Annotated in this window: 49 protein-coding genes and 1 riboswitch (1 of these 50 only partly in view); of the genes, 30 read left to right on the top strand and 19 right to left on the bottom strand. The window is 73.2% G+C overall.

Going from position 1 to position 56,892, the window contains the following annotated elements; all coding sequences use genetic code 11:
* Together dxs and ACFVUH_RS00240 are read left to right on the top strand one after the other, a co-directional pair.
* Positions 1-409 carry the end of a 1-deoxy-D-xylulose-5-phosphate synthase gene (gene dxs / locus ACFVUH_RS00245; RefSeq protein WP_387910100.1) on the top strand. 1,529 nt of this gene lie to the left of the window's left edge, so 409 of the gene's 1,938 nt are visible here — the last part of the coding sequence; its start codon lies beyond the left edge, outside the window; the stop codon is at positions 407-409.
* Positions 399-1,820, top strand: coding sequence for an aspartate aminotransferase family protein (locus ACFVUH_RS00240; RefSeq protein ID WP_387910099.1), 1,422 nt, complete (start codon positions 399-401; stop codon positions 1,818-1,820). Before dxs ends, ACFVUH_RS00240 begins: the two co-directional genes overlap by 11 nt.
* Before the next feature lie 73 nt (positions 1,821-1,893).
* Here ACFVUH_RS00240 and ACFVUH_RS00235 read toward each other — a convergent pair whose 3' ends face one another.
* Positions 1,894-2,166 carry a DUF6343 family protein gene (locus ACFVUH_RS00235; RefSeq protein WP_380687074.1) on the bottom strand — a complete coding sequence of 91 codons (273 nt, stop codon included), beginning with the start codon at positions 2,164-2,166 and terminating at the stop codon, positions 1,894-1,896.
* A 107-nt stretch (positions 2,167-2,273) separates the two neighbouring features.
* Here ACFVUH_RS00235 and ACFVUH_RS00230 point away from each other — a divergent pair, with 107 nt between their 5' ends.
* Positions 2,274-2,462: an I78 family peptidase inhibitor gene (locus ACFVUH_RS00230; RefSeq protein WP_355374197.1), complete on the top strand. Its 189-nt coding sequence runs from the start codon at positions 2,274-2,276 to the stop codon at positions 2,460-2,462.
* Here ACFVUH_RS00230 and ACFVUH_RS00225 read toward each other — a convergent pair.
* The gene (locus ACFVUH_RS00225; RefSeq protein WP_355374199.1) at positions 2,413-3,261 is read right to left on the bottom strand and encodes a phosphatase PAP2 family protein; all 849 of its coding nucleotides are present in this window, start codon (positions 3,259-3,261) and stop codon (positions 2,413-2,415) included. The genes ACFVUH_RS00230 and ACFVUH_RS00225 overlap by 50 nt on opposite strands.
* A 232-nt stretch (positions 3,262-3,493) precedes the next feature.
* On the bottom strand, positions 3,494-4,261 hold the full coding sequence (gene fabG / locus ACFVUH_RS00220) for a 3-oxoacyl-ACP reductase FabG (RefSeq protein WP_355374202.1): 768 nt from the start codon (positions 4,259-4,261) through the stop codon (positions 3,494-3,496).
* Between the two features lie 530 nt (positions 4,262-4,791).
* Between fabG and ACFVUH_RS00215 the strand changes: the two genes are divergently transcribed.
* Entirely contained in the window at positions 4,792-5,688 is an 897-nt protein-coding gene (locus ACFVUH_RS00215; RefSeq protein WP_387910096.1) for a MarR family winged helix-turn-helix transcriptional regulator, read from the top strand.
* Between the two features lie 214 nt (positions 5,689-5,902).
* On the opposite strand, the gene ACFVUH_RS00210 is transcribed toward ACFVUH_RS00215, so the two are convergent.
* Complete coding sequence (locus tag ACFVUH_RS00210) at positions 5,903-6,769, bottom strand: aldo/keto reductase (RefSeq protein ID WP_387910095.1); 867 nt, start codon at positions 6,767-6,769, stop codon at positions 5,903-5,905.
* A 279-nt stretch (positions 6,770-7,048) separates the two neighbouring features.
* Between ACFVUH_RS00210 and ACFVUH_RS00205 the strand changes: the two genes are divergently transcribed.
* From ACFVUH_RS00205 to ACFVUH_RS00155, 11 genes are all read left to right on the top strand, one after another.
* Positions 7,049-8,836, top strand: coding sequence for an ABC transporter transmembrane domain-containing protein (locus ACFVUH_RS00205; protein ID WP_387910093.1), 1,788 nt, complete (start codon positions 7,049-7,051; stop codon positions 8,834-8,836).
* A 52-nt stretch (positions 8,837-8,888) separates the two neighbouring features.
* Positions 8,889-10,661, top strand: coding sequence for an ABC transporter ATP-binding protein (locus ACFVUH_RS00200; protein WP_387910091.1), 1,773 nt, complete (start codon positions 8,889-8,891; stop codon positions 10,659-10,661).
* A 154-nt stretch (positions 10,662-10,815) separates the two neighbouring features.
* Positions 10,816-11,058, top strand: coding sequence for a LapA family protein (locus ACFVUH_RS00195; protein WP_355374216.1), 243 nt, complete (start codon positions 10,816-10,818; stop codon positions 11,056-11,058).
* Positions 11,059-11,108: 50 nt separating this feature from the next.
* Complete coding sequence (locus ACFVUH_RS00190; RefSeq protein WP_355374283.1) at positions 11,109-11,837, top strand: amino acid ABC transporter ATP-binding protein; 729 nt, start codon at positions 11,109-11,111, stop codon at positions 11,835-11,837.
* A gap of 10 nt (positions 11,838-11,847) precedes the next feature.
* On the top strand, positions 11,848-12,759 hold the full coding sequence (locus ACFVUH_RS00185) for a glutamate ABC transporter substrate-binding protein (RefSeq protein ID WP_387910088.1): 912 nt from the start codon (positions 11,848-11,850) through the stop codon (positions 12,757-12,759).
* Between the two features lie 15 nt (positions 12,760-12,774).
* Positions 12,775-13,419: an amino acid ABC transporter permease gene (locus tag ACFVUH_RS00180; RefSeq protein WP_355374219.1), complete on the top strand. Its 645-nt coding sequence runs from the start codon at positions 12,775-12,777 to the stop codon at positions 13,417-13,419.
* The gene (locus ACFVUH_RS00175) at positions 13,416-14,285 is read left to right on the top strand and encodes an amino acid ABC transporter permease (RefSeq protein WP_387910086.1); all 870 of its coding nucleotides are present in this window, start codon (positions 13,416-13,418) and stop codon (positions 14,283-14,285) included. Before ACFVUH_RS00180 ends, ACFVUH_RS00175 begins: the two co-directional genes overlap by 4 nt.
* A gap of 202 nt (positions 14,286-14,487) precedes the next feature.
* On the top strand, positions 14,488-15,393 hold the full coding sequence (locus tag ACFVUH_RS00170) for a LysR family transcriptional regulator (RefSeq protein ID WP_387910084.1): 906 nt from the start codon (positions 14,488-14,490) through the stop codon (positions 15,391-15,393).
* Between the two features lie 133 nt (positions 15,394-15,526).
* The gene (locus tag ACFVUH_RS00165; RefSeq protein WP_355374226.1) at positions 15,527-16,093 is read left to right on the top strand and encodes a cysteine dioxygenase family protein; all 567 of its coding nucleotides are present in this window, start codon (positions 15,527-15,529) and stop codon (positions 16,091-16,093) included.
* A 7-nt stretch (positions 16,094-16,100) separates the two neighbouring features.
* On the top strand, positions 16,101-17,159 hold the full coding sequence (locus ACFVUH_RS00160; protein WP_387910083.1) for a YeiH family protein: 1,059 nt from the start codon (positions 16,101-16,103) through the stop codon (positions 17,157-17,159).
* A gap of 151 nt (positions 17,160-17,310) precedes the next feature.
* The gene (locus tag ACFVUH_RS00155) at positions 17,311-18,018 is read left to right on the top strand and encodes a spermidine synthase (protein ID WP_355374232.1); all 708 of its coding nucleotides are present in this window, start codon (positions 17,311-17,313) and stop codon (positions 18,016-18,018) included.
* A 44-nt stretch (positions 18,019-18,062) separates the two neighbouring features.
* Here ACFVUH_RS00155 and ACFVUH_RS00150 read toward each other — a convergent pair whose 3' ends face one another.
* The 4 genes from ACFVUH_RS00150 to ACFVUH_RS00135 all read right to left on the bottom strand — a co-directional run bounded on the left by ACFVUH_RS00150 (position 18,063) and on the right by ACFVUH_RS00135 (position 24,241).
* Positions 18,063-20,366, bottom strand: coding sequence for a glycosyl hydrolase family 18 protein (locus ACFVUH_RS00150; RefSeq protein ID WP_387910081.1), 2,304 nt, complete (start codon positions 20,364-20,366; stop codon positions 18,063-18,065).
* A 384-nt stretch (positions 20,367-20,750) separates the two neighbouring features.
* Positions 20,751-22,685 (bottom strand): hypothetical protein, encoded by a 1,935-nt coding sequence (locus ACFVUH_RS00145; RefSeq protein ID WP_387910079.1) that lies wholly within the window; start codon positions 22,683-22,685, stop codon positions 20,751-20,753.
* A gap of 133 nt (positions 22,686-22,818) precedes the next feature.
* Positions 22,819-23,694, bottom strand: a complete 876-nt coding sequence (locus ACFVUH_RS00140) for a TetR/AcrR family transcriptional regulator (protein ID WP_387910077.1) — start codon at positions 23,692-23,694, stop codon at positions 22,819-22,821.
* Positions 23,695-23,716: 22 nt separating this feature from the next.
* Entirely contained in the window at positions 23,717-24,241 is a 525-nt protein-coding gene (locus ACFVUH_RS00135) for an NUDIX domain-containing protein (RefSeq protein WP_355374242.1), read from the bottom strand.
* Positions 24,242-24,302: 61 nt separating this feature from the next.
* Between ACFVUH_RS00135 and ACFVUH_RS00130 the strand changes: the two genes are divergently transcribed.
* The gene (locus ACFVUH_RS00130; protein ID WP_387910075.1) at positions 24,303-25,523 is read left to right on the top strand and encodes a serine hydrolase domain-containing protein; all 1,221 of its coding nucleotides are present in this window, start codon (positions 24,303-24,305) and stop codon (positions 25,521-25,523) included.
* 22 nt (positions 25,524-25,545) lie between these two features.
* On the opposite strand, the gene ACFVUH_RS00125 is transcribed toward ACFVUH_RS00130, so the two are convergent.
* From ACFVUH_RS00125 to ACFVUH_RS00115, 3 genes are all read right to left on the bottom strand, one after another.
* Complete coding sequence (locus ACFVUH_RS00125) at positions 25,546-25,869, bottom strand: nuclear transport factor 2 family protein (protein WP_387792406.1); 324 nt, start codon at positions 25,867-25,869, stop codon at positions 25,546-25,548.
* Positions 25,870-26,098: 229 nt separating this feature from the next.
* Entirely contained in the window at positions 26,099-27,622 is a 1,524-nt protein-coding gene (locus ACFVUH_RS00120; RefSeq protein ID WP_355374250.1) for an aldehyde dehydrogenase family protein, read from the bottom strand.
* A gap of 233 nt (positions 27,623-27,855) precedes the next feature.
* Positions 27,856-28,803 carry a terpene cyclase gene (locus ACFVUH_RS00115; RefSeq protein WP_355374253.1) on the bottom strand — a complete coding sequence of 316 codons (948 nt, stop codon included), beginning with the start codon at positions 28,801-28,803 and terminating at the stop codon, positions 27,856-27,858.
* A gap of 318 nt (positions 28,804-29,121) precedes the next feature.
* On the opposite strand from ACFVUH_RS00115, the gene ACFVUH_RS00110 reads away from it, so the two are divergent.
* From ACFVUH_RS00110 to ACFVUH_RS00080, 7 genes are all read left to right on the top strand, one after another.
* Positions 29,122-32,166: an ATP-binding protein gene (locus tag ACFVUH_RS00110; protein WP_387910073.1), complete on the top strand. Its 3,045-nt coding sequence runs from the start codon at positions 29,122-29,124 to the stop codon at positions 32,164-32,166.
* Positions 32,167-32,398: 232 nt separating this feature from the next.
* Entirely contained in the window at positions 32,399-33,484 is a 1,086-nt protein-coding gene (locus ACFVUH_RS00105; protein WP_355374258.1) for an aldose epimerase family protein, read from the top strand.
* Between the two features lie 308 nt (positions 33,485-33,792).
* A complete protein-coding gene (locus ACFVUH_RS00100; RefSeq protein WP_355374260.1) occupies positions 33,793-35,070 on the top strand; it encodes an extracellular solute-binding protein in 1,278 nt (425 codons plus the stop codon).
* A 113-nt stretch (positions 35,071-35,183) separates the two neighbouring features.
* Positions 35,184-36,185 carry a sugar ABC transporter permease gene (locus ACFVUH_RS00095; RefSeq protein WP_355374263.1) on the top strand — a complete coding sequence of 334 codons (1,002 nt, stop codon included), beginning with the start codon at positions 35,184-35,186 and terminating at the stop codon, positions 36,183-36,185.
* Positions 36,186-36,222: 37 nt separating this feature from the next.
* The gene (locus ACFVUH_RS00090; RefSeq protein ID WP_387910070.1) at positions 36,223-37,134 is read left to right on the top strand and encodes a sugar ABC transporter permease; all 912 of its coding nucleotides are present in this window, start codon (positions 36,223-36,225) and stop codon (positions 37,132-37,134) included.
* 59 nt (positions 37,135-37,193) lie between these two features.
* Positions 37,194-38,900, top strand: a complete 1,707-nt coding sequence (locus ACFVUH_RS00085; protein WP_387910068.1) for an alpha-amylase family glycosyl hydrolase — start codon at positions 37,194-37,196, stop codon at positions 38,898-38,900.
* A gap of 25 nt (positions 38,901-38,925) precedes the next feature.
* Positions 38,926-39,945 carry a LacI family DNA-binding transcriptional regulator gene (locus tag ACFVUH_RS00080; protein WP_387792421.1) on the top strand — a complete coding sequence of 340 codons (1,020 nt, stop codon included), beginning with the start codon at positions 38,926-38,928 and terminating at the stop codon, positions 39,943-39,945.
* Between the two features lie 76 nt (positions 39,946-40,021).
* Here the strand turns inward: ACFVUH_RS00080 and ACFVUH_RS00075 are convergent, their stop codons facing one another.
* Positions 40,022-40,222, bottom strand: coding sequence for a hypothetical protein (locus ACFVUH_RS00075; protein ID WP_355374274.1), 201 nt, complete (start codon positions 40,220-40,222; stop codon positions 40,022-40,024).
* 192 nt (positions 40,223-40,414) lie between these two features.
* Entirely contained in the window at positions 40,415-41,620 is a 1,206-nt protein-coding gene (locus tag ACFVUH_RS00070; RefSeq protein ID WP_387910066.1) for a transglycosylase family protein, read from the bottom strand.
* Positions 41,607-41,733: riboswitch (cyclic di-AMP (ydaO/yuaA leader) on the bottom strand. (Overlaps the previous gene by 14 nt.)
* A 305-nt stretch (positions 41,734-42,038) precedes the next feature.
* Between ACFVUH_RS00070 and ACFVUH_RS00065 the strand changes: the two genes are divergently transcribed.
* Positions 42,039-44,273 carry a hypothetical protein gene (locus ACFVUH_RS00065; protein ID WP_387910064.1) on the top strand — a complete coding sequence of 745 codons (2,235 nt, stop codon included), beginning with the start codon at positions 42,039-42,041 and terminating at the stop codon, positions 44,271-44,273.
* 67 nt (positions 44,274-44,340) lie between these two features.
* Here the strand turns inward: ACFVUH_RS00065 and ACFVUH_RS00060 are convergent, their stop codons facing one another.
* Positions 44,341-45,261, bottom strand: coding sequence for a hypothetical protein (locus tag ACFVUH_RS00060; RefSeq protein WP_387910062.1), 921 nt, complete (start codon positions 45,259-45,261; stop codon positions 44,341-44,343).
* Between the two features lie 514 nt (positions 45,262-45,775).
* Between ACFVUH_RS00060 and ACFVUH_RS00055 the strand changes: the two genes are divergently transcribed.
* Positions 45,776-46,039, top strand: a complete 264-nt coding sequence (locus tag ACFVUH_RS00055) for a DUF397 domain-containing protein (RefSeq protein ID WP_355376214.1) — start codon at positions 45,776-45,778, stop codon at positions 46,037-46,039.
* Positions 46,040-46,391: 352 nt separating this feature from the next.
* Here ACFVUH_RS00055 and ACFVUH_RS00050 read toward each other — a convergent pair whose 3' ends face one another.
* The gene (locus tag ACFVUH_RS00050; protein ID WP_355376211.1) at positions 46,392-46,919 is read right to left on the bottom strand and encodes an ATP-binding protein; all 528 of its coding nucleotides are present in this window, start codon (positions 46,917-46,919) and stop codon (positions 46,392-46,394) included.
* A gap of 414 nt (positions 46,920-47,333) precedes the next feature.
* Between ACFVUH_RS00050 and ACFVUH_RS00045 the strand changes: the two genes are divergently transcribed.
* Positions 47,334-48,200, top strand: a complete 867-nt coding sequence (locus tag ACFVUH_RS00045; protein WP_355376209.1) for a helix-turn-helix transcriptional regulator — start codon at positions 47,334-47,336, stop codon at positions 48,198-48,200.
* Positions 48,201-48,306: 106 nt separating this feature from the next.
* On the opposite strand, the gene ACFVUH_RS00040 is transcribed toward ACFVUH_RS00045, so the two are convergent.
* Both ACFVUH_RS00040 and ACFVUH_RS00035 read right to left on the bottom strand, forming a co-directional pair.
* Positions 48,307-48,912: a TetR family transcriptional regulator gene (locus ACFVUH_RS00040; protein WP_355376206.1), complete on the bottom strand. Its 606-nt coding sequence runs from the start codon at positions 48,910-48,912 to the stop codon at positions 48,307-48,309.
* A gap of 266 nt (positions 48,913-49,178) precedes the next feature.
* A complete protein-coding gene (locus ACFVUH_RS00035; protein WP_355376203.1) occupies positions 49,179-50,702 on the bottom strand; it encodes an MFS transporter in 1,524 nt (507 codons plus the stop codon).
* An 88-nt stretch (positions 50,703-50,790) separates the two neighbouring features.
* On the opposite strand from ACFVUH_RS00035, the gene ACFVUH_RS00030 reads away from it, so the two are divergent.
* The gene (locus tag ACFVUH_RS00030; RefSeq protein ID WP_355376200.1) at positions 50,791-51,225 is read left to right on the top strand and encodes a MarR family transcriptional regulator; all 435 of its coding nucleotides are present in this window, start codon (positions 50,791-50,793) and stop codon (positions 51,223-51,225) included.
* 93 nt (positions 51,226-51,318) lie between these two features.
* Here ACFVUH_RS00030 and ACFVUH_RS00025 read toward each other — a convergent pair whose 3' ends face one another.
* Positions 51,319-52,281, bottom strand: coding sequence for a M56 family metallopeptidase (locus tag ACFVUH_RS00025; protein ID WP_355376198.1), 963 nt, complete (start codon positions 52,279-52,281; stop codon positions 51,319-51,321).
* A 177-nt stretch (positions 52,282-52,458) separates the two neighbouring features.
* The gene (locus ACFVUH_RS00020) at positions 52,459-53,040 is read right to left on the bottom strand and encodes a DUF5134 domain-containing protein (RefSeq protein ID WP_387910059.1); all 582 of its coding nucleotides are present in this window, start codon (positions 53,038-53,040) and stop codon (positions 52,459-52,461) included.
* Positions 53,041-53,374: 334 nt separating this feature from the next.
* On the opposite strand from ACFVUH_RS00020, the gene ACFVUH_RS00015 reads away from it, so the two are divergent.
* From ACFVUH_RS00015 to ACFVUH_RS00005, 3 genes are read left to right on the top strand one after another with little or no spacing between them, the layout of a single operon-like run.
* Positions 53,375-54,775 (top strand): DUF6421 family protein, encoded by a 1,401-nt coding sequence (locus ACFVUH_RS00015; RefSeq protein ID WP_355376192.1) that lies wholly within the window; start codon positions 53,375-53,377, stop codon positions 54,773-54,775.
* Positions 54,772-55,530 carry an SDR family NAD(P)-dependent oxidoreductase gene (locus tag ACFVUH_RS00010; RefSeq protein WP_387910057.1) on the top strand — a complete coding sequence of 253 codons (759 nt, stop codon included), beginning with the start codon at positions 54,772-54,774 and terminating at the stop codon, positions 55,528-55,530. Before ACFVUH_RS00015 ends, ACFVUH_RS00010 begins: the two co-directional genes overlap by 4 nt.
* On the top strand, positions 55,527-56,621 hold the full coding sequence (locus ACFVUH_RS00005) for a threonine aldolase family protein (protein WP_387910740.1): 1,095 nt from the start codon (positions 55,527-55,529) through the stop codon (positions 56,619-56,621). The genes ACFVUH_RS00010 and ACFVUH_RS00005 overlap by 4 nt, the downstream gene beginning before the upstream one ends.
* Positions 56,622-56,892: the final 271 nt, after the last annotated feature.

Raw genomic sequence — 56,892 nt, 5'->3', positions numbered from 1 at the left:
CATGGCCGGCGCCGCGCTGGACGCGGCCCGGCTGCTGCTCGCCGAGGGGTTCACCGCGACCGTGGTCGACCCGCGCTGGGTCAAGCCGGTCGATCCGGCGCTGCCCGCGCTCGCCGCCGGGCACCGGCTGGTGGTCACCGTGGAGGACAACGGCCGGGTCGGCGGCGTCGGCGCGGCGATCGCGCTGGCGCTGCGCGACGCGGACGTGGACGTCCCGGTGCGGGTGCTGGGCCTGCCGCAGGAGTTCCTCGGGCACGCCGCGCGCGGCGAGATCCTGGAGGAGGCCGGGCTGACCGGCACCGGGGTCGCCGCCCAGACCGCCGCCTTCGCCAAGCACCTGCTACCGGCCCGAGGACTACCGGACCGGGGACTTCCGAACCGAGGAGCGAACCAGCACCATGCCGGCTGACCCCGACAGCACCGACCGCCTCGACCGTCCGGGTGGCTTCGACCTGGCCGCCCTGCTCGCCGAACGCGGCGGCGAGCGGTACGAGCTGCAGAGCCGCTACCTGAACCCGCAGCTGAGCCGGATGCTGCACACCATCGGCTTTGACAAGTACTACGAACGGGCCCGCGGGCAGTACTTCTACGACGCCGAGGGCAACGAGTACCTCGACATGCTGGCCGGCTTCGGCATCTTCGCGCTGGGCCGCCACCACCCCGTGGTCCGCTCGGCCGTCCAGCAGGTGATGGACCTCGACCTGCCGGACCTGGTGCGCTTCGACTGCTCGCCGCTGCCCGGCCTGCTCGCCGAACGCCTGCTGTCGTACGCGCCCGGACTGGACCGGGTGTTCTTCGGCAACAGCGGCACCGAGGCGGTGGAGACCGCGCTCAAGTTCGCCCGGTACGCCACCGGCCGCAAGCGGATCCTCTACGCCGACCACGCCTTCCACGGGCTGACCACCGGATCGCTCTCGGTGAACGGCGAGAGCGGGTTCCGCAAGGGCTTCGACCCGCTGCTGCCGGACACCGCGATCCCGCTCGGCGACCTGGCGGCCCTGGCCAAGGAGCTGAAGCGCGGCGACGTCGCGGCGCTGATCGTCGAGCCGATCCAGGGCAAGGGCGTGCAGGCGGCCCCGCCCGGCTGGCTGCGGGCCGCGCAGGAGCTGCTGCACGAGCACAAGGCGCTGCTGATCTGCGACGAGGTGCAGACCGGCATCGGGCGCACCGGCGACTTCTTCGCCTACCAGCACGAGGACGGCGTGCTGCCGGACCTGGTCTGCGCGGCCAAGGCGCTCTCCGGCGGCTACGTGCCGGTCGGGGCGACCCTCGGCAAGGGCTGGATCTTCGAGAAGGTGTACTCCTCGATGGACCGGGTGCTGGTGCACTCCGCCAGTTTCGGCTCCAACGCCCAGGCGATGGCGGCCGGCCTGGCGACCCTGGAGGTCGTCCGGGACGAGCGGGTGGTGGAGAACGCCCGCAAGGTGGGCGACCACTTCCGGGAGCGGCTCACCGAACTGGTCGACCGCTACGAGCTGCTCGCCGAGGTGCGCGGGCGCGGGCTGATGATCGGCATCGAGTTCGGCCGGCCGAAGTCGCTGAAGCTGCGGACCGGATGGACGGCGCTGCAGGCGGCCCGCAAGGGCCTGTTCGCCCAGATGGTGGTCGTCCCGCTGCTGCAGCGGCACCGGATCCTCACCCAGGTGTCCGGGGACCACCTGGAGGTGATCAAGCTGATCCCGCCGCTGATCATCACCGAGCGGGACGTGGACCGGTTCATGGCGGCCTTCACCGAGGTGATGGAGGACGCGCACCGGGGGAGCGGCCTGATGTGGGACTTCGGCCGGACGCTGGTCAAGCAGGCGGTCAGCAACCGCTGAGTCCGTGCGGGGGGGGATCCGTTCGGGGGGTGGGAGGCCGGGACCGGCTTCCCGCCCCGCGGGAGACACCGCGTCAGAGTTCGGTCCGGCGGCGCCGGATGACGACGACGAGATCGACGACGGCGAACAGGGTGAGGATTCCGCAGGCCACGGCGAAGCCGGTGAGGGTGCCTCGGCTCGGCGCCCCGAACGCGGGGGCGTTCGCGGCCCAGAACGCGAAGGCCGCGGTGGCCAGCGCGAACAGCGGGGTGAAGGTCAGCGAGAGCAGGTAGCGCAGCTTGAGGTCGCTGCGGGCGGTGGCGGGCTCGGTGCCGCTGCGCCATCGTCGCGGGGTGGTGGCGGGCATCCGCGGTCACCTCCCGGTGCTGCCGGTCCCCCCGGTCCGTGCGGCCGGTTCCGTACGGACGGTCTACGATTCCAGCGTACGTCCGCTGGGCGAGCCGGGGAGGGGCGATGACGGACACGGACGCGGAGGGTTACGCGGGGCTGCGGGTCGAGCGGGCCGAGGAGCTGGCCCGCCGGCACGGCTGGGCCTCGGTGCGAGTGCTGCCGCAGGGGGCGGCGATGACCATGGACTACCGGGAGGGGCGGCTCAACCTCGCGGTGCGCGACGGGCTGGTGGTACGCAGCTGGGAGGGGTGAGCCCGGTCCCGGCCGCCCGCCGGCGCCGGGTGAGCCGGCGTTCGGCGGCCAGCACCAGCGGTTCCAGCAGTGGGAGCGAGAGCAGGACGAGCAGCCCGGCGGCCCAGCCGGCCAGCACGTCGGTGACCCAGTGGGTGCCCAGGTAGACGGTGGTGAGGCCGACCGACCAGGCGGTGGCGCCCGCCAGCAGCGCGCCGAGGCGCCGCCAGCGGACCGCCAGGTAGGCGAGCACGCCCCAGGTGACCACGGCGTTCGCGGTGTGGCCGGAGGGGAAGATGGTGCCGCCGGAGAAGAGCTCGGGGGAGCCGACGTACCGGGCGTAGTGGGGGCCGAGCCGGCCGGTGACGATCTTGACTCCGCCGACCGTGAGGTTGAGCAGCAGCAGGGCGGCGCCCATCACCAGCAGCGGCCGGATCCGGCCCAGCCGGCGGGCGCGCCAGCCGAGCCAGGCGAAGGCGGCGAGGGCGGAGGGGCCGCGCTGGCCGGCCACCACCCAGGTGTCGAGCAGCGGCTGCAGGCCGGGCCAGTGCTCCTCGGGCCGGTACAGGCGTATCTTCCAGTCGAGGTCGACCAGCGAGGTGTCCAGCAGGACGGCGACGGCGACCAGCAGGTAGCCGAGCGCGGCGAGGCCCAGCAGGGCGGTCTGCCGGCGGCCGAGGGGCGGGCGGGCGGACCCTCGGCGGGGGGCGCGCGGGTGCTCGGGGCGGGTGGCGCGCGGGCGCTCGCGGCGGACGGTCGGGTGCTCGGGGCGGGTGGTCAGGGGCTCGGGGCGGCCAGGCTGTTCACGCGGCGCTTGCACGGCGGTGAACCTACCCAGCGACGCAGCGTGATTCCCTGTTCCATTCGGAATTCCCCGGCAAAGCCGTTCTCCGATCGGCCAAGGTCTGTTTCAGGACGATCCAACGGCGTTTTCGGATCGAATGCCCGTAAGGGGTTCGTGTGCTTTTCCCCAAGTTCGGGCAAAAAGAACGGGGCGGGAGACCGGACGCCCCGGTTCCCACCCCGTGGTAACCCTGTGTAGGTCCGGTGGCTCAGTCGAGGGGGCCGCCGGCCACGTAGAGGACCTGTCCGGAGACGAAGCCGGCGCCCTCCGAGGCGAAGAACGCGATGGCGTTGGCCACGTCCTGCGGCACACCGACCCGCTGGACCGGGATCTGGGTGGCGGCGGCGGCCTTGAAGTCCTCGAAGTCCATGCCGACCCGGGCGGCGGTGGCGGCGGTCATGTCGGTGGCGATGAAGCCGGGCGCGACCGCGTTGGCGGTGATGCCGAACTTGCCGAGCTCGATGGCCAGGGTCTTGGTGAAGCCCTGCAGACCGGCCTTGGCGGCCGAGTAGTTGGCCTGGCCGCGGTTGCCCTGGGCGGAGGACGACGACAGGTTGACGATCCGTCCGAAACCGGCGTCCACCATGTACTTCTGGACCGCCCGGGTCATCAGGAACGCGCCGCGCAGGTGCACGTTCATGACCGTGTCCCAGTCCGACTCGGTCATCTTGAAGATCAGGTTGTCGCGCAGCACGCCCGCGTTGTTGACGAGCACGACCGGCGCGCCGAGTTCGGCGGCGATCCGCTCGACGGCGGCCTGGACCTGGCCGGCGTCCGAGACGTCGGCGCCGACGGCGAGGGCGCGGCCGCCGGCGGCGGTGATGCGCTCGACGGTCTCCCGGCCGGCCGACTCCTCCAGGTCGAGGACGGCCACCGCGTAGCCGTCGGCGGCCAGTCGCTCGGCGGTGGCGGCGCCCAGTCCGCGCGCGGCGCCGGTGACGACGGCGACCCGGGGGGTGGTGGTCTGCTCGGTCATGCTCGGTCTCGTCTCTCTCGGAGTAATCGGGCGTTGTTGCAGGTCAGTTGCAGGTGGCCAGGGTTCGCAGCCCACCCGGTCGGCGCCGGTCGCGCTCCGGAGTCGGCCCGCCGGACGGCCGGGTGCGGGCCCGGGAACCCAGGAGACTCCCAGGAACCGCTCAGGGGCATCCGGGTTCCACCGGGCCGCTCCGCAGGCCCGATCCGCCCCGGTGGCCACACCCTACCGGCGGGTAGGGGGCTCGGCCAGGGTGAAGGCGCAGGTGACCGTGGGTAAGGACCGACCGGTCGGCTTTCTCCTGCGAACGGGTTACCGGCGGGTCGGCGCGGCGAGTAAATATGCCAATGTTGCCGAACCTGCGTCTACTATCCGCCCCTGCCTGCCAGCGAGGGCCCGCCGTTTGTATAGTGTCCGCCAGCAGCCACCGGCTGCACGGCTGGAGCGCCCTCCCGAACAGCGGGACGCCCACTCGCCGTTACTGCCCCACCCGGGTGTCCCACACACACCGGGTGTGACATCGGGACGGATACATGGTGCTGGGGGAGATCCCGACGACCCGCGTGTCCGCGCGACTGCAGCAGTCGCCCGGACACCTCATCCGCGTTGCACAGCAGGTCCACACCCGTCTGTGGTCCGAACACGTCGGAGCCGATCTCACGGCTCCGCAGTTCGCGGTCCTGCTGGTCCTCGCCCTCGAACCGGGCGCCGACCAGCGCACGGTGGGAGAGCGTGCCTCGCTCGACAAGGCCACGATGGCCGAGATGGTCGCCCGGCTGGTCCGGCGCGGCCTGGTGCTGCGGCGCCGAGACCCGGCCGACGGCCGGCGCAAGTTGCTCGCTCTCTCGCAGAGCGGGGCCCAGGCTGTCCGTGAGGCCACCGGCGGAGTGGTCCGCGTGCAGCGCACGCTCTTCGAGCCGCTCACTCCGGAGGAGCAGCTGGAGATCGTCCGTGTGATGGCCAAGATAGCCAGACTGGAGCCGGCCCAGGTCGCCGTCCTGACGGACGCGCGACCGATGCTGGACGCCCAGCGGGCGATCGGCTACCTGATCCGGGTGAGCCAGCAGGTGCACACCAAGCTCTGGTCGGAGCACGTCGGTTCGGAGCTGACGGCGCCGCAGTACGCGGTGCTCGACGCGCTCGAACTGGAGCCGGGCGCCGACCAGCGCACGGTGGGCGAGCTGGCGTCGCTGGACAAGGCCACGATGGCCGAGATGGTCAGCCGGCTGGTCCGGCGCGGCCTGGTCCAGCGTCGCCGCGACCCCTCGGACGGACGGCGCAACCTGCTCTCGCTCTCACCGGCGGGACAGGACCTGCTGCACCGTTCGGCCGCGGGCGTCGCCCAGGTCCAGCTGCTGCTGCTGGCGCCGCTGGAGGAGGACGAGCACGAGGCCGCGCTCGCGCTGATCGCCAAGGCGGCCCGGCTGTAGCCGGAACGTCGCGACTGTCAGCCAAAACGATTCATCAGTCGGCCGCCGGTCGGTCGCCAGTCGTCCGCCGGCCGATCAGGGCCCGCCGGTCCCGGGCCGTTGACGGGCTCCGCCCGTCAATGCGGTGAAGGCCGCCCTCCCCGAACGGGGGAGGGCGGCCTTCGCGTCGGGCTCGGGGTGACCGGTCCTCGGGCGGCCGGGGCCGCCGGGCGGGTCAGCTCCAGTCGAACTCCTGCGGGTCCGGGCCGATCCGGGTGCCGGTGGCGATGCCGGCGACCGCGGCGAGGTCCTCGGCGTCCAGCTCGAAGCCGGCGACGTCCAGGTTCTCCTTGATCCGCGAGGGGGTGACCGACTTCGGGATCGCGATGACACCGCTCTGCAGGTGCCAGCGGAGCACCACCTGGGCGACGGTGCGGCCGTGCTTGTCGGCGATCCGGGCCAGCGCCGGCTCGGACAGCAGCTCCTTGCCCTGGCCGAGCGGGCTCCACGCCTCGGTGGCGATGCCGTGCCGGGCGTGGAAGGCGCGCAGCTCCTCCTGCGGGAAGTACGGGTGCAGCTCGACCTGGTTCAGCGCCGGCAGGAGCGAGGACTCCTCGACGATCCGGGTCAGCTGCTCGGTGCCGAAGTTGGAGACGCCGACCGAGCGGACCCGGCCGTCGGCCTTCAGCTGCTCCAGCGCCTTCCAGACGTTGAGGTAGCTGCCGTGCATCGGACGCGGCCAGTGGATGAGGTAGAGGTCGAGGTAGTCCAGGCCGAGCCGGTCCAGCGAGGCGTCGAACTCGCGCAGCACCGCGTCGCGGCCCTGCTCGCCGGACCAGTCGCGGGTGCCGGAGTTCCACAGCTTGGTGGTGATGTACAGGTCCTCGCGGGCGACGGCGCCGCCGGCCAGGGCCTCGGCGATCGCCTTGCCGGTGCCGGCCTCGTTCTCGTAGATCGCGGCGGTGTCGATCGAGCGGTAGCCGGCCTTGATCGCGGTGCGGACGGCGGCGGTGGCCTCCGCGTCCGGCACCTGCCAGACCCCGAAGCCGAGCTGGGGGATCCGGGTGCCGTCGTTGAGCGTGATGCTGGGAATGTTGCTCACGGAAGGAGTGCCCTCTCCTGGTCGTCCATGTGGTTCTGTGGTCCTGATGGGGCAACCGGGGCGCTGGTCGGGAATGTTCCCGGCGGGGGGAAATTTTCCGACGCGTGCTACCGGCGCGTGCACAACACTACGGCGTCGGCCGGGTGCCTGGAAAACCTGTTGCGCAGATCACATCCGGGTTGGCAGGCTCACTGCCATGACCTCTTGACGAACCCACGGCCGTGACCCTACCGGCCGTCCTCCGCACCCTCCGCCCGCACCGCCCCGCAACGGATCGTCATGCTGCTCAAAACCCTCCCCCTGGCCGATCCCGGTCGGCCCGAACTTTCCTCCCCCTCCGCCTTCCTGCGCCGGCTCCGGCGCGACCAGCGGCGCGGCCAGGTGCTCGCCACCTGCTGGGCGCTGCTGGAGATGGGCTGTCAGGCCGCCCTTCCGGTGCCGGTCGGCCTCGGCGTGCAGGCCGTCGTCGACGGGGACTCCGGCGCCCTGTGGCGGGCCGGCGCGCTCGCCCTGGCCCTGGCCGCGGTGTCCGCGGTCGGTACCGTGCTGCTGCACCGCCAGTCGGTCTGGAACTGGATCCACGCCGTCACCCAGGTCCGTCAGCTGGTGTCCCGTCAGGCTTCCCACCTCGGCTCCGGGCTGTCCCGGCGGATCGCCACCGGCGAGATCGTCGCGGTCGGCAGCGGGGACGTCGAGAAGATCGGCTGGTACGTCGAACTCCTCGCCCGGCTGCGCGGCGCGGTCGCCGTCTGGCTGGCCACCGGCACCGCGGTGCTCGTCGTCCAGCCGACGCTCGGTCTGGCCGTCCTGCTCGGGGTGCCGGTGCTCGCCGCCTCGGTCTGGCCGCTGCTCGCGCCGCTGGAGCGCCGCTACGGCGAGCAGCGCGCCCTCGGCGGCAAGGCCACCGAGCTGGCCGCCGACACGGTGGCCGGGCTCCGGGTGCTGCGCGGCATCGGCGGTGAGGAGCTCTTCCTCGACCGCTACCGGGCCGCCTCCCAGAAGGTCCGTGCCGCGGCCGTCCGCTCGGCCCGGATCCGGTCCCTGATGCAGGCCCAGCAGGTGCTGCTGCCCGGCCTCTTCGTGGTCGGCGTCACCTGGTACGGCGTCCGGCTGGCGGCCGACGGGCGGATCTCGGTGGGCACCCTGGTCGCGGTCTACGGCGCCACCGCGTTCCTGGCCGCGCCGCTGCGGATCCTCGGCGAGGCGGCGCACGCCTGGAGCGTGGCCAAGGTCTCCGCCGGGCGCGCCGTGCGGGTGCTCTCGCTGGCCCGCACCGAGGGCGGTGCGGACGCCCGGCTCGCCGACCCGGCCCGCTCCGACCTGTTCGACCCGCTCACCGGGCTGACCGCCCGGGCCGGCGAGCTGACCGCCGTGGTCTGCGGCGACCCGGACTTCGCCGGCGCGCTCGCCGAACGGCTCGGCGGGCACGTCCCGCTGGGCGAGGAGAGGCGGCCGCAGCCCTCCGTCCGCCTCGGCGGCACCGAGCTGGACGCCGTCCCGTTGGCCGAGGCGCGGGCCGCGGTCCTGGTGCACGACAAGGAACCGGTGCTGCTCTCCGGCACCCTGGCGGCGCTGTTCGACGTTCCGGCCTCCGGCCGGGTCGATCCGTGGGAGGCGCTCGCCGCGGCCCGCGCGCAGGACGTGCTGGACGCGTTGGCGGACGGCGCCCGGGCCCCCTCGGACGCGGCGGGAGGGGAGGACGTGATGGCGGCGGAGATCACCGAGCGGGGGCGCTCGCTGTCCGGTGGGCAGCGGCAGCGGCTGGCGCTGGCCCGGTCGCTGCTGGCCGACCCGCCGGTGCTGGTGCTGGACGAGCCGACCAGCGCGGTCGACGCGCACACCGAGTCCCGGATCGCCGCCGGGCTGCGGAAGAACCGTGAGGGGCGCACCACGGTGGTCTTCGCCACCAGTCCGCTGCTGCTCGACCAGGCGGACCGGGTGGTGCTGGTGCGCGGCGGCCGGGTCGCGGCGAGCGGCGTCCACCGCGAGCTGATGCTGACGGAGCCGGCCTACCGGGCGGTGGTCACCCGCGCCGAGGAGCCGGCACCGGCGGGGGAGCCGTCATGAGGACCACCGCCGCCCGGAGGGGCGCGCACCGCAGCGAGTCGAGGAGTGACGCATGAAGCCCCCCGCCCACCAGGAGCAGCGGCCGGCCACCACCCTGCCGATCGGCTCGCCCACCGCCGTGCGCGCGTACGTGCGACTGCTGGCCCGGCGTCACCGGGGAGCCTTCTCGGCCGTGGTCGGGCTGCACGCGGTGGCCACCGTGGCCGGGCTGGTCGGCCCCTGGGTGCTCGGCACGCTCGTCGAGTCACTGGCCGCCGGCACCGCCGGGTCCACCCTCACCGTCGCCGTGGCCTGGTACCTGCTCGCGCTGGCGGCGCAGTCCGCGTTCACCTGGTGGTCGCGGCTGCGCGGCGCGGTGCTCGGCGAGCGGGTGCTGGCCGACCTGCGGGAGGACTTCCTGGTCCGTTCGGTGGCGCTGCCCACCGGCGTCCTGGAGCGGGCCGGTACGGGGGACCTGGTATCCCGGGGCACGACCGACATCGACCGGCTGGACAAGTCGGTGCGCCAGGCGGTGCCGGAGCTGGCCGTGGCGGTCGTCTCGCTGCTGCTGGTGCTCGGGGCCCTGGTGGTGACCTCGCCGCTGCTGGCGCTCTCCTCGCTGATCGGCGTGCCGGTGCTGCTGGTCTCCTCCCGCTGGTACTTCCGGCGGGCCCCGCAGTCCTACCGCAGCGAGTCGGCGGGGTACGCGGCGGTGAACTCCGTCCTGGCCGAGACGGTCGACGCCGGGCGTACGGTCGAGGCGCTGCGGCTCGGCGAGCAGCGGGTCCGGCTGACCGACCGCAAGCTGACGGAGTGGATCGCCTGGGAGCGGTACACCCTCTGGCTGCGCTCGGCCTGGTTCCCGACCATCGACGCGACGTACACGCTGGCCGTGCTCGGTCCGCTGGTCCTGGGCGGGCTGTTCGCGCTGCGGGGCTGGATCACCGTGGGCCAGCTGACCACCGGGGTGCTGTACGCCCAGGCCCTGGCGGCGCCGGCCGATCTGCTCCTGCGCTGGTACGACGAGCTGCAGATCGGCCAGGCCTCGCTGGCCCGGCTGGTCGGCGTCCAGGAGGTGCCGCGGGCCGTGGGCGACCACGAGGTCCGGCCGAGCGGGCGGCGGGTCGAGGCGCGGGACGTGCGCTTCGGCTACCGGGAGGGCGCCGACGTGCTGCACGGCATCAGCCTGGACGTCGCCCCGGGCAGCCGGGTGGCGCTGGTCGGCCCGTCCGGGGCGGGCAAGTCCACCCTGGGCCGGCTGCTGGCCGGGATCTACGCCCCCGGCCGGGGCAGCGTGACCCTCGGCGGGGCGGCGCTGTCGCGGATGCCGGCCGAGCGGGTGCGCGCCGAGGTGGCGCTGGTCAACCAGGAGCACCACGTCTTCGTCGGGACGCTGCGCGACAACCTGCGGCTGGCCGCGCCGGACGCCGACGACGCCGAGCTGCGCCGGGCGCTGGACGCGGTGGACGCCGGGGCGTGGGTGGACGCGCTGGAGGCCGGGCTGGACACCGAGGTCGGCTCCGGCGGCGCCGCGCTGACGCCGCCGCAGGCGCAGCAGCTGGCGCTGGCCCGGCTGGTGCTGGCCGATCCGCACACCCTGGTGCTGGACGAGGCCACCTCGCTGCTGGACCCGCGGGCCGCCCGGCACCTGGAGCGCTCGCTCTCCCGGGTGCTGGAGGGCCGGACGGTGATCGCCATCGCCCACCGGCTGCACACCGCCCACGACGCCGACGTGATCGCGGTGGTGGAGGACGGGCGGATCAGCGAGTACGGCAGCCACCCCGAGCTGGTGGCGGCCGGCGGTCCGTACGCGGCGCTGTGGCGCTCCTGGCGCGACGAACACTGACGAACACCGGCGAACACCGGCGAACACCGGCGAACGCCGATGAACACTGACGGAGGGTGACGGGTGGTGGCCCGCACAGGACAAGACCGTCCGGTGCGGGCCCTTCCGGCCGCGTATACGGGCAAATGCGCCCAAGTGCCCGCAGAATGCTCGGGTGACTAAGATTTCGGACTCCTCTGGTACCAAACGCGGCGAGATCGGCGGCATCCCCACCCGCTACATCGGGATCGGCGTCATCGTCGTCCTCGCCGCCTGGTTCCTGTTCGCCAACCTCGACAAGGTGAAGATCCAGTTCTGGGTGTTCACCGTGACCGCCCCGCTCTGGATCGCCCTGCTGGCCACCCTGCTCGCCGGTGTGGCGCTCGGCTGGCTGCTGAAGGGGCGGCGCGGGAAGTGAGCGCCGACGCCGGGCCGCTCTCGGCGTCCGGGCCGGGCGGCTTCACCCCGCTGATCGAGCTGCGCGGCGTCAACAAGCACTTCGGTTCGCTGCACGTCCTGCAGGACGTCGAGCTGACCGTCGGCCGGGGCGAGGTGGTGGTCGTGATCGGCCCCTCCGGCTCCGGCAAGTCCACGCTCTGCCGGGCCATCAACCGGCTGGAGCCGGTCGAGTCCGGCACCATCCTGATCGACGGCCGGCCCCTGCCCGAGGAGGGCAAGGGGCTGGCCCGGCTGCGTGCCGAGGTCGGAATGGTGTTCCAGTCCTTCAACCTGTTCGCGCACCGGACCGTGCTGCAGAACGTCTCACTGGCGCAGGTGAAGGTGCGCGGGCGGAGCAGGTCGCAGGCCGACGACAGGTCACGGGCGCTGCTGGACCGGGTCGGGCTGGCCGCGCACGCCGACAAGTACCCGGCCCAGCTGTCCGGCGGCCAGCAGCAGCGGGTGGCGATCGCCCGGGCGCTGGCGATGGAGCCCAAGGCCCTGCTGTTCGACGAGCCGACCTCGGCGCTCGACCCCGAGATGATCACCGAGGTGCTGGACGTGATGCGTCAGCTGGCACACGAGGGCATGACGATGATCGTGGTGACCCACGAGATGGGCTTCGCCCGCGCGTCCGCCAACCGGGTGGTCTTCATGGCGGACGGACGGATCGTCGAGGACCGGGCCCCCGAGGAGTTCTTCAGCGCCCCGCGCAGCGAGCGCGCCCGGGACTTCCTCTCCAAGATCCTGAAGCACTGAGGCCGGCCCCGTGCAGAAGCCCACCACCCTCGCGGCCACGGTCCTGCTGCCGGTCCTGCTGCCTGCTCTGCTGCTGTCCGGCTGCGGCAAGGCCGGCACCCCGCCGCCCAAGGGGCCGCAGCCCAGCGCCCTGCCCAGCTACCAGGTGGCGACCGGGACCCCGGCGAGCGGTTCGCCGACCCTGGCGGCGGCCCGCGCCCGCGGCCACCTGGTGGTCGGCGCCAAGGAGGACCAGCCCTACCTGGGCGAGAAGAACCCGGCCACCGGCGAGTACTCCGGCTTCGACATCGAGATCGCCAAGATGGTCGCCGCCGACCTCGGGTTCGGCCCGGACCGGATCGAGTTCCGCACCATCGCCTCCGCCAACCGCGAGACCGCGCTGCAGAACGGCCAGGTCGACTACTACGTCGGCACCTACACCATCAACGACAACCGCAAGAAGCTGGTCGGCTTCGCCGGTCCGTACTTCATGGCCGGGCAGTCGCTGCTGGTGCGCAGGAACAACAAGGACATCAACGGCCCGCAGGACCTGGACGGCAGGACGGTCTGCTCGGCGGCCGGCTCCACCCCGTACCAGCGGATCCAGAAGCAGTACCCGAAGGCGAAGCTGATCGGCTACGACACCTACTCGGCCTGCGTCGACAACCTGATCACCTCCCAGGCGGACGCCGTCACCACGGACAACACCATCCTGCTCGGCTACGCGGCCAAGGTGCCGGACGAGCTCAAGGTGGTCGGGCCGCTGTTCTCCCAGGAGCCGTACGGGATCGGCACGCCGAAGGACGACACCGTGCTGCGCGGCGCGCTCGACGACGCGCTGGCGCACCATGAGGAGAACGGCGACTGGAAGAAGGCCTACGACGCGACCCTGGGCCTGTCCGGGGTGCCCGCGCCGGCCCCGCCACCGATCGACCGGTACTGAGGGAAGGGCCGGGCTGTGAAGACGCTGACCGACAACTGGTCGACCTACCGGGACGGCTTCCTCGGCACCCTGGAGCTGTTCGCGGTGAGCGCCGTGCTGGCGCTGGTGCTCGGGGTGCTGATGGCGAGCTTCCGGGTCTCGCCGGTGCGGCCGCTGCGGGTGTTCGGCACCACCTGGGTGACCCTGCTGCGCAACACCCCGCTGACCCTGCTGTTCTTCATCGTGGTGCTGGGCCTGCCGCGGTTCGACATCACCCTGCCGTTCTTCACCTTCGCGGTGCTCGCGCTCGGCTGCTACACCTCCGCCTTCGTCTGCGAGGCGATGCGCGCGGGCGTGAACACCGTGCCGGTCGGTCAGGGCGAGGCGGCGCGCAGCCTGGGCATGACCTTCGGCCAGACGATGGGGCTGGTGGTGCTGCCACAGGCCTACCGCTCGGTGGTGGCGCCGATCGGCAGTGTGATGATCGCGCTGGCGAAGAACACCGCGATCGCCGGCTCGTTCAGCGTCACCGAACTGCTCGGTACCTACCGGACCATCAACGAGCTCGGCTACAGCATCGTCTGGACCTTCGTCTGGATCGCCGTCGGCTACCTGATCATCACCCTGGCCATCAGCGCCGTGTTCAACCTCCTGGAACGACGAGTGGCGGTGTCGCGATGACGGCGGAATCCTCGGCGCTCTACGACGTCCCCGGCCCGAAGGCACTCGCCCGGCACCGGCTGTACGGCGGGATCGCGCTGCTGGCGATCGCGGCGCTGATCGGCTGGATCGTCTACATGCTCTTCCACACCCACCAGTTCACGGCGGCCAAGTGGACGCCCTTCCAGTACGAGGGCGTCCAGGACCTGCTGCTGCGCGGGCTCGCCAACACCCTCAAGGCCTTCGGCTGGACGGTGCTGTTCGCCCTGCCGTTCGGCGCGCTGTTCGCGGTCGGGCGGCTCTCCGACCACCGGGTGGTGCGCCTGCTCTCCACCCTGGTGGTGGAGTTCTTCCGGGCGATGCCGCTGCTGGTGATGATCTTCTTCATCTTCGTGGCCCTCAAGGTGGCCCCGCTCTGGGCGCTGGTGGCCGGGCTGGTGCTCTACAACGGCTCGGTGCTCGCCGAGGTGTTCCGGGCCGGGGTGGTCGCGGTGCCCAGGGGCCAGCGGGAGGCGGCCTTCGCGCTGGGTATGCGCAAGTCCCAGGTGATGGCGTACGTCCTGGTGCCGCAGGCGGCGCGGGCGATGCTGCCGGCGATCATCAGCCAGCTGGTGGTGGCGCTCAAGGACACCTCGCTGGGCTTCCTGATCACCTATGAGGAGTTCCTGCACGCCGGCAAGCTGATCGCCACCAACCTGGACTACGACCTGCCGTTCATCCCGGTGGTGATGGTGATCGCGCCGATCTACATCGGCATGTGCCTGCTGCTCTCCTGGTTCGCCCACTGGGTCGAGCGGCGCAGCCGGCGCAGTCCGAGCGCGCGCGGCGGGGCTCCGGTGGCGTCGGCCGAGGTGTCGATGGGGGTGCCGCCGACGGTCCGGCCGTGAGCGATGACGGGCGACCGACGGCGACCGGTGGCGACCGGTGGCGAACGATCGCGACCGGTCGTGATCCGGATGCGTCCGGAGGTGGGCGGTTCGCGGGTAAACCATAGGTGCGGCCGAGGTCTGGATCGGTACCTCCAAACTCTGCTTATGATTGCCGGACAGCGACACGACACGACGGCCGGGCGGAGGGACAGTGGAACCGGTGTTCGACTCACGGCACATCAGGACCTTCCACGAGGTCGTCCGCGCGGGCTCCTACTCGGCGGCCGCCCGCGAACTCGGCTACACCCAGCCCGCCATCACCCAGCAGATGAAGGCCCTGGAACGCACCGTCGGCCTGCCGCTGTTCACCCGCGCCGGGCGCGGGCTGCGCCTCACCGAGGCCGGCGAGGCGCTCGCCCGGCACGCCGAACAGATCCTCGACAGCCTCTCCGCCGCCCAACAGCAGCTGGCCGCACTCGGCCGGCTGCGCGCCGGGCGCGTGCGGGTCTGCGCCTTCCCCAGCGCCAACGCCACCCTGATACCGGAGGCGATGGCCCGGCTGCTCGCCGAGCACCCCGGCGTGCGGGTCGAACTCCTGGAGGCCGAACCGCCGGACTCGGTGCAGCGGCTGCTGCGCGGGGAGTGCGACATCGCGCTGGCCTTCCGCTATCCCGGCGCGCCCGCCGAGGTCCCCGCCGGGCTGGACGAGATCCCGCTGATGGAGGACCTGCTGACCGTGCTGCTGCCGGTCGGCCACCCGCTCGGGCGCCGGCACGCCGTCCGGCTGGCCGACCTCGACGGCGAGCGCTGGATCGCCGGCTGTCCGCGCTGCCGGGCCAACCTGCTGCAGGTCTGTGCCGAACAGGGCTTCGCCCCGGACATCGTGTTCTCCACGGACGACAACCTCGCCGTGCAGAGCCTGGTCGCGGCCGGGGTCGGGATCGCGCTGATGCCCGCGCTGGTGCTCTCCTTCATGTGCCACCGCAAGGTCACCGGCCGCGCCGTCGAGCCACACCTGCGGCGCCAGGTCAGCGCGTACGTGCTCCGCGAGCACCGGCGGATCCCGGCGACCGCGCTCGTCCTGGACCACCTGCGGCAGGCCGCCGCGGCCCGGGTGGGGTGCTGAACCCCCGCCGGACCTCCGGCCGAACCCCTGCCGCGACCCGCGTCGGCCACCCCGGAATCGATAAGCGGTGATGGGGGGAGAGCGAAAGAACCCTCCTTGGACGTGATGGGTCGGCGGCGGCGACGCTGCTGGCATGACAACGTCAGCCACGGTCGGCGGCGGCCGGCTCACCGAGCGCATGACCGCGCTCGTCGGCGAGATCCGCGCGGTCGTGGACCGCGGCCTGCCCCCCGAGCTCACCGCCTACCTGGTCGGTGAACGGCTCGCCCCGCACCTGGGCGACGGCGAACTGCTCACCGCGGACCAGCGCGAGGGCGACCCCGAGCGCTACCGCCAGCACGTCCTGCACGCCGAGGACGACGGCTCCTTCTCCGTCGTCGCCCTGGTCTGGCTGCCCGGCCAGCGCACCCCGATCCACGACCACGTCTCCTGGTGCGTGGCCGGCGTCCACCAGGGCCAGGAGAGCGAGACCCGCTACCGGCTGATCTCCGACGGGCGCGCCGCCCACCTCGTCGAGACCGAGCACGTGGTCGGCCCGGCCGGTACCGTCGCCGCCTTCGCCCCGCCCGGCGACATCCACCTGGTGCGCAACACCTGCGGCGCCACCGCCATCTCCATCCACGTGTACGGCGCCGACGTCTCCCGGCTCGGCACCAGCATCCGGCGCGTCTACCGGCTGCCCGCCGACGAGCGGCGGTGAGCCCCGGATGGCCCTGACCCTCCGGGACCGCGCGGTCCGCCCGACCCGCACCCGCGCCCTGCCCCCGCTCGGCGGGAACGCCCCCGGCCTGCTGCTCGCCGCGCTCGGCGTCACCGCCGCGATCGCCGTCCACCAGGCCGTGCCCGCCGTGCCCAAGCTCACCGCCGCCGTGCTGCTCGGAGTCGCCGCCGCCCACCTGCCCGGTCTGCGCCCGGTGGTGCGCGGCGTCGCCCGGCCCGGGCTGTCCACCGCCGGCAAGCGGCTGATGCGCCTGGGCATCGTGCTGCTCGGCCTCAAGCTGAGCCTGGACGACGTGCTCGGCCTCGGCTGGGCCACCGTCGCCATGGTGCTCGCGGTGGTCGCCGCGACCTTCGCCGGCACCCTCTGGCTCGGGCGCCGGCTCGGCCTGCCCGGTGACCAGCCGCTGCTGGTCGCCACCGGCTACTCGATCTGCGGCGCCTCGGCGATCGGCGCGGTCAGCCAGGCCGCCGGGAGCGAGGAGGAGGACATCGCCGCCTCCGTCGCCCTGGTCACCCTCTGCGGCACCCTGGCCATCGCCGTCCTGCCGCTGCTGCAGCACCCGCTCGGCCTGGACCCGGACGGCTTCGGCCGCTGGGTCGGCGCCAGCGTGCACGACGTCGGGCAGGTGGTCGCCACCGCGCAGAGCGGCGGGGCGGGCGCGCTGCGCGAGGCGGTGCTCGTCAAGCTGATGCGGGTGGTCCTGCTCGCGCCGCTGGTCGCCGGGGTCGCGGTGGCCGTCCGGCGCTCGCACCGGCGCGCCGGCACCGCGCCGGCGGCCGGGAAGCGGCCTCCGCTGGTGCCGCTGTTCGTCGCGGGCTTCCTGGCCATGATCGCGCTGCGCACCACGGGGGTGCTGCCCGAGCGGGCCCTGACCCTCGCCGGGGACGCCCAGGAACTGCTGCTCGCGGCCGCGCTGTTCGGGCTGGGCAGCGCCGTCCACCTGCCGACCATGGTGCGCACCGGCGGCCGGATCGCGCTGCTCGGGCTCGGCTCCTGGGTGATGGTCGCGGGGGTCTCCTATGTCGGAGTGCTGGCCACGACGTGAAAACCCGGGGCGGCCGGCGCCGGTTGGGGCTATCGTCGGCCGGGTGGTCCGATGCGTCGGCCCGGTGGTCCCCAGGCCGTGCGGCCCCGGGGCCCGGCGGCCGGCCGGCCCGCGCGTCCGTGTCCCCGAGCACCGCGGAGGAACCCCCCGTATGTCCAGCGCACTGCCCGAACGGGACGGTTCCGCCGCCGTCGTGACGCTCGACCGGCGCGAGGGTCCGTTCGGGGAGGTGGTGCTGCGGCGGCGCGGCGGGGACTACGAGATCATCGCCAACGGCTGCTTCCTGATGGACACCGCCGACGGACGCTCCGAGCGGCTGCTGGTCCGGGCCGCGCTGGACGAACTGGACCGGGACGGACCGGTGGCGCGGCCCGCCGTGCTGATCGGGGGCCTCGGCGTCGGCTTCTCGCTGGCCCACGCGGCGGCCGAGCCGCGCTGGGGGCGGATCGCCGTGGTGGAGCGTGAGAGCGCCGTCATCGACTGGCACCGCGCCGGCCCGCTGGCCGCCTTCTCGGCCGGCGCGCTGGACGATCCCCGGGTCGAGGTGCTGCACACCGACCTGCTGGAGCACCTGGCCGGGGCCGACGGCGCCCGCTACCACGCGCTCTGCCTGGACATCGACAACGGCCCGGACTGGACGGTCACCGACGCCAACGCCGGGCTGTACGGGCCGGACGGGCTGGCGGTGCTGATGCGGCGGCTGGAGCCGGGCGGGGTGCTGGCGGTCTGGAGCGCCCGGCCGTCGGCGGCCTTCGAACAGGCGCTGCGGGCGGCCGGCTTCACGGACGTGGTGACCCACGAGGTCGCGGTGGCCCGGGGCGTACCGGACGTCGTGCACCTGGCCCGCCGCGCGCGGTGAGCGCGTGACGGGCCAGGCGGCGGAGGGGCCGGGCCGCTCCGGGGCTACTTCAGACCGTTGTCCACCGCGGCCATCAGCTCGCCGTTCGGCGTGTCACCGTCGAAGGCCCAGACCATCGCGCCGGCCAGTCCCTGGGACTTGATCCAGGCGGTCTTGCGGGCGATCTCGGTCGGGTCGTCGTAGGTGTAGAAGACGTTCCCGTTGTAGATGTAGGCGTGGCCGGCCACCGGGTCGCGGTAGATGGTGTAACCACCGCTGGTCGCCATGTCCTTGAGCTTCTTGTAGTCCTCGAAGCCCGCCTCGTAGGTGCCCGGGCCGGGGCCCGTCGCGGTCTGGAAGAGTCCGTTGGTCGTGCCGCGCGGCACGCCCGTCCAGCCGCGTCCGTAGAACGGGATGCCCAGGGTGAGCTTGCTCTTCGGGGCGCCGCCGTCCACGTAGGCGCCGATCGCGACCTCGGAACTGAACTGGCGGGCCGGCGGGTTCGGGTCGCCGGCGGCGACCTTGATGCCGGACTGCTGGTTGGTGACCATCTCCCAGCCGCCGTGGTAGTCGTAGCCCTGGATGGTGGCGAAGTCGAAGGCGCCGAACAGGCCGGGGACGTCGATGCCCGCGGCGATCTTGCCGGGGTCGGCCGGGAGGAAGGCGCTCAGCGTGTAGTGCTTGCCGGTGGTGGCGCCGAGGGCGTCCAGCTGGCGGCGGAACTCCTGGGCCAGCAGGACGTAGTTGGCCTTGTCGGCGGGCCGGAAGATGTTGCCGGCGTGTCCGTCGGAGTTCGGCCACTCCCAGTCGAGGTCGATGCCCTCGAAGATGCCCGCCGCGCTGCCCGCGCCGCCGCGGCCGTCGATCACCGGCAGGTTGCCCTTGATGTACATGTCGATGCAGGAGCTGACCAGCGCCTTGCGGGAGGCGTCGGTGGCCGCCGCGTCGGAGAAGTACTTGCTGTAGGACCAACCGCCCAGCGAGATCTGGATCTTGAGGTTGGGGTACTTGGCCTTGAGCTGCTTCAGCTGGTTGAAGTTGCCGGCCAGCTTCTGGTCCCAGGTGTCGGTGGTGCCGGCCACCGAGTTGCCGGCGTCCCAGCCCTTGCCGAAGTCGGCCCAGGCGTCACCGGCGCCGTCGCCCGCGTTCGGGTCGTTCTCCGGCCCGGCCGCCTTGTTGGTGATGAAGCACTGCTTGGTGCTCGGGTGGATGTTGGCGAAGGCGTAGTTGACCACCGAGAGCCGGCCGGCCGAGCCGGAGGTGTCGAGCTGCTTCACGCTGTAGCCGCGGGCGTAGATGCTCCACTGGGTGAAGTAGCCGATCTTCAGCGCGCCGCCGGTGCCGCCCTTCTTGGTGCGGGCGGTCACCGAGCCGGAGGCCGGGGAGACGTTGCCGGCCGCGTCGCGGGCCTTGACCGTGAAGGTGTAGTCGGTGTCCGGGGCCAGGCCGCCGACGGTGCCGGAGGGGCTGGTGACCGTGGTGACCACACCGTTGCTCGCGGCGATGTCGTAAGCGGTGACGCCGACGTTGTCGGTGCTGGGCGTCCAGCTCAGCGAGACCGAGCTGGAGTCTGAGCCGGTGACGACCGGGGTGCCCGGGGTGGTCGGCGCCTCCTTGTCCTCGATCGGCGGCGGGGTGGTGACGCTCACCGGGCCGGCCGCCGCCGAGCGGTTGCCCGCCGCGTCGAAGGCCTGGACGGTGAACTGGTAGGTGGTGCCGCCGGTCAGGCCCTGCACGGTGACGGCCGTGGTGGCGCCGTCGGTGGTGGCCACCTTGGTGCCGTCCTTGAACACGTCGTACCCGGTGACACCGACGTTGTCGGTGCTCGCCGTCCAGGAGAGCGCCGCCGTGGTCTGGGTGACGGTGCCGGCCGTCAGGGCGCCCGGCACGGTCGGCGGGGTCAGGTCGTCGCCGCTGCCGTCGCACGGCTTGCCGTTCAGCTTGCAGTTCGCCAGCGGCTGGTAGCCGCCGGAGTAGGCGATGTTGAAGCCGACGTTGTAGGTGCCGCCGACCGGCAGGGTGGCGGCCCAGCCCGGGTTCTTCACCGTGACGTGGGAGGCGGAGGTGGTGTACGAGGCGTTCCACAGGCCGGCGACGGTGTTGCCGGTGGGCAGGTCGAACTCCAGTGTCCAGCCGTTGACCGCGGCGCTGGAGCCGTTGCTGATGGTGTAGCTGCCCTCGTAGCCGCTGCCCCAGTCACTGCCCTTGGTCAGGGTCGCGGTCACCGAGCCGGCGGTGGCCTGCGCGGCCGCGTCGGCGGCGGCGTCCGCGGCGGCGTGGGCCAGGGTGGCGGGGAGGGCTGCGCCGAGCAGGGGGACGAGCAGGGTTCCGGCCGCGAGCAGCGGCAGGCTGATCCGACGTCTGCGCATGGATGTGGCTCCTGTCCTGGGGGCCGGGCAGGCCCGGACGCCCCGTTACCCGTGGGGAGGTGTCAGGTGCGTGGAGCAGCGTGCTCCGGGCCATGGGGGCGGCGCGGAACCGGTCCTCGGGCCGTCGGGGTGCCACGGAGGATCCTGTGCCGAGGGTAGGGAGCGGACGGGTGAACTGGCAATAGGTCTGTACCAGTTATCGATCGTGGACATGGCGGACACGGCCGGTGGGACCCGGCGGACCTGCGCCTTCGTCACGGTCCGCGGGCGCCGGGCACTTCCCGGTGCCCGGCGCGCGGGTCGGGAGGCGGATGGCGGACGGGGACGGACGGGCCGCCCGGCGGTCGGTGCGTCGGGCGGCCGGGGTGAGGGATGTCCCGGTGCTCAGCCGAAGGGGTCGTGCTCCGGGGCCGCGGTGGGCTGTGGCGGGGCCGGGGTGGTGTCGGGCTGCGGGGCGAAGGGGTCGAAGTCCGGCGGCGGGACCATCACCGGGGTGCCCTTGGCAGGGCCGGCCGCGGGGCCGGAGCCCGGGTCGGTGGCGGTGGCGGGGACGGCCGGCGGGCCGCTGGGCGGCGGGGGGACGGCGGCCGGGGGCCGGGGTGCCGGGATGGTGGTGCCGAACGGGTCGGCGGCCTGCTCCGCGGCGGTCACCGTGCCGAACGGGTCGGCGGCCGGGGCGGCCGAGGGCTGCGGGGCAGCGGCCGGCAGCGGTTCGGCGACCGGGGTCCCCAGGATGCCGAAGGGGTCGAAGTCCGGCGGGGGCACCATCACGGGCGTCCCCTTCAGCGGCTCCGGGGCCTCGGGCTCCTCCGGGGCGGCCGGTTCGGCGGCCGGGGTGCCGAGGATGCCGAAGGGGTCGAAGTCCGGCGGCGGGACCATCACCGGGGTGCCCTTGGGCGGGGCGGCCGGCTCCGCGGCGTCCGCCGGAACCAGGATCGGCTGGGCCGGGGTCGGGTCGGCGACCGGGGCGAAGGGGTTGAAGTCGGCCGGCGGGATGCGGACCGGCGTGGCGTCGTCCGCGGGCGCCGGCGGCGCCGGGGGCGCTACGGGTGCCGGGGGCGCCGGGGGTGCGGCCTGGGCGGGCAGCTCGGCGGCGGGCACGGGTGCCGGGACGGGCGCGGGCGCCGGGGCGACCGGGGTGGCGGGCACGCCGTCCCAGCCGAACTGCACGCTCGTCAGCAGCTCGGCGAAGACGTCCGTGTACAGCTCCCAGTCCTGCGGCTGGGCGGTGGTCAGCTGCACGCAGAGCACCGAGACGCCGTCCGGCAGCGGCACGAACGCCTCCACCACCGAGGTGACCGCCCAGCGGCGCGCCCCGTCGGCGGCCAGCGGGCCCGGCACCGGGACGCTGCGGGCCTCGACCAGGACGGCGGCCGGTCCGGCGGGCAGCAGCACCGTCCAGACCTCGGCGTGCCGGCGCAGGGTGGCCAGTTCGGTGGCGAGTCCGGTGATCGGCAGCGGGTGGCGGGCCAGCGAGACGACCAGGGTCGCCTCGGTCGGCCGGTCGTCCAGGCGGAAGGCGCCGACGCCCGCGTAGACGGCGCCGGAGGCGGTGACGGTGTCCGCCAGGGCGGCGGCGATCAGCGCGAAGTCGCGGCGCTCGGCCGGGCCGGCACCGCTGAACAGCTCCTCGGCGGTCTCGGCCAGGTGCGCGCTCAGCCCGGCGGCGGCCGCGCCGGTGGCCGGGGCGATCTCGCTGCCGGCCGGGATGCCGTCCACCGGGCCGGTGGGCACCGTGCGGGCGGAGACCCCGGGCGGGCCGTCGGGTGCGGTGAGCGCGTGGAAGCCCGGCGGGACGACCAGCCGGACCTCGGCGCCCGCGCCGGTGGGCAGTTCGACCGGTTGCCGGGTCTGCCGACCGGCCGCCAGCGCGGCCAGCGGAGCGGCGAACGCCGGGCGGAGCTTGGGGTCGGCGGGCTCACCGGTCACCGGCAGCCCGAAGTGCTCGGCGGTGGGCGCCCCGGTGGAGCCGCCCGTCGCGCCGCGGACCGGGCCGGCGGTGCCGTAGCGGGCCAGCAGCGCGCCGGTCGCCAGCGGGGCGAGCGCGGCCCCGGTGCCCGGGCGGGCGGTGCCGGCGGTGACCACGGTGCCGAGCCGGTCGACGGCGGTGTGCACCGGGCCGTTGGGCGCCAGCGGCAGGTGGAACAGGGTGTCGGCGGCCGGGTGCGCGACGGTCCGCAGGGCGGTCAGCACGGCTGCGGGGTGGCGCGAGGTGCGGGCGCCGAAGAGGGCGTCGGTGAGGCTGCCGAGCGTCGCGGAGACCCGCTCCGCGGCTGCGAAGGGGTTGGCCTCCGCACTGAACTGGCCGTCCTGGGTCAACTGTTGAGCCCCCCGCTCTGCTCGCTGCGCGTCCGTGGTCCGTGGACCCCGGCCCGGGGGTGACCGGCGGGCCGTCAGATCCGTGCACATTCCTATCAGAGGCCGCCGACGGGGCAGAACCGGCCGCCCGGCCTCAGCCGGCCTCGGAGCGGGTGTCGTCAGCGGGACCGGGATCGGGACCGGGGCCGGGATTGGGGCCGGGATTGGGGCCGGGCTCGGCGGCCAGCCCGGTGAGGGCGTCGGCCAGGCCCGGTACGGCCAGCAGGCCGGCGAGGTCGCGGACCAGCCGCCCGGTCGGGCCGTCCGGGCGCTCGTCGGCGAAGAAGCCGGCCAGCTCGGCGGCCAGCGCGGGCTCCCGGGCGGCGGTCAGGGTGAGGGCCGCCACGAACTCCTGCACCAGGTGCAGCTGCAGCTCCTCCAGCGGCACCGAGCGGTCGGCCAGCCATTCCAGCGAGGTGATCTCGGCGTTGGCGATCCAGGCCCGGACGGTGAGCCGCAGCCCCGGGCTGGGCGAGGGCAGCGCCAGGTGGCCGAGGATCTGGTCGTGGGCGGCTTTGCGGACCTCGTCGATCACCGCCGAGGTGTTGGTGCTGGCCGTCACCGAACCGCCGCGCAGCAGCGCCGCGAAGCCGGGCCCGTGGCTCTGCACGAAGTCCAGGTAGCGGCCCATCACCCGGTACAGGCGCGCGGAGAGCGGGCCCTCGGCCGGCTCCTCGAACCGGGCCGACAGCTCCCGGCCGGCCCGGCGCAGCGACTCCTCGTAGATCGCCTGCTTGCCCGGGAAGTAGTGGTAGACCAGCGGCCGGGAGGCGCCCGCGGCGGCGGCGATGTCGTCGATCGACACCTCCTCGGGCGGGCGGTGGCTGAACAGCTCCAGCGCCACGGCGATCAGCTGCTCGCGCCGCTCGTCCACGCTGAGCCGCCGGCGCGGTCGCACGGCGGGCTCCGGACGGTCGCCGCGCGCGGGCGCGGACGCGGGGGAGGGGGCCGACGGCGTGCGGGATGCCATGCGCGCCACCCTATCCGCCCGGTCAGGCCGGGTGGTGCTCCAGGTAGCGGCGGTAGGCCTCCCGGCCGTCCGGGACGAATTCGTCGCGCTCCAGCCGTTCGGCCAGCTCGGCCGGGGTGAGCCAGGCGTGCCAGGCCACCTCGGACTCCTGCGGGGCCACCGGGCCGTCCCACTCGGCCTCGTGCACGTCGGACCACCAGGCCAGGCCGTCGCCGCGGAACAGGAAGCGGAACAGCGGGCGCGGGGCGATCCCGGTGACGCCCAGCTCCTCCTCGGCCTCCCGGACGGCGGCCTGCTCGTAGCTCTCGCCGGCGCCCACCACGCCGCCGACGAACATGTCGTGCGCCCCGGGCGCGAACAGCTTGGTGTCGGTGCGCCGGTGCACGAAGATCCGCCCGGCCGGGTCGCGCACCAGGACGAAGACGCACCGGTGGATCAGCCCGCGCCGGTACACCTCCCCGCGCGGTGCGGTCCCGGTCACCCGGTCGTGCTCGTCGACGACGTCCAGCAGCTCGTCGGCGGGATCGGTCTGCGGGGTTTCGGTCATGACCGACAGGTTAGGGTTTCCGGGCGATCGATGGACGTACGAACGACGAGGACGGCGCGCGGTGGTCGAGATCTGGGGCGAGACGGCCGGGGGCTTCGAACCGGTGCGGGAGGCCTTCGCCCGCAACTTCCGCGAGTACGGGGAACTCGGCGCGGCGTTCGCGCTGTACGCCGACGGCCGCAAGGTGGTCGACCTGTGGGGCGGAGACGCCCGGCCCGAGGTCGGCGCGCGGCCCGCGCCGGCCGTGCCGTGGACGGCGGACACCGCGCAGGTGCTGCGCTCGGTCACCAAGGGCCTGACCGCGGCCACCGCGCTGCTGCTCGCCGAGCGCGGGCAGCTCGACCTGGACGCCCCGGTCGTCGCCCACTGGCCGGAGTTCGGGGCCGCCGGCAAGGGCGGGGTGCCGGTGCGCTGGCTGCTGTCGCACCAGGCCGGGGTGCCGGCCCTGGACGAGCCGCTGCGGCTGGAGGACGTGCTCACCTGGGAGCGGGCGGCGGCCGCGGTGGCCGCTCAGGCGCCCGCCTGGGAGCCCGGCACGGCGCACGGCTACCACCCGTACACCTTCGGCTGGCTGGTCGGCGAGGTGGTGCGGCGGGTGAGCGGGCGCTCGGTGGGCCGGTACTTCGCGGAGGAGATCGCCCGGCCGCTCGGCCTCGACCTGTGGATCGGGCTGCCGGCCGGCGCGGAGCCCCGGGTCGGCCGGCTGGTCGACCTGCCCGCTCCGCAGGCCGCCCGGACCGGCCCGAGCGGGCTGCGGCTGCGCGCCAAGCAGTCGGTGCGCGACGCCTACCGGAACCCGGAGTCGCTGACCGCCCGGGCGTTCGCCTCGGTGCGGCCCGGGGTGGACCTGAACGACCCGGCGGTGCAGGCCGCCGAGATCCCCGGCGCGGGCGGGATCGGTACCGCGCGCTCGGTGGCCCGGTTCTACGCGGCGCTGATCGGCGCGGCCGACCGGCACGGCAGCGGCGGCGGGACGCTGCCGCCGCTGCTCGGGCCCGAGGTGCTGGCCCGCGCGGTCGGGCCGGTGGTCAGCGGCCCGGACCGGGTGCTGATCGTCAACTCGACCTTCGGGCTGGGTTTCTTCCGGCACGGGCCGACCTCGCCGATGGCCTCGCCGGCCAGCTTCGGCCATCCGGGCCGGGGCGGCTCGCTGGGCTTCGCCGATCCTGAGCTCGGGATCGGGTTCGGCTACGTCACCAACGGCATGCAGCCCGGCGTCACCGGGGACATCCGCTCGCGCACGCTGATCCGGGCGGTGCGGGAGTGCCTCGGCGCGGCCTGACGGGAGGCCGGAGGGGCCGGAGTCAGGCCTGGCCGGTCTCGAAGTGGCTGATCCGGCCGTCCTCGACGGTGAAGCGCCAGGCGGTGCGCATCTCGCCCCAGGTCTCGTTGCGGTAGTCGGCGACCAGGGCCCGGCCGCCGTCGGACTCGGAGCGGACCTCCATGTGGCCGCGGACGGTGAAGATCTCCCGGTCGATCCAGTCCTGGAGGTCGCGTGCGGAGCCGTCGTCGGCCATGGTGGCGTCCGGGGCGAGCAGGTCGACGAAGGCCTGCCGGTCGCCGGCGTTGATCGCGGTGACGGCGGCGCGCACGGTCGGGTCGGAGAGTCTGGCGGGGGCGATGGTCATCCGGTCTCCCAGGAGTCGAAGCGGGTCGGGACTCCTGTTTAGGACCTCGGCCGCGACGCGCCGCGCATGTCGGCGGCGCGTCGGGGATTTACCGGTGTTCATGTGCTTGGATCCCGATACGGGTGATTTGCTCACAGGGGTCCCCGGTCGGGCCACGGGGAGTGGCGTACGGAGTGGGAAGCCGGCGGGTCCGGCTTCCCACTCCGCGGTTGCGCCGGGGTGACCCGCCCTAGAACAGGCCCGTGGCCTGCGGGGAGTAGCTGACCAGCAGGTTCTTGGTCTGCTGGTAGTGCTCCAGGACGGCCTTGTGGCCCTCCCGGCCGATGCCGGAGTTCTTGTAGCCGCCGAACGCGGCGTGCGCCGGGTAGGCGTGGAAGCAGTTGGTCCAGACCCGGCCGGCCTGGATGGCGCGGCCCGCCCGGTAGGCGGTGGTGCCGTTGCGGGTCCAGACGCCGGCGCCGAGTCCGTACAGGGTGTCGTTGGCGAGCGCGATCGCGTCGTCGAAGTCCTCGAAGCGGGTCACCGCGACGACCGGGCCGAAGATCTCCTCCTGGAAGATCCGCATCCCGTTGACGCCCTCGAAGACCGTCGGCGTGACGTAGTAGCCGCCGGCCAGCGAGCCGCCGAGGTCGGCCCGCTCGCCGCCGGCGAGCAGCTTGGCGCCCTCGGCCTGGCCGATCTCGACGTAGGAGAGGACCTTGCGCAGCTGCTCGTCGCTGGCCTGCGCGCCGACCTGGGTCCCGGTGTCCAGCGGGTTGCCCTGGCGCAGCGCGCGCACCCGCTCCAGGCCGTCGGCGAGCAGCCGGTCGTAGACGGCGGACTCGATCAGCGCCCGGCTGGGGCAGGTGCAGACCTCGCCCTGGTTGAGGGCGAACATCGCGAAGCCCTCGAGGGCCTTGTCGTAGAAGGCGTCCTGCTCGGCGGCGACGTCGGCGAAGAACAGGTTGGGGCTCTTGCCGCCGAGCTCCAGCGAGACCGGGATGAGGTTGCCGCTCGCGTACTGCGAGATCAGCCGGCCGGTGGTGGTCTCGCCGGTGAAGGCGACCTTCCGGATCCGGTCGCTGGAGGCGAGGGGGCGTCCGGCCTCCAGGCCGAAGCCGTTGACCACGTTGAGCACGCCCGGCGGCAGCAGATCGGCGGTCAGCTCGACCAGCAGCAGCACGGAGGCCGGGGTCTGCTCGGCCGGCTTCAGCACGACCGTGTTGCCCGCGGCCAGCGCCGGGGCGATCTTCCAGACGGCCATCAGGATCGGGAAGTTCCACGGGATGATCTGGCCGACCACGCCCAGCGGCTCGTGGAAGTGGTAGGCCACGGTGTCCTCGTCCAGCTGCGAGACACCGCCCTCCTGGGCGCGCAGCGCGCCGGCGAAGTAGCGCAACTGGTCGACCGCCAGCGGCAGGTCGGCGCCCAGCGTCTCGCGGACCGGCTTGCCGTTCTCCCAGCTCTCGGCGACGGCGAGCTTCTCCAGGTTCTGCTCGATCCGGTCGGCGAGCCGCAGCAGCACCTGGGCGCGCTCGGCGGGCGGGGTGCGGCCCCAGGCCGGGGCGGCGGCGTGGGCGGCGTCCAGCGCGGCCTCGATGTCCTCCGCGGTGCCGCGGGCGACCTCGGTGAAGACCTCGCCGGTGACCGGGCTGGGGTTCTCGAAGTACCGGCCGAGGACCGGCGGCGTCCACCGGCCGCCGATCCAGTGCTCGTAGCGGGGGCGGTAGGCGACGATGGATCCGGGCTGTCCGGGGGGCTGGTAGACCGGCATGCTCTGGTGCCTCCTCGTGCGGTCGGGGCGCCGCCGCGGCGCGCGGGCCGCAGCGGGGCGCCGGGCCGCGCGGAGGGCGGCCCGGCGGAGGGTACGGACACACGCGCGGGTCGGGCGCCCCCCGAACCGGGGGCGTCCGCCGGTCAGCACCCTAACCGGCGGACGCCCGATTCGGCTACGGTCCGTGCGGACCCGGTCGACGCAGGGTGGTGCACCGCGACTGTCCGGCCCCCTCAGGCCGCCTGGTAGCGGCCGGTGCGGCGCTCCCAGCTCAGGTAGCCGGCCAGCCAGGTGAGCAGGCCGTCGGCGTAGCGCTGGGCGACGATCCGCTCGACCCTGGCCAGGCCGAGCTCCCGGTACACGTCGGGCAGCCCGTCGTAGAGCTCCTGGCAGCGCTCCACCATCAGCTGCGCCTCGGCCATCACCACGGCGCAGGCCTCCTCGGCCGAGCAGTCCCGCTCCCGGCGCACGATCATCACCAGGTTGTTGACGTCGCCGCGCGGCGCCTCCAGCGGGAACGAGCGCACGTCGTTGGTGAGCGAGGGGATGTCGGCGGCGAGCTGGCGCAACTGGCGCAGCACCGGGTGGTGCAGCACGGCCGGCGGTACCTCGAAGTGGCCGAGCCGCTCGATCATGTCGAAGATGGTCTCCATCGCGGCGGTGCCGCGCCGCAGCACCTGGTAGCCGGCCCGGTCCGGCGGGCGCGGGCTGATCCGGCCGGCCGCCTCGGCAGGGTGCGAGGCGAGGTAGTACTCCCAGTTGTACGCGGCGCGCGCCTGCCAGCGCGCCGGCATGCCCCGGACGCTGCGCTCCCACAGGTCCGCGAAGGCGCTCTCCACGGGGGAGCCCCGGTCGGCCGGCGCGCCGTGCAGGACGGCGATCAGCCGGTCGCAGATCGGCGCGACCTCGGTGGGGCGGCGGCCGAGCGGGCCGTCGAACTGGTCGTCGAAGAGGAAGTAGAAACCCATGAGGTCGGCGGCGAGCGCGAGTTCGTCGGGCCCGGCGTCGGGGTAGCCGAGCGCGGCGAGGTCGACCACCTCCCAGTGCGCGTAGGACGGGTGGGTCGGGTCGGGCAGCAGTGGATGGCGGGTCAGCCAGGCGCGGTGCAGTTCGGTGGCGTACGGCCCGTGGTCGCTGCGACGGTGCGGGAACGGAATCTGAAGTGAAGTGTCGTCAGACATCGGACTCCCGGAGCTGCGAAAGGTGGGTGTACTGATGGGTCGAAAGGTGGGTGTACTGATGGGTACTGCGGTGATCGGCGGGGGAGTTGGGGCAGTGCTGTCCAAGGGGGAAGCGGGGGCATGACATGATCAACTGGCCACGCGGGGCGTAGAGTATCTGATGCAATGATCCGACGTTAGTGATATAGGGCAATTGCCCTCGGCGGGCCCTCCAAACCCTTCAACTCGCCCCCCGCCTGCGTGAATACGCTCCAATAGGCCCCCTGCGGCGCTAACCTCGGCTCCACGAGCACGGATCGGCGAGGCGGAGGCACGACGGTGACCGAGCGGGACAGGGATTTCCGGGCGGGGGCGATGCCCGGCGCGCGGGAGGCGGAAGGCGCCCCCAATCGCATCAGACTGCGTGACCGCGACGCCGAACTCCGCTCCGCCGAGGCCGCGGTGGACAAGCTCTGCCGCGACTTCGCGGCCGGCGGCACCGAGATCGGCGAGCTGCTCACCTTCTCCGGCCGGCCCGGCATCGGCAAGACCAGCCTGCTGCACGAGGTCCGCCGGATCGCCAAGCTGCACGAGGGCGCCACCGTCCTGTTCGCCCGCGGCGGCGAGCGCCAGTTCAACGAGCCGTACCACGTGCTGCGCCAGCTCCTCCAGCCGGTCCTCGGCAGCCTGGAGCCCAGCGAGTTCAGCCAGGTGATGGGCACCTGGGAGGAGGTCGTCGGCCCGGCGATGGGCCTCAAGCAGCCCAGGAAGGGCGCCCGCCGGCTCGACCCGCAGGGCGTCCGCGACGGCCTCGACTTCGTCCTCACCCAGCTTGCCCCGCGGCGCGCCCCGCTGGTGATGATCGTCGACGACCTGCACTGGGCCGACCTCGAATCGCTCGGCTGGCTGGCCCAGTTCGCCGTACGGGCCCGCGAACTGCCGGTCCTGCTGGTCTTCGCCTACCGCGACGACACCGCCGACTGGCAGCAGGAGACCCAGGAGCACCAGCGCGCGGTCGCCGCGCTCGCCACCCGCCGGCACCAGCTGAGCCGGCTGTCCCTGGTCGCGGTCACCGACATGATCCGCGCCGAACTCGGCGACAAGGCCGAGGACGCCTTCTGCTACGAGTTCTGGAACGTCGTCAACGGCAACCCCTTCGAGGTCGTCGCGCTGCTCGACCAGGTCCGCGACCAGGAACTGGAACCGGTCGAGGAGAACTCCCAGCAACTGCGCGAACTCGCCGTCGACGCCACCGGGATGACCCTCAAGTCCTGGCTGGACCGGCTCGGCGCCGCCACCCTGCGCTTCGCCTGGGCCGCCGCGATGCTCGGCACCGACATCCGGCCCGACCTCGCCACCCGGATCTCCGCCCAGAGCGCCGAGGGCGCCCGCGAGTCCATTAAGGAACTGCGCAAGCAGCGCGTCCTCACCGCCACCCCGAACGGCAACCTCGAATTCGTCCACCCGCTGATCGCCAGCTCGATCTACAACACCATGCCCGAGGCCACCCGCACCGGCATGCACGGCGTGGCCGCCGCCGAGATCGAGAACGCCGGACTCGGCCTGCTCGCCGCCTCCCGCCACCTGGTGGAGACCTTCGCGGGCGAGGGCGACGACCGCACCGTCCGCAAACTCCGCAAGGCCGCCTCCGAACACCTGCTGATCGGCGCCCCCGAGGCCGCCCAGCGCTGTCTGCACCGCGCGCTCGCCGAACCCCCGGACGACCAGGACCGTGCCGAGGTGCTGTACGAGCTGGGCTGCTCCGCCCTGCTCACCGACCCCGTCGCCACCGTCAACCAGCTGAAGCTCGCGCTCGACCCGGAGGAGGGACCGCTGCGCCCCTCGATGCGGATCGACGCCACCTTCCGGCTCTCCGAGGTGCTGGCGCACAGCGGCGAACTGCGCCAGGCCGCCGTGGTCTGCCAGCAGGAGGCCGAACGCACCGCCGGGGACCCCGCGGGTCGGCTGCGGCTGGAGGCCGCGTCGTTCATGTGGCACGCCTACCGCAAGTCCGAGGAGGACGGGCCGGCCCGCTCCGCCCGGCTCGGCGCGCTGTGCGAGAGCCTCACCGGACGGGAGGCGGCCGACCGGGCGGTGCTGGCCCTGCGGGCCTGGGACCTCACCCTGCGCGGCGAGTCCTCGGCCGAGGTGCTGCGGCACGCGGACCGCGTCCTGGACAACGGCCGGCTGCCCAAGGGCCTCGGCTGGACCGACAACACCTGGGGCTTCGAACTGCCCGCCACCCTCGGCCTCTCCTACACCTACAACGACCGGATCGCCCAGGCCGAACGGCTCTTCTCGGACGCCATCGTCCAGTTCGAGGTGGCGGGCTGGAGCGGTGCCCACCGGGGCTTCGCCTACTTCCTGATGGGACTGGCCCGGTTCCGGCGCGGCCTGCTCGCCGAGGCCGAGGACTTCCTGCGCCGGGCGCTGCGGCTCTCCGAGCGGATCAGCGCCAAGCTGCCGCTCGCCTGGGACGCGGTCGGCGTGCTGATCGACACCCTGATCGCCCGCGGCCGCAGCCAGGAGGCCTGGGAACTCGCCCTGGAGTTCGGCTTCCACCCGCCGTACCACCCCACCGCGATGGTGCTGCCCGACGCCGCGTCGCTGTACGGCAAGCTGCTGCTCGCCGTCAACCGGCCCGCCGGCGCCGCCGCCGCGCTGACCGAGGCCGGCGCCCAGCTGGACCTGCGGGGCTGGCACAACACGGTCTGGGCGCCCTGGGCCGGACACCTCGCCATCGCGCTCGCCGAGGACGAGCCGGAGCGGGCCCGCGCGTACGCCCGGCGCTCGGTCGTCGACGCCGAGCGCTTCGGCACCGCCTCGGCGATCGGCACGGCGCTGCGGCTGCACGCCCAGATCGAGGACGGCCAGCAGGCGGTCGAACTGCTGGAGCGGGCGGTGACCCACCTCGGCCAGTCGCCCGCGGGCTACGAGCACGCCGTCGCCCTGGTGGACCTCGGTGCCGCGCTGCGCCGGGTCGGCCGGCTGGAGGACGCCCAGGAGTACCTGTACCAGGGCATCGAACTGGCCCAGCACTGCGCGGCGGACGGGCTGGTCGAGCGGGCCCGGCGCGAGCTGGCCAACTACGGCCTGCGGCCCAACCGGCTCGGCGACGTCCGGGAGGCGCTCAGCCAGCCGGAGTGGGCGGTCGCCGAACTCGCCGTGCGGGGCGTGCCGCCGCAGCGCATCGCCGAGCACCTGGGGCTCCCGCTCAGCCAGGTCAACTACCGGCTGGCCGCCGTCTACCGCAAGGCCGGCAGCGGCCCGGACGGCCTGGCCGCCGCGCTCGGCCTGCCGCCCGCGCAGCGGGACGGCTCCGACCCGGTCGACCGGCAGGGCGGGCCGGACGCGCCCGGGGGCGGGTTCGACCGCGCACGCTGACGCCGACGCACCGGCGGACGGAGCGCCCGGACGGCGCGCGGGCACTGGATCAGCGCCCCCGCGCCGTCCCACCCGGCAAGGCGTGTCCCCCGGATCCTCGCCGGGGCCGCGGCCCGATCCGACAGAATCCGACAGGCAGGCCCTAGGCTGACGCCGACCCGGTCCCGTACGAGGCCCGGGACCCCGGCGAAGGGCGGGCGCGCTCTGGTGGCCCGCCAGTGAGGAGCAGGCCATGGCGACGCCCCCGGCGAACGGGCCGCAGACCACCACCGTGCGGCGCGAGCCCTTCGAACCCTCGGGCGCGGGCGCCGCGATCGAGCGGTGGACGCTGCGCGCCGGCCCGTACGAGGCGAGCGTGCTCACCCTCGGCGCCACCCTGCACACCGTGGTCGCCCCCGACCGCGACGGCCGCCCCGCCCAACTGCTGCTCTCCACCGACCGGCTCGCCGACATCCTCGGCCCGGCCCGCCACTACGGCACCGTGGTCGGCCGCTACGCCAACCGGATCGACCGCAGCAGCGTCACCGTCGACGGCGAGGAGCACCCGCTCGCCCCGACCGGCGGCGGGATCACCCTGCACGGCGGCCCGGACGGCTTCGCGCACCGGATGTGGGCGGCCGAGGAGATCCCCGGCGGCGTCCGGCTGAAGCTGCACAGCCCGCACGGCGACCAGGGCTTCCCGGGCGCGCTCGACGTCACCGTCGACTACACCCTGGACGCCGACGGCGAGCTGGCGATCGACTACCACGCGGTGGCCGGCGCACCGACCGTGCTCAACCTCACCAACCACGCCTACTTCAACCTGGCCGGCGAGGGCTCCGGCGACATCCTCGGCCACCTGCTCACCCTGGACGCCGACGGCTACACGCCCACCGACGCGCGGCAGATCCCGGACGGCCGGATCGAACCCGTGGCCGGCACACCGTTCGACTTCACCACCGCCCGGCCGATCGGCAAGTCGGTGCACGACGGCCACCCGCAGCTGACCGGGCCCGGCGGCTACGACCACAACTGGGTGCTGCGCCGGCGCCCGGCGGACGGCACCCCGGCCCCGGCGGCGCGGCTGGAGGACCCGGCCAGTGGCCGGACCCTGGAGGTGCTGACCACCGAGCCCGGCATCCAGGTCTACACCGCCAACAAGTTCCAGGGCGCGGTCACCGGCGCGAGCGGGGTGCCCTACGGGCCGTTCGCCGGGATCGCGCTGGAGACCCAGCACTTCCCGGACTCCCCGCACCACCCGGCCTTCCCGAGCACCGAGCTCCGCCCGGGCGAGGAGTTCCGTTCGACGACCGTGCTGCGGTTCGGAACGACCGGCTGACGGGGGCGCTGCAAGGATCTTTCACCACGGAGGGTGGCCCCGGCGGCCTCGGCCGACCGGGGCAAACCGGGCAGGGCGCCACAATATGGCCGACCGTTGACTACCGTGCGGCAACGCACAGGACACGTGGGCGTAACGATCGCCCTTTCTTGCAGAAACTTGCTGCAAGGGGTTTCCGCCGCTGTCACCCCGCTGTTAACTTCCTTGCGGGCCCGGCGGCAGCAACGGTGCGGTCGGCGCGAGGCAAGGCAGCCATTATGCGCCTGTCTCCGAACATTTCGGGCACCCCCACCCTCCAAGGAGTTCAAATGCGGCGTGGCATCGCGGCCTCTGCCCTCGTTGTGGCCCTCGCGGTCTCGATGGCTGCCTGTGGCAGCAGCGGCTCCAGCTCGGACGGCAAGGCCGACGGGCCGGTCACCCTCACCTACTGGGACACCTCGAACGCCACCAACGAGGCGCCGAACTACCAGGAGCTCGTCAAGAAGTTCGAGGCCGCCAACCCGGGCGTCAAGGTGGACTTCGTCAACGTGCCGTTCGACCAGGCGCAGAACAAGCTCCAGACCGCGATGGGGGCCAAGGGCGCCCCGGACGTCTTCCGCGCCGAGGTCGGCTGGACCGCCGCCTTCGCCAAGGCCGGCTACCTGGAGCCGCTGGACGGCACCCCGGCCGCCGCCGACGCCGCCAAGTTCCAGCCCAGCCTCATCCAGCAGGCCAGCTACGAGGGCAAGCTCTACGGCGTCCCGCTGGTCACCGACACCCTCGGCCTGCTCTACAACAAGGACCTCTTCGCCAAGGCCGGCATCACCGCCGCCCCCACCACCTGGGACGAGCTCAAGACCGCCGCCGCCGCGGTCAAGGAGAAGGCCGGCGTCGACGGCTTCTGGCTGAAGGCCGCCGACGGCTACTACGCGATGCCGTTCCTGTTCGGCGAGGGCACCGACACCGTCGACGCCAAGGGCAAGAAGATCACCGTCGCCGGGCCGGAGGCCGTCAAGGCCGTCGAGACCTACAAGTCGATGTTCACCGCGCCCGGCACCGTCAAGGCCGACGTCACCACCGACGCCTACGCGCACATGATGGACGCCTTCAACAGCGGCAAGGTCGCGGCGATCATCCAGGGCCCCTGGGAGATCACCAACATCTACAAGGGCTCCGCCTTCGCCGACAAGGCCAACCTCGGCATCGCCCCCGTCCCGGCCGGCGCCGCGGGCAAGGCCGGCGCCCCGACCGGCGGCCACAACATCGCCGTCTACGCCGGCGCCGACAAGGCCCACAAGGCCGCCGCCGAGAAGTTCGCCGCCTTCATGACCTCGGCCGAGAGCCAGGCCTTCGTCGCGCAGAAGAACTCCACCCTGCCGACCCGCGACGACGCCTTCACCCCCGAGGTCAAGGCCGACCCCGGCATCGCCGGCTTCCAGGCCGTGCTGCCGAGCGCCAAGCCGCGCCCCGAACTGCCCGAGTACAGCTCGCTCTTCGCGTCGCTGGGCACCAACCTCGGCAAGATCGTCCAGGGCACCGCGACCCAGGACGGCCTGAACACCGTCGCCACCGACTACGCCAAGCTCCTCCCGGGCTTCGCCAAGTAGTCCCCTTCCCGCCGTCCGGCCCGCCGCCTCCCCCCTGGCGGGCCGGACGGCCGGATCCGTAGCAGCAGTCGCCGAAGCGAGGCGGCGGACCTCCCCCGAGAAGGTGTCGAACCATGTCAGTCGCCGTGCAGGGCGCCACCGGCCAGGGCAGCCGGCAGCGCGATCCGCGTCCGGGCCTGATGGAGCGCCTCAAGCGCTCGTACGCCAAGCACTGGTACGCCTATGCGATGATCACGCCGGTCGTGCTCGTGCTCGGCGTCCTGGTGCTCTACCCGCTCGCCCAGGGCTTCTGGCTCACCCTCACCGACGCCAACAGCCTCAACGCCGCCCGCAGGATCGGCGCCAACGAGATCCCCGCGAGCTACCACTTCGTCGGCTTCGACAACTACGCCGACATCCTCTGGGGCCCCGGCTCCTACGACCGCTTCTGGTCGCACTTCGTGTGGACCATCGCCTGGACCGCCCTGTGCGTCGGCCTGCACTACACCATCGGCCTGGGCCTGGCCCTGCTGCTCAACCAGAAGCTGCGCGGACGCGCCGTCTACCGGATGCTGCTCATCCTGCCCTGGGCCGTGCCGACCTTCGTCACCGTCTTCTCCTGGCGGCTGATGCTCGCCGACGGCGGCGCCGTCAACGGCGTGCTCGCCGCCCTGCACCTGCCCGAACCCGGCTGGCTGGACGACCCCACCGCGCAGAAGGCCGCCGCCGTGCTGGTCAACACCTGGGTCGGCGTGCCGTTCATGATGATCTCGCTGCTCGGCGGCCTCCAGTCGATCCCCGCCGAGCTGTACGAGGCCGCCGAGATGGACGGCGCCACCGCCTGGCAGCGCTTCCGCCACGTCACCCTGCCCGGACTGCGCACGGTCTCCTCGACCGTCGTCCTGCTCGGCGTCATCTGGACGTTCAACCAGTTCGCCGTCATCTTCCTGCTGTTCGGCAACGGCGCCCCCGACGCCCAGCTGCTCGTCACCTGGGCCTACCGGCTCGGCTTCGGCCAGCAGCCCCGGGACTACGCGCAGTCCGCCGCCTACGGCGTCATCCTGCTCTCCATCCTGATCGTCTTCACCGGCTTCTACCGCCGCTGGCTCGCCCGCAACGAGCGGGCCAACGGCTGACCCCGGCGAACCCCGCGACCACGAAGGAGGCACCCCGATGAGCACCACCACCGACCGACCCACCCCCCTCACCGCCCGGCCCGCGGCCCCCGCCGCCCGGCCCGCCAAGGCCCGCCCGCGCGGCGCGAACAGCCCGCTCGCCCGGACCCTGATGCACGGCGCGCTGATCCTCGCCAGCCTGATCGCGCTGTTCCCGGTGGCGTGGATCCTCTACGTCTCGTTCGGCCCGGACAAGACCGACTACCTGCACCCCGGCGAGATCCTCGACAAGCTGACCCTCGCCAACTACCGCACGGTGCTGTTCGACACCGACTTCTTCCGGTGGTTCGGCAACGCCTTCCTGGTCTCCGGCGTCACCACCGTGTTCGGCGTGCTGATCGCCGCCTCCACCGGCTACGCCGTCTCCCGGATGCGCTTCCCCGGCCACCGCCCGCTGATGTGGTCGCTGCTGGTCACCCAGATGTTCCCGATCGCGGTGCTGATCGTGCCGATGTACACGATCCTCTCCGAACTCGACCTGCTGGACAGCTACCTCGGCCTGATCCTGGTCTACTCGACCACCACCGTGCCCTACTGCGCGTGGCTGATGAAGGGCTACTTCGACACCGTCCCGGTGGAGATCGACGAGGCGGGCCGGGTCGACGGGCTCACCCCGTTCGGCACCTTCTGGCGACTGGTGCTGCCGCTCGCCCGCCCGGGCCTGGCCGTCGCCGCGTTCTACTCCTTCCTCACCGCCTGGGCCGAGGTCGCCTTCGCCTCCACCTTCATGCTCAGCTCCGACAAGTACACCCTCGCCGTCGGACTGCAGACCTTCGTCAGCGAGCACGACGCCCAGTGGAACCTGATGGCCGCGACCGCCGTGCTGATCGCGATCCCCTCCTCGGTCCTCTTCTACCTGGTGCAGCGCCACCTGGTGACCGGCCTGACCGCCGGCGCCTCGAAGTCCTGACCGACGTCCCCGCCGACGTCCCGACAGCTCCGCCCGCCACTTCCCAAGGGATACCGTCCATGACCCAGAACCTGGCCGACACCTCCCGGCCCGCCACCGACGCCACCGCTCACGAGGCCGGTGCCGCCGCGGACCGAGGCTGGTGGCGGGACGCGGTCATCTACCAGGTGTACCCGCGCAGCTTCGCCGACTCCAACGGCGACGGCATGGGCGACCTGCCCGGCATCCGCAGCCGCCTGCCCTACCTGCGCGACCTCGGCGTGGACGCCGTCTGGCTCTCGCCGTTCTACGCCTCCCCGCAGGCCGACGCCGGCTACGACGTCGCCGACTACCGCGCCGTGGACCCGATGTTCGGCACCCTGCTGGACGCCGACGCGCTGATCCGCGACGCGCACCAGCTGGGCCTGCGGATCATCGTGGACCTCGTCCCCAACCACTCCTCCGACCAGCACGAGTGGTTCAAGCGCGCCCTGCGCGAGGGCCCCGGCTCCCCGCTGCGCGACCGCTACCACTTCCGCCCCGGCAAGGGCGAGAACGGCGAACTGCCGCCCAACGACTGGGAATCCATCTTCGGCGGCCCGGCCTGGACCCGCACCCAGGACCCGGACGGCACCCCCGGCGACTGGTACCTGCACCTGTTCGCCCCGGAGCAGCCCGACTTCAACTGGGACAACGCGGCCGTCGCCGACGAGTTCCGCTCCATCCTGCGCTTCTGGCTGGACATGGGCGTCGACGGCTTCCGCATCGACGTCGCCCACGGCCTGGTCAAGGCCCCCGGCCTGCCCGACCTCGGCGGCGCCGACCAGCTCAGGCTGCTCGGCAACGACGTCATGCCCTTCTTCGACCAGGACGGCGTGCACGCCGTCTACCGCAGCTGGCGCACGATCCTCGACGAGTACCCGGGCGAGCGGATCGGCGTCGCCGAGGCCTGGACCCCCACCGTCCAGCGCACCGCCAACTACGTGCGCCCCGACGAACTGCACCAGGCCTTCAACTTCCAGTACCTGGGCACCTCCTGGGACGCCGCCGAGCTGCGCGCGGTGATCGACCTCTCGCTCGACTCGATGCGCCCGGTCGACGCCCCCACCACCTGGGTGCTCTCCAACCACGACGTCACCCGGCACGCCACCCGGTTCGCCAACCCGCCCGGCCTCGGCACCCAGATCCGCACCCCCGGCGACCGCCCGCTCGGCCTGCGCCGCGCCCGCGCCGCCACCCTGCTGATGCTCGCCCTGCCCGGCTCCGCCTACGTCTACCAGGGCGAGGAACTCGGCCTGCCGGACGTCACCGACCTGCCCGACGAGGTCCGCCAGGACCCGTCGTTCTTCCGCCAGGCCGGCCAGGACGGCTACCGCGACGGCTGCCGCGTCCCGATCCCGTGGTCCGGCACCGAGGCCCCGTACGGCTTCGGCCCGACTGCCGGCGGCCCGTCCTGGCTGCCGCAGCCCGCCGAGTGGGCGGCGCTCAGCGTCGAGGCGCAGACCGGTGACCCGACGTCCACCCTGGAGCTGTACCGCTCGGCGCTGGCCCTGCGCCGGGCCCGCCCCGAACTCGGCGCCGGCACCGACGTCGAATGGCTGGACAGCCCCGAGGGCACCCTGGCCTTCCGCCGCGGCTCCTTCGTCTGCACCGTCAACACCACCGGAGCCCCGGTGCGCATACCGGCCCCCGGCCGGCTGCTGCTCACCTCCGCCGACGCCGACCCGGTGGTGACGGACGGCGAGGCGGTGCTCGCCGCGGACAGCACCGACTGGTGGGCGGTCTGACGTGGTTGCAATAGGCTCTGGAACCGTGACTACGGCGCGACTCTCAGACATCGCGGCGCAGGCGGGGGTCAGCGAAGCCACCGTCTCCCGCGTGCTCAACGGCAAGGCCAACGTCTCGGCCACCACCCGGCAGACCGTGCTGGCGGCCCTGGACGTGCTCGGCTACGAGCGGCCGACCCGGCTGCGCCGGCGCAGCGCCGGGCTGATCGGGCTGATCACCCCGGAGCTGAGCAACCCGATCTTCCCGGCGCTGGCCCAGGTGATCGAGCAGGCGCTCAGCCGGCACGGCTTCACACCGGTGCTCTGCACCCAGACGCCGGGCGGCTCGACCGAGGACGAACTGGTCGAGATGCTGGTCGACCGGGGCGTGGCGGGCATCGTCTTCGTCTCCGGTCTGCACGCCGACTCCACCGCCGACCACGACCGGTACGCCCGGCTGGCCGGACGCGGGGTGCCGTTCGTGCTGATCAACGGCTACAGCGAGCGGATCGACGCGCCGTTCATCTCGCCCGACGACCGGGCCGCGATGTGGATGGCCGTCCAGCACCTGGCCGAACTCGGCCACGAGCGGATCGGCCTGGCGGTCGGCCAGCAGCGGTACGTGCCGGTGCTGCGCAAGATCGAGGGCTTCACCGCGGCCATGCGCGAGGTGCTGGGGTACACCGCGCAGGAGGCCCAGGGGCTCGTCCACCACACGCTGTTCAGCGTGGAGGGCGGGCACGCGGCGGCCGGGGCGCTGCTCGACAAGGGCTGCACGGCGATCGTCTGCGGCAGCGACATGATGGCGCTCGGCGCGATCCGGGCGGTCCGGCAGCGGGGTCTGTCGGTGCCCCAGGACGTGTCGGTGGTCGGCTTCGACGACTCGCCGCTGATCGCCTTCACCGAGCCGCCGCTGACCACCGTGCGCCAGCCGGTGGAGGCGATGGCCACCGCGGCGGTGGACGCGCTGCTGGAGGAGGTCGGCGGGAACGCCGCGCAGCGCGGGGAGTTCATGTTCCAGCCGGAGCTGGTGATGCGCGGGTCGACCGGCGCCCGCGCACGCTGAGCGGATGGGGAGGGGCCCGGGAGCGAGCTGCTCCCGGGCCCCTTCGGCGTGCCCGGGTCCTCGGGCGTTCCCGGGCTCAGCCCTCCTGGGCGTGGGGGCGCTCCTGGGACACCCGGTGGCCGTCGGCGGCGTCGCCGGTGCGGGCCTCGGTGCGCCGGCCCCGCTCCAGGTAGTCGCGGAGGATCAGTTCGACGGCGTCCTGCGGGCTGCTGGTGCCGGACAGCATCATCACGTCGATCGCGAGATCGGCGTCGAGCGAGACGGTGACCTGGGCCATGGTGACTCCTTCTCGGGGGCAGGGCAGCAGCATGCCCGCTGCGGCCCCCGTTCGGCCACGGCCGTGCGGCGCCCGGACCCGCCGCAGCACGTCCGGACAGGCCGAAGCCCCCGGGGAGGAGCGGCAGGACTCTCCCCGGGGGCGTCGGTGTGACGGTGCGGCAGGTGTGGCAGGTGTGACGGTGTCGCGGGGTCAGACCCGGCCGGCGAAGTCCGGGGCCCAGTTGGCGACGGTCTGGACGCGCACGCCCGAGCTCGGGTTGGCGGCCTCGACGTACCTGCCGTCGCCGATGTAGAGCGCGACGTGGTAGACGCCGGAGTCCTTGCCGTTGTTGGACCAGAACAGCAGGTCGCCCGGCTTGAGGGCGTCCAGCGAGACGTGGGTGGACGCGGCGGCCTGGTCGGCGGCGACGCGCGGGACGGAGATGCCCGCGGCGCGCAGCGCGGCCTGGGTGAGGCCGGAGCAGTCCCAGCCGCCGTTGCCGGTGCCGCCGTAGACGTAGGCCTGGCCGACCTTCGACTGGGCGAAGGCGACGGCGGCGGCCATGCTGCCGGTGGCGGTCGGGGCGGGGGCCGGGGTCCCGGCCTGCGCGGCGGGCTCGGTCGCGGGCGGGGTGGCCGGGGTTCGGGCCTGGCCCTGGGTGCCGCCCTGGTCGCGGTTGAACCAGTCGAAGCCCTGGCCGGTGGCGCGCTCGCCGAGGGTCAGGTGCTGGCCCGGGTAGATGGCGTGCGGGCCGTCGGTCAGGGTGGCGCGGTTGAGCTCGTACAGCCGCTGCCAGCCGCCCTGGACCTGGTGCCGGTCGGCGATGGTGGACAGCCAGTCGCCGGCGACCACGGTGTAGTCCTCGGCGGCCTGCTGACCGGCCTGCTGACGCCACTGCCGGTTCTGCGGGGCCGTGGCGGGCTTCTCGGCGGGCTTCTCGGCCGGCTTGGCGGCCGGGGCCGGAGTCTGGGCGGCCGGCTTGGTGGCGGCGGCGGAGGAGGTGTCCACCGCGGCCGGGGCGCCGCCCTTGGTCAGACCGGCCTGGACCGAGCAGACCGGCCAGGCGCCGGGGCCCTGCACGGCCAGGACCTTCTCGGCGATCGCGATCTGCTGGTCCTTGGTGGCCAGGTCGGCGCGCGCGGCGTAGCCGGTGCCGCCGAACGAGGCCCAGGTGGAGTTGGTGAACTGGAGGCCGCCGTAGAAGCCGTTGCCGGTGTTGATGCTCCAGTTGCCGCCGCTCTCGCATTGGGCGACCTTGTCCCAGGTGGCGACGGAGGCGGCCGAGGCGGTGCCGGCGGTCAGGCAGGGGATGGTGAGGCCGATGCCCGCGACGCCGAGGGTGGCGATCGCGCGACGGGTACGGCCGGACAGTCGGGTGCCGTTGGTGGGCAGCATGAAGACGCGGTCCTCTCCCACGCCTGCGAGGTGAGCTGTCGGATTCGGGCTGGAGTTGCCCGGCCGCGCTGTGGACGCGGCTTCACCCCTAGCCCCGGGCCGGTCCGTGGACCGGTCCTGGGCGAACTACCTGTGGTTCCCCCGCTCCTGCCGTGGTGCATTGCGCTGCCAGTGCGCCCGACGGCAGGACTCGGCGTCGCGGACGAACTGGGTCCGTGTGGCCACGAACGGGGAGCACGTTAAGCAGAGGCGCGTTCAAACCGCAAACATGTGTGACGCTCATCACGGTTTGCGAAGGCCCGGCCGAATGGCTGTCCTTCATGATCAGAAATGACCGATTTCCCGCAACGCCGGTCGTGGCCCGTGCAACTGCCTATGCTTCAGAGCGTCGGCGGCACGCCGGCACGCCGCAGCCGTCCGGGGAGAGGGCTACGCACCGATGGGCATCGACGAGGAGCCGGACGCCTCCCGTTCGGCCGTTCGGCCGGCTGGAGCGCATCGCCGGGCAAAGCACCGCAGAGCGGACATCCCACCCGAACCATCCCGAACTCACCTGACCCGCCGGGCGTTACTGCGCTGGCTCGCCGTCGGCACCGCCTTCGCGGCGATCAGCGGGGAGGAGGTCCTGCGCCGCTCGCTGACCGGCGAGACCCGGCTCGTCACCCCGGCCGCCGTCATCGGGACGACCCCGACCGAGGCCGCCGGACCGATGGGCCCCGACGGCGGCCACGGCGGCGCCCCGCCGGACGGCACCGGCCCGCCGGGCAGCGGAGCCCCCGAACAGCCCGCCCCCGCGCCCACCGTGGACCAGGGCGGACGCCGCTGGTCCGACCGGGCCGGCTGGGGCGGCAACCCGCCCGGCCCGCGCAGCGCCGTACGGATCACCGACCGGGTGCTGCTCGACACCGACGCCGAGGTCGGCTCCCTGCTGGTCGAGCCCGGCGGCGCGCTCACCTTCGCCGCCGACCGCACCCTCACCCTCGCCGCCACCGGCAACGTCGAGGTCCGCGGCGCCCTCGCCCTCGCCCCCGACGGCGCCCACGTCCACACCCTGCGCTTCCCCGGCGTCGACGAGAAGCGCTTCCAGGGCGACGGCATGAAGGTGGTCGACACCGACGTCGGCCTCTGGGTCACCGGCGCCGGCTACCTGCGACTGGACGGCGCCGCCAAGACCGCCTGGGTCCGCGCCGAGGGCGAGCTCAGGGCCGGCGACACCGCCCTCGCCCTGGCCGCCCCGCCCGCCGGCTGGCTGCCCGGCGACGAACTCGCCGTCACCCCGACCGGCCCGCCCGACCAGGAGGGCTTCGCCGACCGCTACGACCTCGTCACCATCCGGTCCGTCAGCGGAACCACCGTCACCCTGGACACCCCGCTCGAGCACCCCCACCCGAAGGTCGCCGCCGGAGGGGGCGTCACCGTCGGCGCCGAGGTGCTCAACCTGACCCGCAGCGTCCGGGTCGAGGGCACCGCGAAGGGCCGCAGCCACGTCCACCTCACCAGCTCCCGCCGCGCCGACGTCCGGCACACCGCGCTGCGCTGGGTCGGCCCGCGCGCCGGTACCAAGGAGACCTGGAAGGGCCCGGACGGCTCCGCCCCGGTCACCGCGCCGGTGCTCGGCCGCTACGGCCTGCACTTCCACCGGCTCGGCGACGCCGCCCGCGGCACCGTCGTCGAGGGCGTGGTGGTCCGCGACGCCGGCAGCCACGCGTACGTCCCGCACGCCAGTCACGGCATCACCTTCCGCGGCTGCATCAGCCACGAGACCTGGGAGGACGCCTACTGGTGGGACGGGCCGCTGGACACCCGCACCCCCCAGCAGCCCTCCGACGACATCGTCTACGAGTCCTGCGTGGCCTCCCGCACCCTGCTCGAACCCAACCCCCGCGCCTACCGGCTGACCGGCTTCAACCTCGGCGCCGGCACCGGCGGCAAGGCGCTGGACTGCGTGGCGGTCGGTGTGCGGGGGGCCAACGGCGCCTCCGGCTTCGAGTGGCCGGAGAACAGCGAGGGCGTCTGGACCTTCCAGCGCTGCCTGGCCCACAACAACCTGCAGGATGGCATCTTCGTCTGGCTCAACGCCAAGCAGCACCATGTGGTCACCGAGTTCGCCGCCTACCACAACGGCGGCTGGGGCATCGAGCACGGCGCCTACCTCAACGACTTCGACTACACCGCGAGCGTGCTCTACGGCAACGCAGCCGGGGGAGTGGCCCTGCACGCGCTCGGCCGGGACAAGGGCACCGTCTTCGACGGCCTGCTGATCGACGCCGCCGGGCACAGCGACTTCGCGGTCTCCACCACCCGGCACGAACTCGCCGGCGAGTCCGTCACCTTCGGCCGCTGCCGCTTCACCGGCTACCGCCGGGCCGGGATCGCCTTCCGCGCCGGGGCCGACGGCAAGCCGGACGACCTGCTGGTACTGGACTGCGAGTTCGGAGGCAACGAACTGTGGCTGGACCCGGAGGCCGGGCCGCCCAAGAACATCCTGCTGCGCCGGGCCGGCTCCACCGAGGTGCTCCAGGTGCGCCGGGCCGGCGAGGAGGGCACCGCCCAGCCGCAGTGGAACGCCGCCGCGGCCGTGGTGCCCACCCTGGCCGGCCAGTCGCGGCCGGTGCAGCCGCCCGCGCTGCGACTGAAGGACGCCGCCGCGCCCACCACCCGGGTGGGCCGGTAGACGCCGGAGGGCCCGGAACGGACGAACCGTTCCGGGCCCTGCGCGCGGTGGCTTCGCGCGGTGGGTGCTACTGGGCGGCGTGCCGGCCGGCGGCGCGCGCCGCGCCCTCCTCCGCGCCGGCCTCCTCGGCCCCGTCCTCGGGGTCGAAGGCCGGCAGCGTGGCCAGGTAGGTGGAGGCGACCAGCTGGCCGACCGCCTGGTACGCGCCCAGCGGCGCGGCCGACGGGCAGCCGGACTCCTCGGCCGCCGCGGCGAGCAGCTCGGCGTCCGCCTCGGGGCCGATCACCAGCGGGGCCAGCGCCGGGTTCTGGGCACCCATCTCCTTGAGGTGGGCGACGGCGTCGGCCACCGAGCCGGGCAGGTCCAGCGCGGCGGCGACCACCGGCACGGCGAGCCGGGCGGCCAGCAGCATGCCGGTGATGCCGGCGGCGTCGGCGGCGACCTGCCCGCCGACGGTGGTGAGCACCACGCCGTCGGCGGCGGTCGCGATGGCGAACAGCCGGGCCCGGTCGGCGCGCGCCAGCCCGGCCTCGGAGAGGCGGACGTGGACGGCTTCGGCGAGCAGCGGGTGCGGGCCGAGCGCGTCGGTCACCGGGGCGCCGTACTGGGCGGCCAGCGCGTGCAGGTGGGGGAGGAAGTCGTGCGGGCCGGGCACCAGCGGCACCACGACCGGCGCGGGCAGGCCGGCCTCGGCCGCCTCCGCCAGCAGCTCGGCGACGGTGCGCTCACCGCCAGCCTCGCCCTCGTTGCCACCGGAGGGCAGGTAGCCGGCGGCGGTCCGCACGCCGTTCTGCTCGCTGCGGACGATGGACAGCAGCTCCTCGACGACGGGCCGGGATTCCGGCCCGGCGGCCGCGGGGACGGCGAGCAGCAGGGCCGGGGAACCGGCCGGGATCTCGGGGCGCTCGGGACGGCGGTGGCGCCCCCGCGCACGGGAGCCTGGAGTGCGGACGGGCAGTGGCGCGCCCGGGATGGCTGCGGTGCTCATGGCGGAGATCGTAGGACATCGGTCCGCCCGCCCCGCAGTCGGCTGCCGAACCGAGGGGGACGGCCACCGTGAAAACCGGACATAACCGGCCCTCGGGCGGCAGTTCTCCCGGTACCCGTTCAGATGCGCCGGAACGGGAACCGCGTTGCCGGTCCGGCGCGTGAGATGTCTCACAGCGCGCGGGCGGCCTGACGGAGGGTCACGAAAGGGCGACTCCGGGCGTTCGAAGATCAACAATCGGAGGGTGACCGCCTACGGGCGGTTATCGGTGGCTTGCCGATTCAGTCGGCTTTGTCCGTTTACGTACCGTCAGGCGGGCGCCTCGTGAAGAGTTCCGGTTCGGTGTCGAAAAGGCCGTGCACCTGCAACGTCCCGTGCTGATGCACGTGCACTGGAGCTATCATCACGTCAAGTGAGGCGGTGTGCCGGGCCGGTACGGGGCCGGCCCGTCCGTTCGGCCGGGGCCGGGGCGCCGAGCTGAACGACCCACTCCGGAGCTCTTCGGGAGATTTCTATGCACGACACGCACGACACGTTCGACACGTCCGACACGTACAACGGGATGGCCGCGACCGACCTTGAGGGCGTGGTCTGGCAGAAGAGCCTGCACAGCAACTCCCAGGGCAATTGCGTCGAGTTCGCCGCACTCCCCGGGGGCGAGGTGGCGATGCGCAACTCGCGGTTCCCGGACGGTCCGGCGCTCATCTACACCCGCGCCGAGATCGCCGCACTGCTCCTGGGGGCGAAGGACGGGGAGTTCGACCACCTGGCGGTCTGACCGGCCGCCGGCTTCACATCGGGGGGCCGTCGTGGGTGCTGACACCACGACGGCCTTTGTCTTTTCCTGAAGGCCTCGCCCGGAGCCGTCGCTCCGGAGCCTTGTTCCGGTCCGGAGCCGTCGTTCCGGAGCCGTCGTTCCGGAGCCGTCGTTCCGGGCCTTCGCCGCGAAGCCTTCGTCGCGCGGTCCCGTCCGGACCGCCGCCGCGCGCGGATCACGGCGCCGCCACCACCGGTGGGCCGCCGGTGCCCGCTGCCCGAGGGCCGCCGGTCGCCGCTGCCGGGGTGCCGTTCGCCGTGCTGTGGTGATTCCACGCGCTCGCGCCGTCGGACGCGATGCCCTCGGACGTCGGTCAGGCCGAACGCCGGTGCCGTCCGCCGAACTCGGCCACCGGGGCGGGCGCCAACCGCTGCGCCTCCTCCGCCTCGAACAGCGCCCAGACGACCTTGCCGCTGCCCAGCGGGTGCCAGCCCCAGGAACGGCTGAACGAGTCGACCAGGTGCAGGCCCCGGCCGGACTCCGCCACGAAGTCCGCCTCCCGGGCCACCGGGCCGGCGCTGCTGGGATCGCTCACCGCGCAGACGATCTGGGGGGCGCGGTGCACGAGGCTTATTCGGATCGGCAGCCGGCTCTCCGCCGCCGGATGCGTGGGAAAGTCGTAGTCGTCCGCCGCGGTGGGACACGCGCCGATCGCGTGCCGCAGCGCGTTGGTCACCAGCTCCGATGCCACCAGCGCGACGTCGTCGAAGAGCTCGCCCAGCCCCCAGCGCTGCAGGGCGGTCCTGGCGAAGTCGCGCGCGGTTCTCACAGCCTCATAGCGGGGAGCGAGCGTACAGGTGACCACATGGGGGTCGACTGCCAAAGCCGTTCCGGTGCTCATGAAGAGCTCCTCCCATAAGGGGGCGGACACGGCTGGACCCGCCGGGGTCATGCCGGTCACCTCCGACTCGCTCGGCCGCGAGGCCGCCCCTCGACCAGGCGCGCGCGCACGAGGGCCCGGAGGCGCGGGGGCGCTGCCGGGCCGGTGCACGGAATCGCGCGTGGGGTCGACGCGGAGCCCGCGGGATTGCCAGGGATGTGCAGGTGCACGTGCACCATCGTGCTCTGCGCTCACTGCAGATGCAAGAGTCGATTCACGTGCAGTCGTTCAAATGGCATATGCAAGCGCCGGATGCACGTGCATCCTGGTGCATGGAGTGCAGAACTGATAGGAACATCCGTCAGTATCGGCACCGTGAGCGCTCAACTGATGGCAGACTGTGCGCTGTTTGCCCTAGGTGGAGGTTAGGACCGCATGACCACAGTTCAGCCGGGCGGCGGCTCGATGGTCCGCCGGATCCTCCTCGGCTCCCAGCTGCGCCGGCTCCGCGAGACGCGCGGCATCACCCGCGAGGATGCGGGCTACGCGATTCGCGCCTCCGAGTCCAAGATCAGCCGCATGGAACTCGGCCGGGTCAGCTTCAAGGAACGCGACGTCGCCGACCTGCTCAGCCTCTACGGCGTGGACGACGGCCTCGAACGCGAGGCTCTGCTCGGCCTGGTCCGCGAGGCGAACAAGTCGGGCTGGTGGCACAGCTTCAACGACGTCCTGCCGGGCTGGTTCCAGACCTACGTCGGCCTCGAGGAGGCCGCTGCCCTCATCCGTACCTACGAGGTCCAGTTCGTCCCCGGCCTGCTCCAGTCCGAGGAGTACGCACGGGCGGTTTTCGGCCAGAGTCGGCCGGTGATCAGCGAGGAGGAGGTGGAGCGCCGGGTCAGCCTGCGCATGCGCCGCCAGAAGCTGCTCACCGAGGGCAACAGCCCGCGGCTCTGGGCGGTCATCGACGAGGCCGCGCTGCGCCGGCCGGTCGGCGGGCCGAAGGTGATGCGCGGCCAGGTCCAGTACCTGATCGACGCCGCCGAGCAGGCCAACGTGGTCATCCAGGTCATGCCGTTCCGCTTCGGCGCGCACGCGGGTGAGTCCGGTGCGTTCACCATCCTGCGCTTCCCCGAGCAGGACCTCGCCGACGTGGTCTACCTGGAGCAGCTGACCAGTGCGCTGTACCTGGACAAGCGCGACGACGTGGACGCCTACATCCAGGTCATGGAACGGCTCTGCGTGGACAGTCTCACGCCCGAGCGCACCATCGACCTGCTGTCCTCGATCCTGAAGGAGCGCTGAGCGCGAGCCGGGAGCCGACCGGGAGAACGGGAACCGGGAGACCAGGGACCGGGACACCGGGAGGTGACCGGAGCACGACGGGGGAGCGGCCGCCGGGCGCCGCGGGTCAGCCGCGGGCCGGCGGCCGTTCCCGTTCCGGCGGGAGCGGCTGCGGCGGGCGGCCCAGCTGCCAGGGCAGGTCGTAACGGCGGAACAGGTCGGCGCGGATCGGGGCCAGCGGCAGCTCCGCCCCGGGCAGCAGCAGGCCTATGCAACCGCCCATCAGCGCACTGCGCAGCACCGCGTGCTCGGCCGCCGGGTCGGGCGCGCCCCAGTCGCGCAGCAGCCCTTGGAGGAGGGCGCCGAGCCGCTGCTGCTCCGGGTCCTGGACGAAGGCGCCGGTGTCCGGGTCGAGGATCAGCGCGAGGTGCGAGCGCATCACCCGCGGGTGGTCCACGGCCAGGCCGAGCACCGCGTCGATGGCCCGGGCGAGCCGGGCTTCCGGACCCGCGTCCGGGGCCAGCTCGTCGAGGGCGGCGGAGAGCGTCCGGTGCATCATCCGGTGGGTCGCGGACTGCATCAGCAGCCGTTTGCCGTCGAAGTAGTAGGACAGCAGCCCGCGCGCGAGTCCGGCCCGCTCGGCGATGTCGGTCAGCGTGGTCCCGGCGTATCCGCGCTGGTCGACCAGTTCGACGGTGGCCCGCATGATGCGTCGCCGGGAGCGCTGACGCATCTCCTCATTGACCGAATCCCCGCGAGGTGCCATCGTGTCTGCTCCGTACGTTCGTTGGCTGGCGGCCAATATACTGGCCGGGCCGACGGGCGAACCGCGGTGTCCGGCCCTTGGTCGGGCGGTCCGGTTCGGTTCGTACGGAGGCGCCGGCTCTACCAACACGGGGGTTTGGTAGAGCCGGCGCCCGGTCCGAGGGCGGGGGCCGGACACGGGTGCCGGGAACCCCGGGTCGGGGACCGGGCCGCCCGTCGTCCGGTGCTCGGCGCTCAGCTCTTGCTGAGGATCTCGTCGCGCCGCTCAGCCAGGTCTTCCCGGCTTACTGACGGATAATCATAGTCCAGCACCGGCAGGGGAGTTGCCTTCTTCCGGCGGTCGAGTACGGCGCCGGTCACCGCGATCAGCAGCCCGACCAGTGCGACCCCGGTGACGAAGAGCAGTGCGGGCCGGTAGCCGTCCAGCTGGGCCTGGGCGCTGGTGCCGCCGCCGTTGCCGGCGGTGATGATCGCGGTGGCGCCGGCCAGCACGACCGCGGTGCCCACCTGGATCGCGGTGTTCACCAGCCCGGAGGCGAGCCCCTGCTCCTCGTCGGCCACCCCGTCGGTGGCGGCGATGTTGACCGAGGGGAAGGCCAGCGCGAAGCCGACGCCGAGCAGGACGATCGACGGGAGCACCAGCGCCGGGTACGAGCTGTGCTCGTCCAGCCGCAGGAACAGCGCGAACGCGCCGACCAGGGCGAGCAGGCCGATCGGCAGCAGCCGGCCGGTGCCGAAGCGGTCCACCACCGGGCCCATGAACGGTGCCGAGAGGGCGATCATCGCCCCGGCCGGGAGCAGTCCGAGCGCCATCGCCAGGGCCGACCAGCCGAGCAGGTCCTGCAGGTAGAGGGTGACCACGAACTGGAAGCCGCCGTACGCGCCGGCCATCGCGAAGGCGATCACGTTGGCGCGGGCGACCCCGCCGTTGCGGAAGATGCCGAGGCGCACCAGCGGGTGCGCGGTGCGGCTCTCGACCACCAGGAAGGCCGCGACGAGCAGCACCACGACGGCGAGCGAGCCCAGGGTGCGCAGGCTGAGCCAGCCCGCGCCCTGGGCCTCGGTGGCGGTGTAGACCAGCAGCAGGACGGAGGCGGTTCCGGTGATCGCGCCGAGCACGTCGTAGCGGCCGTGCGCCTTCTCCTCGGCCGGGCGGGGGAGCAGCCGGACGGCGAAGGCCAGGGCGATCAGCGCGATCGGGACCGGCATCAGGAAGGTCCAGCGCCAGCCGACCGAGGTGAGCAGCCCGCTGAGCACCAGTCCGAGGGAGAAGCCGCTGGCGCCGCAGGTGGTGTAGATGGACAGTGCCCGGTTGCGGGCCGGGCCCTCGGGGAACGTCGTGGTGATGATCGACAGGCCGGCCGGGGCGGTGAAGGCGGCCGCGACGCCCTTGAGGAAGCGGGCGGCGATCAGCAGGCCGCCGTCGTCGACCAGGCCGCCGAGCAGGGAGGCGGCGGCGAAGACGGCGAGCGCGGTGAGGAAGACCCGGCGGCGGCCGAGCAGGTCGGCGGTACGGCCGCCGAGCAGCAGCAGGCCGCCGTAGCCGAGCACGTAGCCGGAGACCACCCACTGCAGGGTGGAGGTGGAGAGGTGCAGTTCGGAGCCGATGGACGGGAGGGCGATGCCCACCATCGAGACGTCCAGGGCGTCCAGGAAGAGCGCGGCGCAGAGCACGATCAGGGTGCCCCAGAGGCGAGGGGTCCAGTGGCCTCCGGCAGCTGACGGTGCGTCGGATGTCGTGGCGGTCGCTGTGGTCATGGCCCAAGAGACTACATGCATGTGCATCCAATGCAAGTGAATAAGATGTTAACGCATAAGTTGCTGGCGCCTGTGGTACGGTGGCGCCGTGGCTGAACTCGACTCCCCGGCGGAGGCAGGTCTGGTCGCCCAGTGGCGCGACCTGCTGGCCCGGCATGCCCAGACCTCCTGCCTGCTCGACCGTGAGCTCGGCGAGAAGTTCGGCCTGGGCATGAGCGAGTTCGAGGTGCTGGAGCGCCTGGTCGAGGGCTGCGACGGCACCGGTCACGGGCTGCGGGTCCAGGAGCTGGCCCCCACCGTGCACCTCAGTCAGAGCGCGCTCTCCCGGCTGATCGGCCGGCTGGAGAAGGCCGGGCTGGTCACCCGTGCGATGTGTGTCGAGGACCGGCGCGGCATCAAGGTCGCGCTGACCGAGGAGGGGCACCGGCGCTACAACGAGGCGCGCCCGCTGCACCGCGAGGTGCTCTCGCTCACCCTGGCCGACGACCCGGAGCCGGCCTGCGGCTCCCCGATCGCCGACTGACCTCTCGCCAACTCGCCGGTGTTTCCGGCCGGTTGCACGTCACGGCAGTCCCGGTCCTCCCGGCGTTGCCGGTGGCCCCGATGGCCCCGGCGGTCAGCGCAGGGCGAGCAGTCCCGGCGCGGCGGCCAGCACCACGACCGCGGCGGGCGTCGCCAGGGCGAACAGAGTCACCTGCAGCCGGCCCGGCACCGACAGTCGCGGCCGTCCCGCCAGCAGCCGGTCCACCCGCTTCGGGGACTGCGCCAGCCCGGGCGGGCAGGAGCCGAACACCCCGCGTCCCAGATTGATCTCGGCCAGCGCCAGCGCCGTGGTGTGCCGCCCGTGCCGGCGCGCCGCCCGGTCGTCCGCCGCCAGCTCCACCAGCTCGCCGACCTGGTCCCGGAAGGCGCTGAACACCCCGACCCCGGGGAATCCGGAAGCGAGCGCCTGGGCGACCTGCGCCAGCCAGTGGTGCCGGGCCCGGACGTGCCCGCGCTCGTGGCTGAGAACCGCCGCCAGCTCCCGGTCCGTCAGCTGCCGCATCGCCCCGGTGGTCACCACCAGCCGGGAGTCCTGCCCCGGCAGCGACCACGCCTCCGGGCGGACGTTCTCCAGCACCACCAGCCGCTCCCGGCGCGGCCGGGCGCCCTGACCGGAGGCCGGCTCGATCGACTCCGGCAACGGCGGTGACAGCTTCGCCAGTTGGGCGTGCCGCCGGGCGCGCAGCGCCTTCGCCGTACGGACCTCGCGGGTCAGCGCGAACGCCGTCTGCAGAGCGCCCGCCGCCAGCACCGCCGCGCACAGCCGCCCCCAGCCCTCGGCGTTGTGCAGCCCGTACGCGGCCTCGACGCCGTTCGGCGCGCAGGAGAACAGCACCTCCCGCAGGGCGGGCAGGGCGGCCATCGCGGCCAGCACCAGGCTCAGCGCGCAGCACAGCAGCACGGCCACCACCAGGCACTGCCAGACCAGCAGCGCCAGCACCGGTTCCCGCTCCACCCAGCGCGCCCGGGCCAGCAGCCGGGGAGCGGCGGTGGCGAGCAGCAGTCCGAGCAGCAGCAGGCCGAGCAGGGCCGTCATGGCATGGGCTCCCCGAGGGCAAACGGAGCGCGACAGTGCGCTTCCCGCCAACTTATGCGCTGCCGGGGTGCGGTGGTACGACTTTCGGTCGCCCAGTGACCAACGCCACGACCGCGCTCCGGCGTGGCGGCTTCCCGTGGCGCCGTACGGCGGCCGGACGGTCCCGGTGCGGACGTCCTACATGGTCAGGAGCATGGCGAACATGCCGATGACCACCGACAGCCGGCAGGCCCGGGGCAGCCCGGCCGCCGCGGGCACCGGCACCGCCCCGCCGGGCCCGCTCAGCAGCCGGCTGCCGGACCACAGCGCGTACCCGCCGAAGTAGACGAGCAGCGCGCCGGTCAGCGCCGGCGAGCCCGCCGCCGCGTGGTGCCCGGCGTGGCCGGGGGCGGCCGTCATCACCAGCGCCATGTACGTCATCGCCAGCGCGCCGACCGCGTGGTGCAGCCGGTGCGCGCGCCGGGCCGGCCGGCACAGGGCCACGAGCAGCAGGAGCACCGCGGGCGGACCGTACACCCAGGCCCACACCTCACCCGGTACGGCCGTCCCGGTCACCGCCATGGCCGCCATCCCGCAGCCCATCAGTCCCTCGGCCAGGTCCGACTCGTGGGCGCGCAGCCGCCGCGGTCCGGCGCCCGCGGGGACGGGCGCGCCGTCCGCCGGAAGACACGGGGCGTGGCGCAGCCGGGAGAGGCAGTAGCCCCCGGAGGCCGCGGAGAGCACGGCGAGCAGCCAGCTGACCAGGTTCGGACCGTGCAACGGCGGCCTCCCGGGCGGCGCGGACGGGCGTCCCGTCCACGATCGGCGCCCGCCGCCGCCCGCAGCAGGGCGCGAACGGGGGCGCACGGAGGTGCCGGTCGGGAGGCCGGGCGCGGAACCTCCCCCCGGTGGCGGGGCCCGGAGCCGCGCGGCATGGTCGCCTTGGGGGATTCGCCCGGCCTGTCCGGAAGATCCCACCGACCGTGCGCGCGGCCGCCGTTCGCGCCCCGGACACGCGTCGCCGTAGATCCGTCGCTCGGCCCCCCCTTGAACGGAAGAACCTTTCGTACTTATGGTTGTCTCGTTGAAACCCTCCTGTCGAAGTGAGTCCCCGATGCAGAATCTTTCGTCAAGGCTCGCTGTGGCGGCCGACGCCCCGGCCCAGAACCTCGCCGAGCACCCGGCCTGGCTGCGTCTGAAGGACGCCGTCGAGACCCTGCGCCCCCTGCAGTCCAAGGACGGCTCCATCGACCTGGCCTCCGTGCAGCGCCACACGGTCGACCCGCTGGTCGCCACCGTGCGCACCGCCGTCGCCGAGCTGGCCCCGCACTTCCCGCACGACGCCGCCTACCTGGCCGCCGTCGACGCCGACCTGGCCAAGTGGGCCGACACCGGCTACCGGGAGCCCGACTTCCTGGACTCGCTGCTCGCCTTCCAGCCCGCCGACCAGCGCGAGGACGGCCTGCAGCACCTGGTCGTCTTCCCGATGTACACCCAGAACGGCAACCCGGACCGCAACCTCGAAGCCGTCCTGCTGAACGTCGTCTGGCCCGAGTGGCTCGCCGAGCTGGAGCGCACCCGCTTCGACAACCCGATGTTCGTGCCGATCACCTTCAACGACTTCACGGCCGGCTACGACACCAACTCCGCCGTCCTCTTCCCCGAGACCGTGGCCGTGCGCAAGGCGCCGGAACGTTTCACCTGGGGCGGCATCTTCTGCGACCGCGAGGCCGCCCGCTTCCGCGTCGTCTCCACCAACGCCGTCGAGCAGCTCGGCCTGGAGATCCCCGCCGACGCCGCCGCCCTGCTGGAGGACCAGGAGCGCTCGCAGCAGACCTTCGTGCTCTGGGACCTCATCCACGACCGGACCCACAGCCACGGCGACCTGCCGTTCGACCCCTTCATGATCAAGCAGCGCAGCCCGTTCTGGATGTACGGCCTGGAGGAGCTCCGCTGCGACCTCACCACCTTCAAGGAGGCGGTGCAGCTGGAGACCGAGGGCAACGAGCACGCCCGCGACGTCCAGTACGCCGTCCTCTTCGACCGCCTCTTCCGCTTCCCGGTCAGCGGCGACCGCGTGCGCAACTACGACGGCATGGGCGGCCAGCTGCTCTTCGCCTACCTGCACAAGAACAACGCCCTCCAGTGGCGCGACAACCGCCTCAGCATCGACTGGGAGCGCGCCCCGCAGGTCACCAACGCCCTCTGCGCCGAGATCGAGACCCTCTACCGCGACGGCATCGACCGCCCCAAGCCGGCCCACTGGATCGCCGCCTACGAGCTGGTCTCCCGCTACCTCACCCCGCACCCCGCCTCCACCTGGGCGAAGGGCACCGAGGCGCTCCCGCTCGACATCACCGACGGCAAGGCGCTCAACAAGGCCCTGTGCGACGCTGTGCTCCCCGACGAGTTCCCGCTGAGCATGTTCTACGAGGCCCTCTCGAAGAAGCTCGGCGGCGTCATCGCCTCGACCGCCGGCATCACCGGTGCCGGCCTGCAGGGAGCTGCCGCGTGACCACCGCACCCAAGGGACCGCTGACCGGCAAGGTCATCGCCGTCGCCGGAGCCAGCGGCCCGGCCGGCCAGGCCGTGCTGCGCCGCCTCGCCGCCGACGGCGCCACCGTCATCGGCGCCGACATCGACGCCCGCCGCCTGGAGTCCGCGCTCGACACCGTCCGCGTCGCCGTCCGCGGCGCACGGATCAGCGGCCAGGTCATCGACCTCCTCGACCCGCAGGAGGTCCACGACTGGGCCGACCACCTGGAGGCCGAGCACGGCCACGTCGACGGCGTGATCCACCTCGTCGGCGGCTGGCGCGGCAGCAAGACCTTCTTCGACAGCCGACTCGACGACTGGGACTTCCTGCACGACACCGTCGTGCGCACCCTCCAGCACACCTCGCTGGCGTTCCAGCCCGCCCTGCTCCGCAGCGAGTCCGGCCGGTACGCGATGATCTCCGCCGCCGCCGCCCACAAGCCCACCGCGGGCGGCGCCGCCTACGCCGCCGCCAAGGCCGCCACCGAGGCCTGGACGCTCGCCATGGCGGACTCCTTCCGCAAGGAGACCACCGCCGAGGACGGCAAGCCCACCGCCGCGGCTGCGATCCTGGTGATCAAGGCGTTGGTCAGTCCCGAGATGCGGGCCGAGAAGCCGGACGCCAAGTTCACCGGCTTCACCGACACCGCCGACCTCGCCGCCCACCTGGCGGGCCTCTGGGACCGCCCCGCAGAAGAACTGAACGGACAGCACCTGTGGCTGACAGCCCGATGACCGACCCCTCCGCGACCGACCCCTCCGGCCGCACCGACGCGGTACGGCGGCACGACCCCGCCGTCCGCGGCTTCGCCAGCGACAACTACGCCGGCGTGCACCCCGAGGTCCTCACCGCGATAGCCCTCGCCAACGGCGGCCACCAGATCGCCTACGGCGAGGACGACTACACCACCCACCTGCAGGACGTCTTCCGCCGCCACTTCGGCGAGCAGGCCGAGGCGTACCCCGTCTTCAACGGCACCGGCGCCAACGTCGTCGCCCTGCAGGCCCTGCTCCCGCGCTGGGGCGCGGTGATCGCCGCCGAGAGCGCCCACATCAACGTGGACGAGGGCGGCGCACCGGAGAAGATGGGCGGCATCAAGCTGCTCACCGTCCCCACCCCGGACGGCAAGCTCACCCCCGAGCTCATCGACCAGCAGGCCTGGGGCTACGGCGACGAGCACCGTGCGCAGCCGCTCGCGGTCTCGATCACCCAGAGCACCGAGCTCGGCACCCTCTACACCGTGGAGGAGATCCGGGCGATCGTCGACCACGCGCACCAGCTCGGCATGCTGGTCCACGTGGACGGCTCGCGGCTGGCCAACGCCGCCGCCTCGCTCGGCGTCCCGCTGCGCGCCTTCACCACGGACGTGGGCGTCGACGTGCTGTCCTTCGGCGGCACGAAGAACGGCCTGCTGTTCGGCGAGTGCGTGGTCGTGCTCAACCCCGAGAAGGTCCGGAACATCAAGTTCCTGCGCAAGACCTCGATGCAGCTCGCGTCGAAGATGCGTTTCGTCTCGGTCCAGTTCGAGGCACTGCTCTCCGGTGACCTCTACCTCCGCAACGCCGGCCACGCCAACGCCATGGCCGGCCGCCTGGAGGCGGCGGTCCGCGGGATCGACGGCGTGACCGTCGTCCGCCCGGCCCAGGCCAACGCGGTCTTCGCGATCCTCCCGCGCGAGGTGAGCGAGCGACTGCAGAAGCGCTACCGCTTCTACTTCTGGAACGAGCACACCGGCGAGGTCCGCTGGATGTGCGCGTTCGACACCACGGAGGCGGACATCGACGCCTTCGCGGCGGCCATCGCCGAGGAGATGGGCCGCGCCTGAGGCGCCGCTTGAACCGCCGATCGTCCCGTCCTGCGTCAGCAGGGCGGGACGATTTGCATGTGGCGGGTCGGTCCCCGTACAGTTCCGGAGTCGCCGCGAGAGAGCGGGGACAAGCGGAAAGCGAAGTCCGATGAATGAAACTCCGGAAAACGGAGCGGAAAACATCTGATAAGCTCGAAACACGAAAGAACGAAGCGCCCGGAGGGCCGGTGTGAAAGCCGCCTGAAGGAAGCGTCCGTTCCTTGAGAACTCAACAGCGTGCCAAAAGTCA

Origin of the sequence: Kitasatospora sp. NPDC058032 (assembly GCF_042885845.1) — a bacterium.
In the GTDB taxonomy this organism is placed as follows: domain Bacteria; phylum Actinomycetota; class Actinomycetes; order Streptomycetales; family Streptomycetaceae; genus Kitasatospora.
The sequence above is the reverse complement of the archived record's forward strand: the minus strand, read 5'-3'. Positions and strand labels throughout refer to the sequence as shown.

Coding starts and splice junctions, on each gene's coding strand:
- ACFVUH_RS00240 (WP_387910099.1), top strand. CDS start 399: ATGCCGGCTGACCCCGACAGCACCGACCGCCTCGACCGTCCGGGTGGC.
- ACFVUH_RS00235 (WP_380687074.1), bottom strand. CDS start 2,166: ATGCCCGCCACCACCCCGCGACGATGGCGCAGCGGCACCGAGCCCGCC.
- ACFVUH_RS00230 (WP_355374197.1), top strand. CDS start 2,274: ATGACGGACACGGACGCGGAGGGTTACGCGGGGCTGCGGGTCGAGCGG.
- fabG (WP_355374202.1), bottom strand. CDS start 4,261: ATGACCGAGCAGACCACCACCCCCCGGGTCGCCGTCGTCACCGGCGCC.
- ACFVUH_RS00215 (WP_387910096.1), top strand. CDS start 4,792: ATGGTGCTGGGGGAGATCCCGACGACCCGCGTGTCCGCGCGACTGCAG.
- ACFVUH_RS00205 (WP_387910093.1), top strand. CDS start 7,049: ATGCTGCTCAAAACCCTCCCCCTGGCCGATCCCGGTCGGCCCGAACTT.
- ACFVUH_RS00200 (WP_387910091.1), top strand. CDS start 8,889: ATGAAGCCCCCCGCCCACCAGGAGCAGCGGCCGGCCACCACCCTGCCG.
- ACFVUH_RS00175 (WP_387910086.1), top strand. CDS start 13,416: ATGACGGCGGAATCCTCGGCGCTCTACGACGTCCCCGGCCCGAAGGCA.
- ACFVUH_RS00165 (WP_355374226.1), top strand. CDS start 15,527: ATGACAACGTCAGCCACGGTCGGCGGCGGCCGGCTCACCGAGCGCATG.
- ACFVUH_RS00160 (WP_387910083.1), top strand. CDS start 16,101: ATGGCCCTGACCCTCCGGGACCGCGCGGTCCGCCCGACCCGCACCCGC.
- ACFVUH_RS00155 (WP_355374232.1), top strand. CDS start 17,311: ATGTCCAGCGCACTGCCCGAACGGGACGGTTCCGCCGCCGTCGTGACG.
- ACFVUH_RS00150 (WP_387910081.1), bottom strand. CDS start 20,366: ATGCGCAGACGTCGGATCAGCCTGCCGCTGCTCGCGGCCGGAACCCTG.
- ACFVUH_RS00140 (WP_387910077.1), bottom strand. CDS start 23,694: ATGGCATCCCGCACGCCGTCGGCCCCCTCCCCCGCGTCCGCGCCCGCG.
- ACFVUH_RS00135 (WP_355374242.1), bottom strand. CDS start 24,241: ATGACCGAAACCCCGCAGACCGATCCCGCCGACGAGCTGCTGGACGTC.
- ACFVUH_RS00125 (WP_387792406.1), bottom strand. CDS start 25,869: ATGACCATCGCCCCCGCCAGACTCTCCGACCCGACCGTGCGCGCCGCC.
- ACFVUH_RS00120 (WP_355374250.1), bottom strand. CDS start 27,622: ATGCCGGTCTACCAGCCCCCCGGACAGCCCGGATCCATCGTCGCCTAC.
- ACFVUH_RS00115 (WP_355374253.1), bottom strand. CDS start 28,803: ATGTCTGACGACACTTCACTTCAGATTCCGTTCCCGCACCGTCGCAGC.
- ACFVUH_RS00105 (WP_355374258.1), top strand. CDS start 32,399: ATGGCGACGCCCCCGGCGAACGGGCCGCAGACCACCACCGTGCGGCGC.
- ACFVUH_RS00100 (WP_355374260.1), top strand. CDS start 33,793: ATGCGGCGTGGCATCGCGGCCTCTGCCCTCGTTGTGGCCCTCGCGGTC.
- ACFVUH_RS00095 (WP_355374263.1), top strand. CDS start 35,184: ATGTCAGTCGCCGTGCAGGGCGCCACCGGCCAGGGCAGCCGGCAGCGC.
- ACFVUH_RS00090 (WP_387910070.1), top strand. CDS start 36,223: ATGAGCACCACCACCGACCGACCCACCCCCCTCACCGCCCGGCCCGCG.
- ACFVUH_RS00085 (WP_387910068.1), top strand. CDS start 37,194: ATGACCCAGAACCTGGCCGACACCTCCCGGCCCGCCACCGACGCCACC.
- ACFVUH_RS00075 (WP_355374274.1), bottom strand. CDS start 40,222: ATGGCCCAGGTCACCGTCTCGCTCGACGCCGATCTCGCGATCGACGTG.
- ACFVUH_RS00065 (WP_387910064.1), top strand. CDS start 42,039: ATGGGCATCGACGAGGAGCCGGACGCCTCCCGTTCGGCCGTTCGGCCG.
- ACFVUH_RS00060 (WP_387910062.1), bottom strand. CDS start 45,261: ATGAGCACCGCAGCCATCCCGGGCGCGCCACTGCCCGTCCGCACTCCA.
- ACFVUH_RS00055 (WP_355376214.1), top strand. CDS start 45,776: ATGCACGACACGCACGACACGTTCGACACGTCCGACACGTACAACGGG.
- ACFVUH_RS00050 (WP_355376211.1), bottom strand. CDS start 46,919: ATGAGCACCGGAACGGCTTTGGCAGTCGACCCCCATGTGGTCACCTGT.
- ACFVUH_RS00045 (WP_355376209.1), top strand. CDS start 47,334: ATGACCACAGTTCAGCCGGGCGGCGGCTCGATGGTCCGCCGGATCCTC.
- ACFVUH_RS00040 (WP_355376206.1), bottom strand. CDS start 48,912: ATGCGTCAGCGCTCCCGGCGACGCATCATGCGGGCCACCGTCGAACTG.
- ACFVUH_RS00035 (WP_355376203.1), bottom strand. CDS start 50,702: ATGACCACAGCGACCGCCACGACATCCGACGCACCGTCAGCTGCCGGA.
- ACFVUH_RS00025 (WP_355376198.1), bottom strand. CDS start 52,281: ATGACGGCCCTGCTCGGCCTGCTGCTGCTCGGACTGCTGCTCGCCACC.
- ACFVUH_RS00015 (WP_355376192.1), top strand. CDS start 53,375: ATGCAGAATCTTTCGTCAAGGCTCGCTGTGGCGGCCGACGCCCCGGCC.
- ACFVUH_RS00005 (WP_387910740.1), top strand. CDS start 55,527: ATGACCGACCCCTCCGCGACCGACCCCTCCGGCCGCACCGACGCGGTA.